19 protein-coding genes and 1 pseudogene (2 of these 20 cut by a window edge) are annotated in these 57,671 nt (G+C 70.1%); 16 read left to right on the top strand and 4 right to left on the bottom strand.

Features of this window, described 5'->3' with window-relative positions:
* From NX1_RS01555 to NX1_RS01540, 4 genes are all read left to right on the top strand, one after another.
* A protein-coding gene (locus tag NX1_RS01555) for a GAF domain-containing protein (protein ID WP_068052427.1) crosses the window boundary here: on the top strand, positions 1 to 500 show its 3' portion. The gene continues 871 nt to the left of window position 1, outside the view; only the last 500 of its 1,371 coding nucleotides appear in the window; the start codon falls outside the window, past its left edge; it ends in the stop codon at positions 498 to 500.
* A gap of 460 nt (positions 501 to 960) precedes the next feature.
* Positions 961 to 18,861 (top strand): non-ribosomal peptide synthetase, encoded by a 17,901-nt coding sequence (locus NX1_RS01550; protein WP_084500792.1) that lies wholly within the window; start codon positions 961 to 963, stop codon positions 18,859 to 18,861.
* A gap of 3 nt (positions 18,862 to 18,864) precedes the next feature.
* On the top strand, positions 18,865 to 44,334 hold the full coding sequence (locus NX1_RS01545; protein ID WP_068052424.1) for a non-ribosomal peptide synthetase: 25,470 nt from the start codon (positions 18,865 to 18,867) through the stop codon (positions 44,332 to 44,334).
* 27 nt (positions 44,335 to 44,361) lie between these two features.
* Entirely contained in the window at positions 44,362 to 44,580 is a 219-nt protein-coding gene (locus tag NX1_RS01540; protein ID WP_068052422.1) for an MbtH family protein, read from the top strand.
* Positions 44,581 to 44,708: 128 nt separating this feature from the next.
* Here the strand turns inward: NX1_RS01540 and NX1_RS01535 are convergent, their stop codons facing one another.
* Positions 44,709 to 46,091 (bottom strand): helix-turn-helix domain-containing protein, encoded by a 1,383-nt coding sequence (locus tag NX1_RS01535; protein WP_068052418.1) that lies wholly within the window; start codon positions 46,089 to 46,091, stop codon positions 44,709 to 44,711.
* Positions 46,092 to 46,347: 256 nt separating this feature from the next.
* Between NX1_RS01535 and NX1_RS01530 the strand changes: the two genes are divergently transcribed.
* From NX1_RS01530 to NX1_RS37615, 6 genes and pseudogenes are all read left to right on the top strand, one after another.
* The gene (locus NX1_RS01530) at positions 46,348 to 46,536 is read left to right on the top strand and encodes a hypothetical protein (RefSeq protein WP_068052416.1); all 189 of its coding nucleotides are present in this window, start codon (positions 46,348 to 46,350) and stop codon (positions 46,534 to 46,536) included.
* A gap of 442 nt (positions 46,537 to 46,978) precedes the next feature.
* On the top strand, positions 46,979 to 47,602 hold the full coding sequence (locus NX1_RS01525) for a hypothetical protein (RefSeq protein ID WP_068052414.1): 624 nt from the start codon (positions 46,979 to 46,981) through the stop codon (positions 47,600 to 47,602).
* Positions 47,603 to 48,224: 622 nt separating this feature from the next.
* Positions 48,225 to 48,395, top strand: a complete 171-nt coding sequence (locus tag NX1_RS35875) for a hypothetical protein (protein WP_157119472.1) — start codon at positions 48,225 to 48,227, stop codon at positions 48,393 to 48,395.
* Between the two features lie 190 nt (positions 48,396 to 48,585).
* Complete coding sequence (locus NX1_RS01520; protein WP_068052410.1) at positions 48,586 to 49,650, top strand: type IV toxin-antitoxin system AbiEi family antitoxin domain-containing protein; 1,065 nt, start codon at positions 48,586 to 48,588, stop codon at positions 49,648 to 49,650.
* A pseudogene (locus tag NX1_RS38600) lies at positions 49,583 to 50,212 on the top strand (nucleotidyl transferase AbiEii/AbiGii toxin family protein); the annotation flags it as partial. The gene NX1_RS01520 and the pseudogene NX1_RS38600, both read left to right, overlap by 68 nt.
* Entirely contained in the window at positions 50,205 to 50,510 is a 306-nt protein-coding gene (locus NX1_RS37615) for a hypothetical protein (RefSeq protein ID WP_068052404.1), read from the top strand. The pseudogene NX1_RS38600 and the gene NX1_RS37615, both read left to right, overlap by 8 nt.
* An 85-nt stretch (positions 50,511 to 50,595) precedes the next feature.
* Here the strand turns inward: NX1_RS37615 and NX1_RS01505 are convergent, their stop codons facing one another.
* From NX1_RS01505 to NX1_RS01495, 3 genes are all read right to left on the bottom strand, one after another.
* On the bottom strand, positions 50,596 to 51,042 hold the full coding sequence (locus tag NX1_RS01505; protein WP_068052401.1) for an SRPBCC family protein: 447 nt from the start codon (positions 51,040 to 51,042) through the stop codon (positions 50,596 to 50,598).
* 9 nt (positions 51,043 to 51,051) lie between these two features.
* A complete protein-coding gene (locus tag NX1_RS01500; protein ID WP_068052398.1) occupies positions 51,052 to 51,960 on the bottom strand; it encodes an oxygenase MpaB family protein in 909 nt (302 codons plus the stop codon).
* Positions 51,961 to 52,080: 120 nt separating this feature from the next.
* Positions 52,081 to 52,848 (bottom strand): oxygenase MpaB family protein, encoded by a 768-nt coding sequence (locus NX1_RS01495; protein ID WP_068052396.1) that lies wholly within the window; start codon positions 52,846 to 52,848, stop codon positions 52,081 to 52,083.
* Between the two features lie 259 nt (positions 52,849 to 53,107).
* Here NX1_RS01495 and NX1_RS01490 point away from each other — a divergent pair, with 259 nt between their 5' ends.
* The 6 genes from NX1_RS01490 to NX1_RS01465 all read left to right on the top strand — a co-directional run.
* Positions 53,108 to 53,332 carry a hypothetical protein gene (locus NX1_RS01490; protein WP_068052393.1) on the top strand — a complete coding sequence of 75 codons (225 nt, stop codon included), beginning with the start codon at positions 53,108 to 53,110 and terminating at the stop codon, positions 53,330 to 53,332.
* On the top strand, positions 53,332 to 53,520 hold the full coding sequence (locus NX1_RS01485) for a hypothetical protein (RefSeq protein ID WP_068052390.1): 189 nt from the start codon (positions 53,332 to 53,334) through the stop codon (positions 53,518 to 53,520). The genes NX1_RS01490 and NX1_RS01485 overlap by 1 nt, the downstream gene beginning before the upstream one ends.
* 325 nt (positions 53,521 to 53,845) lie before the next feature.
* Positions 53,846 to 54,718 (top strand): MlaE family ABC transporter permease, encoded by an 873-nt coding sequence (locus NX1_RS01480; RefSeq protein WP_373864855.1) that lies wholly within the window; start codon positions 53,846 to 53,848, stop codon positions 54,716 to 54,718.
* 1 nt (position 54,719) lies between these two features.
* Positions 54,720 to 55,583, top strand: a complete 864-nt coding sequence (locus tag NX1_RS01475) for an ABC transporter permease (protein WP_068052388.1) — start codon at positions 54,720 to 54,722, stop codon at positions 55,581 to 55,583.
* Positions 55,584 to 55,590: 7 nt separating this feature from the next.
* Entirely contained in the window at positions 55,591 to 57,000 is a 1,410-nt protein-coding gene (locus NX1_RS01470; protein WP_068052385.1) for an MlaD family protein, read from the top strand.
* A 1-nt stretch (position 57,001) separates the two neighbouring features.
* Positions 57,002 to 57,671: the 5' portion of an MlaD family protein gene (locus NX1_RS01465; RefSeq protein WP_068052381.1), read on the top strand. 353 nt of this gene lie beyond the right edge of the window; 670 of the gene's 1,023 nt are visible here — the first part of the coding sequence; its start codon is at positions 57,002 to 57,004; the stop codon falls past the right edge of the window.

The following is a 57,671-nucleotide window of genomic DNA, read 5'->3' as shown; positions in this document are numbered from 1 at the left end:
AGGAGGGGCTCGGCGCCGACCACCTCGCGCTGCTGCTGGACGACACCGATCTGGACAATGGCACCATCCGCGCCGCCATGTCGCGGCTGCGGTCGGTGGTGGGTCCGACTGTGTTCGGTTCGCGCCCATACAAGTTGCGCGTGCACGTCGCAACCGATGTGGAGGCGCTGCGGGCGGCGCTCGATTCCGGTGATGTCGATTCTGCATTACGGCTCTACGCCGGTCCGGTGCTACCGCGTTCCACCGCGCCGGGAATTATCGATATTCGCGACGAACTGCGCGTCCGGTTGCGCACCGCGGTGCTCGGCTCGCGCGACGCCGCGGTGTTGCGGCGTTGGACAGCCGGTGCGGAAGGCCGCGACGACGCCGCGGCATGGGCCGCGTACCGCGCGACCGTAGATCGCGATTCTCCGTTGTATGCGCAGATCGAGGCCAAAATTCGGGTGCTCGACCGGCGCCTCGGCGCCGATGCAACGCGGATGCAACGTTTCGGCTCATAGTCTGCACATCCGGAAGTGCGATAGCTCACAAAGCGACCTTGTTGTGGTCGCGCGCACAAATCTGCTCGGAGTTAACTGACCCCCGAGAACGAGATGGACGATCGTCCAGATTTTTTTAGCGGAACTTGTTCCTTTTTATTTCTTGACCGCCTAATGTTCGCAATACGCGGTTCACATCCGTGTGATGCAGGAAACACCACCGGGGGCGTGGACCGAGCCCCCGGCAGCGGAGTTGGAGGAACGATCAAGAGTTAGGCCCGGTGGCTCCGGCCGCCGATCTCGTCTCACCAATTTGTTGGATCTCGCGCGGGTGACGTCGTCACCGTCCGCGCTCTCGCCGAATCGCCTGTAGTGGCACCGATGCCGGGCGTCGGGGTCGGAGGACCCGCTCGCCTCGGCTTTCTCAGTGCTGCCCAAAAGCTTTCGGCCAGCTGTTGTTTCGCCAAACGAGGAGGCTCTGGTGCACGGTACGGAGTTGGGTGGGTTCAGCGCGCGGCCGAACGGGAGCGCGGCGAGCCGAACACCGTCCCCCACGCCGTTCCCGCTCGCTCCCGCGCAGCTCGGTCTCTGGTACGCGCAGCTGCTCGAGCCCGAGGTCCCGATCAATGTCGCGCAGTACGTCGACGTGCAGGGCGAACTGGATGCCGCACTGCTGCAGGAGGTTTCGCGCGAGGCGGCGCTCGACTACGGATCGACTCTGGTGCGGCTCGGCGAGGAGGGCGGCGCGCCGTATCAGTGCGTCGACACCGACCTGACCATCGATGTCCCGCTGATCGACTTCCGTTCGCACGCCGACCCGGTGGCCGCCGCGACGGAGTGGATGCGGGCCGACGCCTGCGCCCCAGTGGATCTGGTGCGCGACCGGCTGTTCGCGGGCGCGGTGCTGCGCGTCGCCGATCGGCGCTGGTTCTGGTACCTGCGCGCCCACCACATCGTGCTCGACGGCTACGGCGCGCTGTCCAACACCATGCGGGTTGCCGAGCGGTACACCGCGCGGGTGCTCGGCGTCGAGCCGGAGGCCATCCGCCCTGGCAGTCTGGAGGCGCTCGTAGCGGGCGAAATCGCCTACCGCGAGAGCGGGCGCTACCAGACCGACCGCGCCCACTGGGCCGAACGGGTGTCCGGGCTCGACGCCGTGACCAGCCTGGATTCGCGCACCGCCCCGCGTGCGGCGAGCAATCTGGTGGTGGGCCGCGGTCTGCCGGACGAGTTGGTCGCGCGGATGAACGTCGTTGCCGGGAGCCAGGATTCGACGATCGCGGTGGTGCTGCTCGCGGCCTTCGCCGGATATCTCGGCCGCCTGACCGACCGCGACGACGTGGTGCTGAGTCTGCCGGTCACCGCCCGCACCACCGCCGTGATGCGGCGCTCGGCGGGCATGCTCTCCAACATCGTGCCGCTGCGGCTGTCGCCGGCCGCGGCGACCTGGGGAGACTTGTTGCGCGCCACCCGCGTCGAGGTCGCCGGAGCGCTACGGCACCAGCGGTACCGGCACGAGGACATCCGACGCGACGCCGAACACGACGGCCGACCGGCCCGGCGCGCGCTGTTCGGGCCGCTGGCCAACATCATGCTGTTCCGCAGCGACCTGACGCTCGGCACCACGACGGGCCGGTACCACGTGCTGTCCACCGGACCGGTCGAGGACCTGAGCCTGAACGTCTACTACGGCGAACGCGACCGCGTACACGTCGATTTCGAGGCCAACCCGAATCTCTACGCGGCCGACGACCTGGCCCGCCATCACGCCCGCTTCGTGCAGTACCTGGAGCGGCTGGTCGCCGCGGACCCGGACACTCCGATGGCGGCGATCGACGTGGCGACCGAGCTGGAGGTCGAGGTCAGCACTCGAATATGGAACGCCACCGGCTGCGATGTCGAGGCGCTCCTCGCCGCTCGCGCGCCGGGCGCGTACTCCGCCGCGACGCTGGTGGCGATGTTCGAGGCGCAGGCGGCACGGACCCCGGACGCGATCGCGCTGCGCTGGGACGTTGGGCTGCGCTGGGACGTTGCGCTGCGCGGGGACGTTGCGCTGCGCGGGGACGTTCCCCTGCGCGGAGCCGACGCGCCGGAAACCGCGCTGACCTACCGTCAGCTGTCCGCCGAGGTGAACCGACTGGCCAGGCGGCTGATCGAGCGCGGCGTCGGACCGGAGACCCTGGTCGCCCTGCACCTGCGCCGGTCGCCCGAACTCGTCGTCGCGATCTACGCGGTGCTCACCGCGGGCGCGGCCTACGTGCCGCTCGACCCGGACCATCCGGCCGACCGCACCGCGCACATCCTGGCCACCGCCCGTCCCGCCTGCGTCCTCGCCACCGAGGATCTCGCGGTCGATGTACCGGTGCTGCGGCTGGATCGTTCGACGCGGACCGGGTATTCCGATGGCCCGGTCTGGGAGCGCGAGCGTACCGCGGTGCTGCGACAGGACCACCCCGCATATGTGATCTTCACCTCTGGCTCCACCGGCAAGCCGAAGGGCGTGATGGTGACCCACGAGGCCATCGTCAACCGGCTGGTGTGGATGCAGGAGACCTACCGGCTCACCGCCGCCGATGTGGTGTTGCAGAAGACCCCGGCGACGTTCGACGTGTCGGTGTGGGAGTTCTTCTGGCCCTTGCAGATCGGCGCCACACTGGTGCTCGCGCAGCCCGACGGGCACCGTGACCCCGCGTACCTGCGGGAAGCCATCGCCGAATACGGCGTGAGCATCGCGCATTTCGTGCCGTCGATGCTGGAAGCCTTTCTGGCGCATCAGGACATCGCGCGCGACACGACGCTGCGCGCGGTCTTCGCCTCCGGTGAGGCGCTGCCCGCCGCGCTGGCCCAGCGGCTGCGGGTGCTTACCGGCGCCCGGCTGCACAACCTGTACGGTCCCACCGAGGCCGCGGTGGATGTCACCTTTCACGAGGTGACCGATACCGATACCCTCTCGGTGCCGATCGGAGCGCCGGTGTTCAACACTCGGCTCTATGTGCTCGATTCCCGGTTGCGGCCGGTACCGGTCGGGGCTCCGGGTGAGCTGTATCTGTCGGGGGTACAGCTCGCCCGGGGTTATGTCGCCAGGCCGAGCCTGACGGCCGAGCGTTTCCTCGCCGACCCGTTCGCCGGATCGGACGGGCCCGCCGTGCCGGGCGGCCGGATGTACCGCACCGGCGACCTGGTGCGCTGGACAACCAACGGCGAGCTGGAATATCTGGGCCGCACCGATTTCCAGGTGAAGTTGCGCGGCCTGCGCATCGAGCTCGGCGAGATCGAGGCGGTGCTCGGCACGGTCGACTCGGTGGTGCGCGCCGTCGTCGTGGTACGCGACGACGCGGGCGTCGGCGAGCAGCTGGTGGCCTACGCGGTGGAGTCCGAGCCGGGCACCGTGCGGCCCGAGCAGCTGCGGGCCGCCGCGGTGGGATCGCTGCCGGGCTACATGGTGCCCGCGGCCTACGTGGTGCTCGACGCGCTCCCGGTCAACGCCTCGGGCAAATTGGATCGCGGCGCCCTGCCCGCGCCGCGGCGGCGCGGTAGCGAGTACCGCGCGCCGGTCACCGCCGTGGAGCAGGCGGTCGCCCGCGTGTTCGGCGAGGTGCTCGGCCGAGCGGCGGTCGGCCGCGACGACGACTTCTTCGCACTCGGCGGCAACAGCCTGGCGGCCACGCAGGTGGCCGCCAGGCTGGCCGCCGACCTTGGCTGCCCGCTCGGTGTCCGCGAATTGTTCACCGCCACCACGGTGTCCGATCTCGCGGAACTGATCGAGCGGGTGGGCGGAACCGGCGGCGCGTCCGCGCCCCGCCCGCTGCGGGTGGTGCCGCGGCCGCCGCTGGTTCCACTTTCTCTGGCGCAGCAGCGGATCTGGTTCCTCAACCGATTCGAGCGCTCCGCCGGCTACAACATGCCGTTCGTGGCGCGGCTGCGCGGCGAGCTGGATGTGACCGCGCTGCGGCTGGCGCTCGGTGACGTGGTGGCGCGGCACGAGGTGCTGCGCACCGTATTCCCCGCCGTGCTCGACGAGCCGGACCACGATGTCCCGGCGCGGCAGCTCGTGCTGTCCGCCGACGACGTCGCGGTGCTCGGTGCGCCCGAGCCGGTCGGCGCGGCCGAGCTGGACACGGAGCTGGCCGCGTTCGCCGCCACCGGCTTCGACCTGGAAAGCGAGATCCCGCTGCGCGCGCGGCTGTTCGCGGTCGACGCCGACGACCATGCCTTGGCCCTGGTGCTGCATCACATTGCGGCGGACGGACTTTCGCTGCGAGTGCTGGCACGCGAGGTGATGACGGCCTACGCCGCGCGCCGGTCGGGCGGCGCGCCGGACTGGGCTCCGCTCGCGGTGCAGTACGCCGACTACGGACTGTGGCAGCGGGAGACGCTCGGCGCGGCGTCCGATCCGGACGCGCCGCTGGCCCGCCAGCTGGCCTACTGGACCGAGACGCTGGCCGGCGCACCCGATCTGCTGGAGCTGCCCGCCGATCGGCCGCGTCCCGCGGTCGCCACCGGACGCGGCGCGACGTACCGCTTCGAGGTGCCCGCCGCGGTAGCCGAGCGCGTCACCGCGACCGCGCGGGCCACCGGGCTCTCCGACTTCATGGTCGTGCACGCCGCCCTCGCGGTGCTGCTCGCGCGGCTGTCCGGCGGTGACGACATCGTGATCGGCACCCCGGTGGCCGGACGCGGCGAACGCGAACTCGACGACATGATCGGCATGTTCGTCAACACCCTGGTGCTGCGCACCCGGGTCGACGCGGCGGCGACCGGCGCGGAACTGCTCGCCGCGGTGCGCGCGACCGACCTCGCCGCCTTCGGCCACGCGCAGGTTCCGTTCGAGCAGGTGGTCGAGGCGCTGAACCCGCCGCGCTCGCAGGCCAGGCATCCGCTCTTCCAAGTGCTGCTCTCGCTCGACAACTCGGCCGACATCGAATTCGAACTCCCCGGTATGTCGGTTCGCACCGGTACCCTGGACACCGGGGTGACCAAGTTCGATCTCCAGTTCACGGTCACCGCAGGCTTCGCCGGTGCCGGACTCGGGGAAGGTTCGGCACCGGCGGGGGTCCCGGCCGAATTCACCTACAGCACGGATCTCTTCGACGAGGCGACCGTCGCCGACTTCGCACGCTGGTTTCTGCGCGTGCTCGAGGCGCTGACGAGCGATACCGAAACGGCGGTCGGCGATCTGCCGTTGCTGGACACCGCCGAACTGGGTTGGGCGGTCGAGCTGGGCCGGGGGAGTTCGGCGGGGGAGCCGAACGCGACAGATACCGTGCTCGCGGCATTCGAAGCGCAGGTCTGCCGCACCCCCGATGCCGTCGCGGTGATCGATGGCGACCACACACTGACCTACGCGGGATTCGCGGCGCGGGTTCATCGGCTTGCCCGGCATCTCATCGATGCGGGTGTCGGCCCGGAGACGCTGGTCGTGCTGGGGATGCGGCGCAGCGCCGACTTCGTTCTCGCCGCTCACGCGGTGCTGACAGCGGGCGGCGGGTATGTCCCGGTGGATCCGGATCAGCCCGCGGCGCGGCTCGCACACGTATTGTCCACGGCCCGTCCGGTGTGTGTGCTCACCCGGTCCGCCGACGGATGGCCGGCGGCGACGGAGGACGCGACACCGGTCCTCGAGGTGGACACGGTCGACCTGTCGGGATACGCGGACGCCCCGGTGCGCGCCGACGAACGCCTTCGCCCGCTGCGCCCCGCCAGCACCGCGTACGTGATCTTCACCTCCGGTTCGACCGGGCGCCCGAAAGGCGTGGCGGTGCAGCATGACTCGTTGGCAAATCAGGTGCGCTGGATCGTCGGCGAATACGGCGTCGGCCCCGCCGACGTCGTGCTGTTCAAGACTCCAGCGACTTTCGACGTGTCGGTCTGGGAACTGTTCGCGCCGTTGACGAGCGGCGCGCGCCTGGTGGTCGCCGCGCACGACGGACACCGCGACAGCGCCTACCTCGCCGCGACCATCGCGGCGCACGGCGTCACGATGACCTCCTTCGTGCCATCGATGCTCACGGTGTTCGCGGCCGCCGCGCCCGCCGCGTCGATCGCCACACTGCGCACGGTCTTCGTCGCGGGCGAGGCGATGACCGGCGAAGCGGCCGCGGAATTCGCCGCCGTGAGCCGCGCCGAACTGCACAATCTCTACGGGCCGACCGAATTCACGGTGCACGCCACGCACGCGCCGGTGACGGCGATCCTGGGCCCGACGCCGATCGGGCGGCCGGTGCGCGCCAGCCGGGTGCTGGTACTGGACGGCAGGCTGCGCCCGGTGCCGGAAACGGTGGTGGGCGAGCTGTATCTGTCCGGGGTGCAGGTCGCGCGCGGCTATCACGGACGCGCCGATCTCACCGCCGAACGGTTCGTCGCCGATCCGTACGGACCGGCGGGCGCGCGCATGTACCGCACCGGCGATCTGGTGCGCTGGAACCGCGACGGTCAGCTGGAATACCTCGGTCGCAGCGACTTTCAGGTGAAGCTGCGCGGTCAGCGCATCGAGCTCGGCGAGATCGAGGCGGCGCTGCTGGCCCCCGATGTGCGCGCCGCCGCGGTGCGGGTCTTCGCCCATCCGGCCGGTGAGCTGCTGGTCGCGTACGTGGTGACCGATCTTCCCGAAGCCGAGGCGGCGGCGGTGCTGGCCGAGAGGCTGCGCGCGACACTGCCCTCCTACATGGTGCCCGCCGCCTATGTCGTGCTGGCGGCCATGCCGCTCACCGGTTCGGGCAAGCTGGACCGCAAGGCGCTGCCTGATCCGGTGTTGGCGGCCAGGGAATTCCGCGCCCCGGTCACCGAGTCCGAGCGCGCGGTGGCCGAGGTGTTCGCCGAGGTGCTCGGGCTCGACCGGGTCGGCCTCGACGACGACTTCTTCGCCGTCGGCGGAAACTCGTTGGTGGCCACCCGAATCGCCGCGCGGCTGGCCGCCCGGCTGCGGGCCGGCGTGCCGGTGCGGCTGCTCTTCGAACACCCGACCGTGGTCGCGCTCGCCGCGGCGCTGGCGGGCGTGCGCGCAGACCGCATTCGTCAGCCGCTGGTCGCCGCCGAGCGCCCCGCGGTCGTGCCGCTCTCCTACGCGCAGCAGCGAATGTGGTTCCTGAACCAGTTCGACGCGACATCCACCGCGAACAATCTGACCGCAGCGTTCCGGCTCACCGGCCCGCTGAACCGGACGGCGCTGGCCGCCGCCGTCACCGATGTCGTCGCCAGGCACGAGACGCTGCGCACCAGGTACCCCGCCGTCGACGGATCGGCGCGCCAAGAAATTCTTCCCGCCGACCGAGGCCCGGTGCTGGAGATCGTCGACGAAGCCGATGACGTGCTCGACCGGGTGCGTGCCTTGGCCGCAATGCCTTTCGCGGTGACGCAGGCGCCGCCGGTGCGCCTGACGCTGCTGCGCCGCTCCGATGACGAGCACGTGCTCGTGGCGTCGCTGCACCACATCGCCGCGGACGGCTGGTCCATCGCGCCCTTCACCCGGGACCTGCTGCGCGCCTACGCTTCTCGCCGCGAAGGCGGCACGCCGGACTGGTCGCCCCTTCCGGTGCAGTACGCCGACTACACGCTGTGGCAGCGCCGGGTCCTCGGCTCCGAGGACGATCCCGGCTCGCTGATGGCCGAGCAGCTGCGGTTCTGGTCCACCGAATTGGCCGACCTGCCCGACCTGCTCGTGCTGCCCGCCGACCGGGCGCGCCCGGCCGCGGCTTCGGGTAGCGGCGCGCGGCATGCCTTCCGCATTCCCGCCGCGATCCAGCGACGCCTGCGCGAGATCGCCGAGTCCGCGAACGCCTCGCTGTTCATGGTGCTGCACGCGGCCTTCGTGGCGACGCTGGCGAAGCTCTCCGGTCAGCGGGACATCGCGATCGGCACCCCGGTCGCGGGCCGCGGCGAGCAGGCGCTGGACGACCTCGTCGGCATGTTCGTCAACACCCTGGTGCTCCGCGCCGACGTGCGCCCCGAAGCCTCCTTCACCGAACTGGTCGCGGCCGTGCGCGACGGTGACCTGCGCGCGTTCGCCCACTCCGACGTGCCGTTCGAGCGCCTGGTCGAGGCGCTCGATCCCGAGCGATCGGCGGCCAGGCACCCGCTGTTCCAGGTGATGCTGGACTTCCAGAACACCGCGAGCGCGACCGTCGAGCTGGCCGACCTGCGCGTCGGCGAACTCGACATAGACACGCGCACGGCGAAATTCGATCTTCAGCTGACCCTCGCCGAGACCGCCGACGGCATCGCCGCCGTCTTCGAGTACGCGACCGACCTGTTCGACACCGGCACGGTCGCCGGTTTCGCGGCCCGGCTCCTTCGGGTGCTCGACGCGGTCTGCGCCGATCCCGCCGTGCTGGTCGGGGACATCGATACGCTGTCGGCGGCCGAGCGCACCCGATTGCTCGGCACGTGGAATGCCACCGCACGCGCACTCGGCCCGGCGGCGACCTTGGTGTCGCTGTTCGAGGCGCAGGCACGGCGGTCCCCCGACGCCGTCGCGGTGACCTTCGATGGCGAGTCGCGTGCCCAGGGTCGCGACGCGACGCTCACATATGGCGAGTTCGCCGGCCGGGTCAACCGTTTGGCGCGGCTGCTCGTCTCCGTCGGCGTGCGGCCGGAGAGCGCCGTGGCGATCGGCATGCGGCGCTCGCTGGACCTGGTCGTCGCCATGTACGCGGTGCTCACGGCGGGCGGCGCCTACGTCCCGGTCGACCCGGATCACCCGGCCGAGCGCATCGAGCACGTGTTGCGCGTCGCCCGCCCGGTGTGCGTGCTCAGCCGCACCGACGACGGACTGGACCTCGCGTCCCCCGAGGGCGGTGCGCGGGCGTGGGCGGTGCTGGATGTCGACCAGTTGGCTACCGCCGACTATTCCGACGCACCGCTCACCGACGCGGACCGGCACGGTTCGCTCGGCACTGGCAACGCGGCCTACGTCCTGTTCACCTCGGGTTCGACGGGCACGCCCAAGGGCGTCGCGGTGTCGCACGAGGCGATCGTCAACCGGCTGCGGTGGATGCAGTCCGAGTACGAGCTCACCGCCGAGGACGTCGTGGTGCAGAAGACGCCCGCGACGTTCGACGTCTCGGTGTGGGAATTCTTCTGGCCGTTGCAGATCGGCGCACGGCTCGCGGTCGCCCGCCCGGACGGGCATCGCGATCCGCGCTATCTGGCCGAGCTCATCCGCCGGGAACGGGTGTCGGTGGCGCACTTCGTGCCATCGATGCTGGCCGTGTTCGTCGCGGAACCCGAAGCGGCGCGGTGCGATTCGCTGCGCATGGTGTTCGCCTCCGGAGAGGCGCTCGTACCGGGACCCGCGCAACGGATGCGCGCGCTGACCGGTGCGCGGCTGCACAACCTGTATGGCCCTACCGAGGCGGCCGTCGACGTCACCTATCACGAGGTGGTCGATGCGGACACCGACAGCGTGCCGATCGGCACACCGGTGGCCAATACCCGTGTGTACGTGCTCGATTCGCGGCTGCGTCCGGTGCCGGTCGGCGTGCCGGGCGAGCTGTATCTCGCGGGCGCTCAGCTGGCGCGCGGCTACGCGCGGCGGCCGGATCTCACCGCGGATCGATTCGTGGCGAATCCGTTCGCCAGCGCCGAGCGCATGTACCGCACCGGCGATCTCGTCAGATGGCTTCCCGCCCCACGAGGCGATTCGATGGCGGGCGGTGGCCGGGCGACGGGTGAGCCGGAGAACGGTGAGCTGGAATATTTGGGCCGCACCGATTTCCAGGTCAAGCTGCGCGGACTGCGCATCGAGCTCGGCGAGATCGAGGCCGCGCTGACCGCGCTTCCGGAGATCGACCAGGCCGTCGTCGTGGTGCGCGACGGGACGCAGCTCGTGGCGTACCTGGTCGCCGCGCCGGAGTCGGCCATCGACGTGGACGCGGTAAAAGCCGCTTTGGTACAGCGCATCCCGACGTACATGGTGCCGTCGATGTTCGTGTCGATGGACGAGTTACCGCTCAACGCCTCCGGCAAGCTCGACCGCAAGGCGCTGCCCGCACCGGTGTTCGAGGCGGCGGCGTTCCGCGCGCCGGTCACGCCTGCGCAGCAGATCGTCGCGCGCGTGTTCGCCGATGTGCTCGGCGTGCCGCGCGTCGGCCTCGACGACGACTTCTTCGCGCTCGGCGGCAATTCGCTCACCGCGACCAGGGTGGCGGCCCGGCTCGGCGCGGCGCTGGACACCCAGCTGCCGGTGCGGCTGCTTTTCGACGCGCCCACCGTGCAGGCCATGGCGGCGTCCGCCGAAGCGCTGCGCGGCCGGGGCGCCAGGCCCGAGCTGACTGCCCGCCCGCGGCCCGAGCGATTGCCGCTCTCGCCTGCGCAACAGCGCATCTGGTTCCTCAACCGCTTCCTCGCCGACGATGTGGACGGGCCGGGGGACGCGGTGGACAACATCCCGATCGCTCTGCGCCTCGTCGGTGGTCTCGACGTACAAGCGCTGGCGGCGGCGCTCGGTGACGTCGTCGCCAGGCACGAGCCGCTGCGCACCGTCTACCCGGCCGGGCCCGATGGCGCCGAGCAAGTGGTCCTGCCGGTGCGGCGCCACGCCACGGTGCTTCGTGAAGAGCGGGTCGCCGAGTCGGCGCTGGCAGAACGCCTCGCCGCGTACGTCGCGGTCACTTTCGATCTCACCGAAGAGACTCCGCTGCGCGCTCACCTGTTCGCGCTCACCGGCCTCGAGGAGGTGGAGCATGTGCTTCTGCTCGTGCTGCACCACATCTCGGCCGACGGGTTCTCGCTCGGTCCGCTGGCCGCCGACCTGATGACCGCCTACGCCGCGCGCCGCGACGGTGCCGCGCCGGACTGGGTTCCGCTGCCGATCCAGTACGCCGACTACACCCAGTGGCAGGCCGAAATCCTCGGCGCCGCCGACGATCCCGAGTCGCGCGCGCACCGCCAGCTGGAGTTCTGGCGTCGTACGCTCGACGGCCTGCCCGAACAGCTGGAGCTGCCCACCGACCGGCCGCGCCCGGCCGTGTCCACCCACCGCGGCGCGACGCACCGGCTGCGCATCGACTCCGACCTGCACAGCGAGCTGCACGAACTGGCGCGCAAGCGGGAGACCACGCTGTTCAGCACCGTGCACGCGGCCCTGGCGGTGTTGCTCGCGCGGTTGTCGGGCAGCGCGGACATCGCCATCGGCACCCCGGTGGCCGGACGCGGTGAGGCCGAACTCGACGGCTTGGTCGGCATGTTCGTCAACACCCTGGTTCTGCGCAGCCGGATCGATCCGCGCGCGCGGTTCGAGACCGTCCTCGACGAGGCGCGGTCCCGCGACCTGGAGGCGCTCGCGCACGCCGACCTGCCCTTCGAGCGGCTGGTCGAGCTGCTCGCGCCGCACCGGGCGCGCAACCGGCACCCACTGTTCCAGGTGGCGCTCACCATGCAGAACTTCACCGTCCCCGCGCTCGAGCTGGCCGGACTCCGGGTGCGCCCGGTCGAGCTGGACGCGGTCGGCGCGGAATTCGATCTCCAGTTCACCGTGCTGGCCGCCGACGACGCCGACGGCCGCGCCGATGGCATCGACATCGAGATCAACTACGCCACGGATCTTTTCGATTCCGAGACGGTCGCGGTCCTGGCCCGACGGTTCACCCAGGTGCTCGCGGCGGTCGCCGCGGACGCGACGGTGGCGGTCGGCGACATCCAGCTGCTCTCCGCCGAGGAGCAGCGGCGGGCGCTGGTGGAGTGGGCGAGCACCGGCCCGGATCTGGCGACCGCCGACGAGACGCTGGTCGACCGCGTCCGCCGCGCCGCGGCGCTCGATCCGACGGCCGTCGCGGTGCGCGCGGACGACGACGTCGTGACCTACGGCGAGCTCACGGCACGGGCGAACCGACTGGCCCGGCGACTGATCGCCGCGGGCGTCGGGCCGGAAACGCTGGTGGCGGTGGCATTGCCGCGTTCGGTCGAGCTGGTCGTCGCGCTGCTCGCCGTGCTGGAGGCGGGCGGCGGATACCTGCCGATCGACCCCGACTACCCGGCCGATCGCATCGAGTACATGATCGATGACGCCCGCCCGGTCTGCGCCGTCAGCTCCGGCGCGACGGGCCTGCCGCGCGACTGGTTCGGCGGGCCGGTGCTCGACGTGGACGCCGACCTCGCGTCGGTGAGCGCCGAGCCGCTCACCGACGCCGACCGGCGGGCCCCGCTGCATCCGGCGCACGCCGCGTACGTCATCTACACCTCCGGCTCCACCGGCAAGCCGAAAGGCGTTGTCGTACCGCACCGCAACGTGCTGCGGCTGCTCGACAACACCCGGCGCCGGTTCGAGTTCGGGCCCTCGGACGTGTGGACCATGTTCCACTCCTACGCCTTCGATTTCTCGGTGTGGGAGCTGTGGGGCGCGCTGCTGCACGGCGGCGAACTCGTGGTGGTCGACTACTTCACGTCGCGTTCGCCGGAGCAGTTCCGGCGCCTGCTCGTCGAGCGGCGGGTGACGGTGCTGAGCCAGACGCCCTCGGCCTTCTACCAGCTCATGGCGGCCGACGCGGCGGCCGAGCCCGCCGAATTCGCGCTGCGCCAGGTGATATTCGGCGGCGAGGCGCTGGAACCGCAGCGGCTGGCCGGATGGTTCGCGCGCTATCCCGACGGCCCGCGCCTGGTGAACATGTACGGCATCACCGAGACCACGGTGCACGTGTCGTACCGCCCGATCGAGCCGGGCACGGGGTCGGCGAGCGTCATCGGCGGTGCGATTCCCGGGCTCACGGTGCGGGTGCTCGACGCGCGGCTGCGGCCGGTGCCGGTCGGGGTTCCCGGCGAGATCTACGTCTCCGGCGGTCAGCTGGCCCGCGGTTATCTGGGCCGCGCGGCGCTCACCGCGAGCCGTTTCGTCGCCGATCCCTACGCGGCCGACGGTTCGCGCGCCTATCGCTCCGGCGATCTGGCGCGCTGGACCGCCGACGGCGATCTGGAGTACCTCGGCCGCGCCGACCAGCAGGTGAACCTGCGCGGGTTCCGCATCGAGCTCGGCGAGATCGAGGCGGCCGTGCTCGACACCGGCGCGGTTCGCGAGGCCGCGGTGCTGGTGCGGACCGATCTGGTGGACGAGGCGCGCATCGTCGCCTACGTCGTCGCGGACGGCTCGCTCGACACGGCCGCGCTGCGTGGGGAGCTGGCGCGCGCGCTGCCCGAGCACATGGTGCCCGCCGCGATCGTCGCGCTGGATCGAATCCCGTTGACGGTCAACGGCAAACTCGATCGCGACGCGCTGCCCGCACCGGTCTTCGCGGCGACGACCTACCGCAAGCCCGGCACGGTCGTCGAGGAGATCGTGGCCGGGGTGTACGCCGAGGTGCTCGGCCTGCCTGCCGCGGGCCAGGTCGGCGCCGACGACGACTTCTTCGCGCTCGGCGGCAGTTCCCTGCTCGCCGCCAAGGCCGTCGCGCGGATCGGAGCGGCGCTCGGCAGGCCGGTCGGCGTGCGCGCGCTGTTCGAGTCGCCACGGGTCGCGCAGCTGGCCGAGGCCGTGACAGCGGGAGAGGCGGGAGCCGCCCGCCCGCCGCTGGTGGCCCGCGCCAGGCCGGAGACGCTGCCGCTCTCGCCCGCCCAGCGACGGATGTGGTTCCTGAACCGGTTCGACGGCGCGTCCGTCGCCTACAACATCCCGCTGGCGCTGCGACTGTCCGGCGACGTGGACGTGCCCGCGCTCCAGTCGGCGCTGGCCGACGTGATCGGCAGGCACGAATCGCTGCGCACCACCTACCCGGAGCTGGAGGGAGCGCCGGCGCAGCGGATCCTGCCTGCGGCGCAGGCGGTTCCGGCGCTGTATCCGATCGACATCACCGAAGCCGGATTGCCGCAGCGCATTCGGGAGCTGGCGGGCACCGCCTTCGACGTCACCGCCGAGATTCCGCTGCGGATTCGCTTGTTCCGCATCGCCTCCGACGATGTCGTGCTCGCGGCCGTGTTGCACCACATCGCCGCCGACGGGTCGTCGGTCGCGCCGTTCGTCCGGGATCTGATGACCGCATACACCGCGCGCGTGGACGACAGGGCGCCGTGCTGGTCGCCGCCGGCCGTGCAGTACGCCGACTACGCGTTGTGGCAGCGAGAACTGCTCGGCGACGAGGACGATCCCGACTCCCGCGCGGCCGAGCAGATCGCCTACTGGACCGAGGCGCTGGCCGGTCTGCCCGATCAGCTCGCGCTGCCGACCGATCGTCCGCGCCCGGCGCGGCAGAGTCTGCGCGGCGCGAAGACGGCTCGCCTGGTGTCACCGAAGCTGCACGAGCAACTAGTCGGCCTCGGCCGCGCGCACGGGGCGACGCTGTTCATGGTCGTGCACGCTGCCTTCGCCGCGCTGCTCGCCCGGCTGTCGGGCGTCGGCGACATCGCGGTCGGCACGCCGATCGCCGGGCGCGGGGAGGCCGAACTCGACGACGTGATCGGCATGTTCGTCAACACCCTGGTGCTGCGCACCCGCGTCGAGGGCGGGCGGTCCTTCGCCGAGCTGCTCGGGCAGGCACGCGGCGCCGACATCGCCGCCTTCTCGCACGCCGACGTGCCGTTCGAGCGACTGGTGGAGGTGCTGAACCCGGAGCGCTCCACCGCGCGCCACCCGCTGTTCCAGGTGGGCTACTCGTTCCAGAACCACGAGCGCGGTGAATTGCGGCTGCCGGGGCTAACCGTGCACGAGCTCGAATTCGACAACGGCGTAGCGCAATTCGATCTACACCTTTTCGCCGTCGACCGGTACGCCGCCGACGGCACGCCAGAGGGCATCGAGCTGACCCTCGGTTACGCCACCGACCTTTTCGAGCCCGCGACCGCGGAGCGGATCATCGGCCGGCTCCAAGCCGTCCTGGAATCCGTTGCCACACAGCCGGACATCTTGGTCGGCGATCTCGACCTGCTGGGCGACGAGCGCGCCCGCGTACTGGGAGAATGGAACGCCACCGCGCATCCGGTCGAGCGGACGACGCTCGCCGATCTGGTCGACCGGCAGGCGGCGCGCACCCCGGCGGCGGACGCGATCATCGACGCCGGCACCGGAAAGACCCTGAGCTACACGGAATTCGACGCCCGCGTGAACCGGCTGGCACGCGCGTTGATCGGCCACGGCGTCGGCCCGGAGCGCACCGTCGTACTCGCCATGCGCCGGTCGGTCGAGTTGGTGATCGCCATGCACGCGGTGGTCCGCGCGGGCGGCGCCTACGTCCCGGTCGATCTCGACCACCCGGCCGACCGCATCGCCTATATCGTCGACACCGCCGCGCCGGTCTGCGCGCTCACCACCGTGGCCGACGGCATGCCGATCGAGACCTCGGTGCGCGTTCTCGAAGTGGACTGGCTCGCGGCGGCGCATCTCTCGGCGAACCCGCTCACCGACGGCGAGCGCATCCGCCCGCTGCGCGCGGAGCACCCGGCGTACGTCATCTTCACGTCCGGCTCGACCGGGCAGCCGAAGGGTGTCACCGTGCCGCACGCGGCGATCGTCAATCAGCTGGCCTGGCTGCGGGAGCGGTTCGCGCTCGGCGCGGCCGACCGGACGCTGCTGAAAACGCCCGCCACCTTCGACCTCTCGGTGTGGGAGTTCTGGTCCCCGCTGGTCACCGGCGGCGCGCTGGTGGTGACCAGGCCCGGCGACGAGCGCGACCCGGACCGGATGCGCGCGCTGATGGCGCGGCACGGCGTCACCGTGCTCTACGCGGTGCCGTCCCAGATCGCCATGCTGCTGGCGGCGTCACCGGACATACCGCTGCCCGCCGGGCTGCGGCGGGTGCTCGCCATCGGTGAGGCGCTACCGCCCGCGACCGCCGCCGAGTTCCTCGATCGGGCTGCCGGTGGCGCGCGGCTCTACAACCTCTACGGACCGACCGAGGCCGCGGTGTCGATCACCGCGCACGAGGTGGCCGGGCACCCGAGCCAGGTGGTGCCGATCGGCGCGCCCGCCTGGAACAGCCGGGTGTATGTGCTGGACAACCGGCTGCAACCGGTCCCGGTCGGCGTCGCGGGCGAACTGTATTTGGGCGGTGCGCAATTGGCGCGCGGCTACCAGAGCAGGCCCGGCCTGACGGCGGACCGGTTCGTCGCCGATCCGTTCGCGCCCCAACCGTCCGCGCGGATGTACCGCACCGGCGACATCGTCCGTTGGCGTGCCGACGGTGAGCTCGAGTACCTGGAGCGGGCCGATTTCCAGGTCAAGATCGGCGGTTTCCGCATCGAGCTCGGTGAGGTGGAGACCGCGCTGCTGAACCTGCCGGAGGTGCGTGCCGCGGTGGCCGTCGCCAGAGCGGACGAGCGGGCGGGCGCGCGCCTGGTCGCGTACGTCGTCCTGGCCGACGGATGCGCCGGGTCCGCCACGGAACTGCGCGCGACCCTCGCGACGCGGCTGCCGACCTACATGGTGCCCGCCGCGATCGTCGCGCTGGAGACCTTGCCGCTCAACGCCAACGGGAAGGTCGATCGCGCGAAACTACCCGAGCCGGTGTTCGAGGAGATGGCATTCCGCGCACCGGCCACCGACCTGGAGCGACTGGTCGCGATCACCTTCGCCGCCGTGATCGACGGGGATACGGCCGAGCATCGGGTCGGCGCTGACACCGACTTCTTCGCACTCGGCGGCAATTCGCTGCTCGCGACGAAGCTCACGGCCCGTCTCGGCGCGGCACTCGGCGTGCAGGTCCCGGTCGCCGCGGTGTTCGAGGAGCCGACCGTAGCGGGTCTGGCCCGGCGTCTGACCGGCCTGGACGGCGCAGCGGCGCGACCGGCTCTCGTGCGGCGCGACGCCGACCGCCCGGCTCGCCTCTCGCCCGCGCAGCAGCGTATGTGGGTGGTGAACCGCCTCGCGCAGGACTCGGCCGCGTACAACATTCCCGCCGCCATCCGGCTCACCGGCGCGCTGGACCGCGTCGCGCTGGCGGCGGCGGCACGGGACGTCCTGGCACGGCACGAGGCGCTGCGCACCCGCTATCCCGACACCGGCGAAGGACCGGTGCAGGATGTGCTCGACGCGGCCGCGGTGCCGTTCGACGCGACGTCGATCCCGGTGCGGCCCAGCGAGATAGACGGCCGCATTGCGGAATTCGTGGCCGCCGGTTTCGACGTCACGGTCGCACCGCCCGTCCGCGCCGCGCTGTTCCAACTCGCCGCCGACGAGCACGTCCTGGTCGTCGTGCTGCACCACATCTGCGCGGACGGCTACTCGATCGCGCCGCTGACCAGGGACCTCGTCCGCGCCTACGCCGACCGTGCGGCGGGCCGGGAACCCGGCTGGACGCCGCTGCCAGTTCAGTACGGTGACTACAGCGAGTGGCAACATGCGCTGCTCGGCTCCGCCGCCGATCCCACGAGCTTGCACGCCCGGCAAATCGACTACTGGACAACGGAATTGGCGGGCGCGCCGGAGGCGCTGGCGCTGCCAACCGACCGTCCGCGCCCTCCGCACCGCGATATGCGTGGCGCCGCGATCGATTTCGAGGTCGACGCCGAGCTGACCCGCGCGCTGGAGCGGATCGCGCGCGAGCACGGGACCACGCTGTTCACCCTGATGCACGGCGCACTCGCGGTGCTGCTGGCCAAGCTGTCCGGCACGGCCGACATCACCATCGGCGCGCCGGTGGCCGGGCGCGGCGCGGCCGAACTCGACGACCTGGTCGGCATGTTCGTCAACACGGTGGTGCTGCGCACCGAGATCGATCCGCGCTCCGGCTTCGCCGAGCTGCTTCGCCAGGCCAAGGAACGCGACGTGGCCGCGCTCTCGCACGCCGACGTGCCCTTCGACCAGGTGGTCGATGCCATGGGCCGCGCCAGGTCCGGCGCGTACTCCCCACTGTTCCAAGTGCTGTTCACCTTCCAGAACATGCCCGCGGGCCGCGTCGAACTACCCGGTCTCGCTGTCGAAGTGCTGGATCCCGCGCCGGACGAGGCGAAGTTCGATCTGCAACTCACCGGCATCGAACGCTTCGGCGCCGCGGGCGGACGCGACGGTCTCGCGCTCCGATTCGGCTACGCGACGGACATTTTCGATGCCGCGACCGTCCAGCGCTACGCCGACAGGCTGCTGCTGGTGCTCGCGGCGATCGCGGCGGACCCGGCGATCGCGATTCGCGCCATCGACATCCGCACCGACGACGAACATCGGCCCGCCGCCGTGCCCGCCGCCACGATCGCCGAGCTGCCCGAATTGATCGCCGCCGCAGCGGCTCTCGCGCCGGAGGAGATCGCGTTCAACCACGGTGCGCACCGGGTGTCCTACGCGGATCTCGCCGCGAAGCTGACCACCGTGGCGAAGGCCATGGGCGCGTCCGCGACGCCGGAAGTCATCGTCAACGTCTCCCTCGCCGGGCTGGTGCCCGGCGTGCTCGCGGCGCTCGGCGGCGACGGTCTCGCCGCCGCGCTGCACCGCCTCCTCGCCGAGGCTCAGGCCGTGGTCTCCGAAAGGAATTAGCTGATGTCTCACGCAGAATCGGTCGCATCCAGCGGGCTCGGCAACCGCACCTACCCACCCCGGCACGCGATGCTGCGCCGCGCCTACGGTGTGGAGGACCTACCCGGCCTCATCGACATCGTGGCCGAGCTGGCTCCCGAGCGCATCGCGCTGCGGCACGGCGACACCGCGGTCGGCTACGCGGCGCTGGCCACCGAGGTCGCGGCGCTCGGCGCGGCCATGGGCGGCGGACTGAGCCCGGACGCGCTCGTCTCCGTGGTGATCTCGGGCCGGCTTCCCGAGTTGCTCGAAGCCGGTGACGGCGCGCTCGGCGAGGTGCTCGACCGCTTGCTCGACGACGCGCTACTGATCGCCGCCGACGTGCTGCCGACCGCGTTCACCCCGGTCGAGACGCTGGTCAGCGAGTTCGAGGAGCAGGTGCGGCGCACACCCGACGCGGTGGCGCTGCAATTCGGCGACGCCACGCTCACCTACGCGGAGTTCGACGCGCGCGCCACCGCGCTGGCCAGGCGGCTGCGTGAGCTGGGCGTCGGCCCGGACGCGCTGGTCGGGCTGGCCGTACGGCGCTCGTTCGAATTGCTCGTCGGCATGTACGCGATCCTGAAAGCGGGTGGCGGGTACGTGCCGATCGACCCGGAGCATCCCGCCGAGCGCATCGCCTATGTGCTTCAGACCGCGGCCCCGACGCTGGTGCTGACCACCACCGCCGACCAGCCGGAGTCGATCGCCGACAGCCGGGTGCTGCGCGTCGACGAATTCGAGGCCACCCTCCGCAGCGCCGGACAGTTCGCCGGCGCGCAGGGGCAACCGCTCGGCGCGGAGTTGCTGCCGCTGCCCGCGGCGGACAACACCGCCTACGTCATCTTCACGTCGGGCTCGACCGGTCGCCCGAAAGGCGTCGCTGTCTCGCATCGCTCGATTCTGGCCAACCTGCGCTGGCGGCAGCGGCTGTACCGGCTGTCCGAGGCCGACGTTGTGTTGCAGAAGACGCCGTTCACCTTCGACGTGTCGGTATGGGAGTTCTTCTGGCCCTTGCAGATCGGCGCGCGGCTGGTGATCGCCGAGCCGGAAGGCCACCGCGATCCGGCGTATCTGGCCCGGACGATCGCCGAATACGGCGTCACCGTGGCGCATTTCGTGCCCGCCATGCTCGCGGTATTCGTCGCCGAGCCGGAGATCGAGACCGCCGTGGACACACTGCGTCTGGTGTTCGCCTCCGGCGAGGCGCTGCCCGCGGCCACCGCGGCCGCCTTCCGCGACGTCAGCGGCGCGACTCTACACAACCTCTACGGGCCGACCGAGGCGGCGGTCGACGTGACCGCGCACGAGGTGACCGCCGCCGACACCACGACCGTGCCGATCGGCGCGGCGGCCGACGACACGGAACTGCTGGTGCTCGACGACAACCTGCGCCCGGTTCCGGTGGGCGTGGTCGGCGAGCTGTACTTGTCCGGCGTGCAGCTGGCCCGCGGCTACGTGGCCCGTCCAGGACTCACCGCGGATCGGTTCGTGGCGAACCCCGAGGGCGCGCCGGGTGAGCGGATGTACCGAACCGGCGATCTGGTCCGCTGGGTATCCGGCGTCGACGGCGGTCCCGCCGAACTGGAATACCTGGGCCGCATTGATTTCCAGGTGAAGTTGCGCGGGCTGCGCATCGAACTGGGCGAGGTCGAGGCGGGCTTGCTGCGCGACGAGCAGGTGGCGCAAGCCGCGGTGACGCTGCACCGGCACGCGGGCGGCGATCACCTGATCGGCTATGTGGTCGCGGCCGGTTGCGGCGTCCTCGACACCGCGGCCGTGCTGGCAACCGCGCGGGCGCACCTGCCGGAATACATGGTGCCCTCGCTGGTGCAGGTGCTCGACGAGATGCCGGTCAACGCGAACGGCAAGCTGGATCGGCGGGCGCTGCCAGAACCCGACTTCCGCTCCGCCGCGGTCGAATACCGGGAACCAGAGACCGAGGCCGAGCGCCGCGTCGCCGGGATCTTCGCCGACCTGCTCGACGCGCCGCGGGTCGGCGCGGACGACGACTTCTTCGCGCTGGGCGGCAACTCGCTGCTCGCGGCGCGCGCGATCGCCAGGGTCGCCGCTGCGCTCGGAATCGCGATCGACGTCAGGGATTTCTTCGACCGGCCGACGGTGGCGGCGGTGGCCGCGCTCTCCGGCGCGGGGACGCCGCGCCCGGCACTGGTGGCGGGCCCGCGACCCGCGCAGCTTCCGCTCTCGCCCGCGCAGCGGCGCATGTGGTTCCTCAACCGGCTCGGCGCGAACGCCGCGGTCGACAACATTCCGGTGGCACTGCGCCTGCGCGGCGCGCTGGACGTGCGCGCGCTGTCGGCGGCGATCACCGATCTCGTCGCGCGTCACGAGATCCTGCGCACTGTCTACCCACAGACCGAGGCAGGGCCGGTGCAGGTGGTGCGGCGCATGCACGCCGTCTTCGACCTGACGCCTTCCGAGATTCCGGGGGAGCGGCTCGCCGAGGCGGTGCGCGCTGTCGCGAGCCAGGGCTTCGACGTCGCCGAGGAGATCCCGGTGCGGGTGCGCCTGCTGCGCAGCGGCTCGCGGGACCACACCCTGGTGCTCGTGGTGCACCACATCGCGGCCGACGGCGTCTCGATGGGGCCGCTGATGCGGGACTTGGTCACCGCGTATACCGCGCGCCGCGCGGGCACGGCGCCGGACTGGCAGCCGCTCACGGTGCAGTACGCCGACTACGCGCTGTGGCAGCGCGCCGTGCTCGGCGACGAGCGAGATCCGGATTCGGCGGCCGCGCGTCAGCTGAGCTTCTGGCGATCCGAATTGGCCGATCTCCCAGCGCAATTGGATCTGCCCTCGGATCGCCCGCGCCCCGCCGTGGCGTCCTACCGCGGCGCCACCCACGAATTCGCGGTGGACGCCGATCTGCGCGCCGCCGTCGAGCGAGTCGCCGAGCGCTGCGGCGCCACTCCGTTCATGGTGCTGCACGCCGCGCTGGCCGCGCTGCTGGCCCGGCTCTCCGGCGCCACGGACATCGCCGTCGGTACCCCCGTCGCCGGCCGCGGCGAGGTCGCGCTGGACGACCTGGTCGGCATGTTCGTCAACACCCTCGTGCTGCGCACCGAGGTCGCGCCAGGCGCGAGCTTCGCCCAGCTCGTCGGGCACGCGCGGGAACGCGACCTGCGCGCCTTCGCCAACGGCGACATTCCGTTCGAGCAGTTGGTCGAGGCGGTGAACCCGCCGCGCTCGCAGGGCAGGCATCCGCTGTTCCAGGTCGCGCTGTTCATGCAGAACATGGCACCCGTCGCGCTCGCCATGCCCGAACTCGACACGGAGCTGGTCGATTTCGAATCCGGGTTCGCCAAGTTCGATATTCAGCTGACGCTTTCCGAACCCTCCGCGACGACGGGCGGCTACCGCGCCGAATTCACCTACGCCACAGATCTGTTCGACGCCGCGACGGTCCGCGAGTTCACCGCGAAGTTCGTTCGCCTGCTGCGCGCCGCCGTCGCCGCGCCGGACGCGCCGGTCGGCGATATCGAACTGCTCGACGCGGGCGAGTTCGACTACGTGACCGCGAGCTGGAACGCCAGCGGCCACCGGGTCGCCGACCGCTTCCTGCACGAGGGCTTCGACAACCAGGTCCGGCGCACCCCCGGCGCGGTCGCGCTGGTCGCCGACGACGGCGCGACGCTCACTTACACCGAGCTCTCCGACCGTGCGAACAGGCTCGCGAGGATGCTGATCGCCACCGGTGTCGGGCCGGAATCGCTTGTGGTGCTCGCCATGCCGCGTTCGGTGGAACTGGTCGTCGCGATGTACGCCGTGCTGCGCGCGGGCGGTGCGTACGTGCCGGTGGACCCGGCGCACCCCGCGGAACGCATCGGTCACATCATCGACACGGCCGCGCCGCACACCATCCTCACCACCCGCGCCGCCGGATTCACGCCGCCCGGCACGGTGCCGCCGTCCGTGCGCGTGCACCATCTCGACGAGTTGGATCTCACCGACTACTCGGCGGCCAAGATCGCCGACGGCCAGCGGACCGCGCCGCTGCACCCCGAGCACCCGGCCTACGTCATCTTCACTTCCGGTTCCACCGGGCGGCCCAAGGGCGTATCGATCAGCCACCGGGCCATCGCCAACCAGCTGGCCTGGATGCACGACGAATACCGTCCGCGCACGGGCGATGTGTATCTCCAGAAGACGGCGACCACCTTCGACGTCTCGCTGTGGGGCTACTTCCTGCCGCTGCGCGCGGGCGCGACACTGGTGCTCGCCGCACCGGACGGCCACCGCGATCCGCGTTACATCGCGGAAACCATTGCCCGCCACGGCGTCACACTCACCGACTTCGTACCCTCCATGCTGGCCGTCTTCGCCGCGCACGCCGCGGCCGACGAGCTGGTCTCGCTGCGCGATGTCTTCGTCATCGGCGAGGCGCTGCCGCCGGAGACCGTCGCGGCCTTCCACGCGGTCTCCGCCGCGGGCATGCACAACCTGTACGGCCCGACCGAGGCGGCGGTGTCCATCACCTACCGCGAGGTCACCGTCGACGACGCCCCGCACGTGCCGATCGGCGAGCCGGAGTGGAACTCGCAGGTCTACGTACTGGATTCGCGGTTGCGTCCGGCGCCGATCGGCGTACCGGGCGAGCTGTATCTGGCCGGTGACCAGCTGGCCCGCGGCTACCACGGCCGGGTCGACCTGACGTCGGATCGCTTCGTGGCCAACCCGTTCGGCGCGCCGGGCGCGCGCATGTACCGCACCGGTGATCTGGTGCGGTGGAGCCAGGACGGCGAACTGGTCTACCTGGGCCGGGTCGATTTCCAGGTCAAGTTCCGCGGTCAGCGCATCGAACTCGCCGAGATCGAGAACGCGCTGCTCGCCGCGCCCGAGGTCGGCCAGGCGGCCGTGCGCCTGATCACCGCCGAGACCGGTGACTACCTCGCTGGCTACGTCATAGCGGCGCCTGGCTCCGGCGCCGAACTGGATCTGGACGCGCTGAAGGCCGGTTTGGGCCGGACGCTGCCCGCGTACATGGTGCCGACCGCGCTGGTGCAGGTGACCGAATTCCCGCGCAACACAAGCGGCAAGCTGGACCGCGCGGCGTTGCCGGTTCCGGTATTGCAGGCCAAGAGTTTTCGCGCTCCGGTCGACGCTGCGCAGCGGCTGGTCGCCACCGTCTTCGCCGAAGTGCTCCTGGTCGAGCGGGCCGGACTGGACGACGACTTCTTCGCGCTCGGCGGCAGCTCGCTGGACGCCACGCAGGTCACCGCCCGCACCGGCGAGCGGATCGGCGCGCGCATCCCGGTGCGCACCCTGTTCGAAGCGTCCACCGTCGAGGGCTTCGCCGCCGCGGTGGCCGAGCTGGCGAACGCGGGCCGGACGCGGCTGCCCTTGACTCGCCGGGACCGGCCGGAGCGGATTCCGCTCTCGCCTGCGCAGCAGCGGTTGTGGTTCCTGAATCGCCTGGAAAGTCAGGACGACGCGCCCGGCGTCTACAACCTGCCCGTGGTGCTTCGCCTGACCGGCAGGCTCGACGTGCGCGCGTTGGAGCGGGCCGTGCTCGACGTGCTCGCCAGGCACGAATCGCTGCGGACCATCTATCCGGAGAGCGAGGACGGCCCTTACCAGTCGATCCTGGACGCGGACGACATCGGCCTGAGTCTGAACACCGTCGAGGTCGCTGGCGCCGAGCTCGCCGAGACCATCGCGGCGATCGCGCGCGGCGGGTTCGACGTCACCGCCGAGCTGCCCGCGCGCGTCGCCCTGCTCTCCGTCGGCCGGGTCGACGACGAACGCGGCGTGCCCGCGGACGAATACGCGCTGGTGTTCGTCGTTCACCACATCGCCGCCGACGCGCTCTCGATGACGCCGCTCGTCACCGACCTGATCCGCGCCTACCGGGCCAGGCTGATCGGACAGCAGCCGGACTGGGCCGAATTGCCCGTCCAGTACGCCGATTACAGCCTGTGGCAGCGGGAGCTGCTCGGCGCGGCGGACCGGCCGGGCGATCTGGCGCACCAGCAACTGCGATTCTGGCGCGACGCCCTCGACGGCCTGCCCGCCGAGCTGCCGCTGCCGACCGACCGACCGCGTCCCGCGCGGCCGACGTCGCGCGGCGCGGCCGTCGATTTCGCGATCGACGCGGACGTCGCGGCCGGGCTGCGGGCGCTGGCCGGCCGCTCCGGCGCGACGCTGTTCATGGTGCTGCACGCCGCCTTCGCCGCGACGCTCGCGCGTTTGGGCGGCTCGGACGACATCGTCGTCGGCACGCCGATCGGCGGGCGCGGCGAACGCGATCTGGACGCCATGATCGGCATGTTCGTCAACACGCTCGCGCTGCGCACCCGGGTCGGCTGGGATACGCCGTTCGAAGACTTCCTCGCCGAGGTGCGCGACGCCGATGTGGCCGCGTTCGGCAACGCGGAGCTGCCGTTCGAGCAGCTGGTCGACGCCATGGACGTCGATCGCGGCACCGGCGCGCACCCGTTGTTCCAGGTGCTGCTGAGCTTCGGCGCGGCCGAGCGGACGCCGCAGGCCGTCGAGGTCCCCCGGCTGACCGTCGAGCCGATCGACATCCCCGACGACGGCGCGAAATTCGACCTGCATCTGGTGCTCAACGAACTACCCGCGGGGCTCTCCGGCAGCCTGCGCTACGCCACCGAGCTGTTCGACGCCGCGACGGTCGACGCGTTCGTCACCAGGCTGCGGCGGATGCTCGGCGCGGTGGCCGCCGATCCGGCGGCGCGCGTCGGCGAGATCGACCTGCTCGACGCCGACGAGCGCACGCTGGTGCTGGACCGATTCAACGACACCGCGCACGCCGTCGACGAATCCGACACGCTCGCGTCGCTTTTCGCGGCGCAGGCGGCGCGCACGCCGGATCGTCCTGCCCTCACCTTCGAAGGGTCGACGCTCACCTACGGCGAACTCGCAGCGCGGGTCAACCGGCTCGCGCGCTGGCTGATCGCACAGGGTGTCGGCCCGGATTCGCTGGTGGCGCTGGGCATGCGGCGCTCCATCGATCTGGTTGTCGGCATGTACGCGATCACGACTGCGGGCGGCGGCTACGTGCCGCTGGACCCCGACCACCCGGCCGAACGCACGGAACACATCCTCGCCACGGCGATTCCGGTCGCGGTGCTGACCTCCGGCGCGGACTTGGACCTATCCGCGGCGCAGATCAACATCGACCGGCTCGACCTGTCCAGATACTCCGACGCGCCGATCGCCGACGCCGAACGCCGCGGCACACTGCGCGCCGCCAACACCGCGTACGTCATCTTCACCTCCGGCTCGACGGGCAGGCCCAAGGGCGTCGCGGTCGGCCACGGGGCGATCGTCAACCGGTTGCGCTGGATGCAGTCGGCTTACGTCGCGCTGGACGCCGACGACGTGCTGTTGCAGAAGACTCCTGTCGCCTTCGACGTGTCGGTGCCGGAGTTCTTCTGGCCGTTGCAGGTCGGCGCTCGGCTGGTGCTCGCCCGCCCCGACGGTCACCGCGACCCGGTCTACCTGGCCGAGCTGATCCGCCGCGAGGGCGTCACCGCGGCGCATTTCGTGCCGTCCATGCTGGCCGCGTTCGTCGCCGAGGAGCCAGGCGTGCCCACCTTGCGGCACGTGTTCTGCTCCGGCGAGGCGCTGCCCGCCGCCACCGCGCAGCGGACGCGCGCGCTCACCTCCGCCCGGGTGCACAACATGTACGGGCCCACCGAGACGGCGGTCGAGGTGTCGGCGCACGAGGTGACCGACGCGGACACCGGCCCGCTGCCGATGGGCGGACCCGGATGGAACACCAAGATGTACGTCCTCGACGCGCGGCTGCGTCCGGTCCCGGTCGGCGTGCCGGGCGAGCTGTATCTGGCCGGCGCGCAACTGGCTCGCGGCTATCTGAGCCGAACCGACCTGACCGGCGACCGGTTCGTGGCCGACCCCTTCGGCGAGCCGGGCGCACGGATGTACCGCACGGGCGACCTGGTGCGGTGGACGCCGGAGGGGGAGGTGCGGTTCCTCGGCCGCACCGATTTCCAGGTGAAGGTGCGCGGCCTGCGCATCGAACTCGGCGAGATCGAGACGGCGTTGCTGGCGGCGCCCGGCGTGGCGCAGGCCGCTGTTCTGGTCCGCGACGATTACGGCACCGGCGATCAGCTGGTGGCCTATCTGGTGTCGGAGGCCGCGCTCGACCTCGACCTGATCCGCGCCGAGGCCGCCCGCCGGCTACCGGCGTACATGGTGCCCGCCGAATTCGTTGTGTTGGACGCCTTCCCGGTGAACGCTTCCGGCAAGCTGGATCGGCGCGCCCTGCCCGCCCCCGCGCGCCGTACCGTGACATTCCGCGCGGCCGAAGGCGCCGCGGAAACCCTTGTCGTCGAAACCTTCCGCGCGCTGCTCGGCGCGGAGCGGATCGGCGCGGACGACGACTTCTTCGCGCTCGGCGGCAACTCGCTCGTCGCGACGCAACTCGCCGCGCGTCTGTCGAAGGCCACCGGAACGCAGGTGCCCGTGCGCGCCGTGTTCGACGCGCCCACCGTGCGCGAGCTGGCCAGGGGCCTGCGGTTCGACGGCCCGGCCGCGCCCGTGACGCTGCCGCCGTTGCGCGCGGCGGAGCGCGGCGAGACCATCCCGCTCTCGATCGCCCAGCAGCGCATGTGGTTCCTGAACCGATTCGACAGCGCGAGCGGCGGGTACAACATCCCGTTCGCGCTGCGGCTGACGGGCGCACTGAACGTCGCCGCTCTCGCCGCGTCCGTCGCCGACGTGATCGACCGGCACGAGACGCTGCGCACCGTCTACCCGGAACACGATGGCGCGGCGACCCAGGTGGTGCTGCCTCCCGGCACCCGGCTGGTCGACGTGGCCCCGCGCGCGGTGCGCGCCGCCGAGCTGCCCGCGCTGATCGCCGCGGCGGCCGGAACCGGCTTCGACGTGACTTCCGAAGTGCCGCTGCGGGTTCGATTGCTGCGCGTGGAAGACGGCGGCGCGCAGCCGGTGCACGTCCTGCTGTTCGTGGTGCATCACATCGCGGCCGACGGCTGGTCCTTCGCGCCGCTGACCCGCGACCTTGCCGCCGCCTATGTCGCGCGTTGCGCCGGGTCCGCGCCTGCGTGGCGTCCGCTGCCCATCCAGTACGCCGATTTCGCGCTCTGGCAGCGCGAGGCGCTGGGAAGCGCGGACGATCCGGATTCGGTACTGGCCGGGCAGTTGCGCTACTGGACGCACCGCCTGGCCGGCGTGCCCGAGGTGCTCACGCTGCCTTCGGACCGTCCGCGCCCCGCGGTCGCCTCGAACCGCGGCGGCGCGGTCATAGGACGGCTCGATTCCGCGCTGCACGGCGCGATCCAAGAACTCGCTGCGGGACACCGGGTCACTCTGTTCATGGTGCTGCACGCCGCACTGGCCGCGCTGCTGAGCAGGCTCGCCGCCACCGCCGACATCGTCGTCGGCGCACCGGTGGCCGGGCGCGGCGACGAGGCGCTGGACGAGCTCGTCGGCATGTTCGTCAACACACTCGTGCTGCGCACCGAGGTACGCGCCGACGCCACCCTCGCCGACCTGCTCGCCGAGGTCAGGGCCGCCGATCTGGCCGCGTTCGAGCACGCCGCGGTGCCGTTCGAGCAGCTCGTCGACACCCTGAATCCCGGTCGTTCGCAGGCATATTCGCCGCTCTATCAGGTGGCGTTGACGCTCCAGAACCAGACGAAGCCGGACTTCCGGCTCCAGCGCCTCGCCATCGGCGCGCTCGATATCGGGCCGGCACCGATCCAGCTCGACCTGGACTGGACGCTGACCGACCGCTACGACGCGGACGACGAGCCCGATGGCATCGACGTGCACGTGCACTACGCGCTCGACCTGTTCGACGAACACACCGTCACCGATTTCCTCGCCGGGTTCGAGCGGGTGCTGCGCGCCATGGTCCGGGACGCCAGGACCGCGGTCGGCGACGTCGAGCTGATGTCGGTCGCCGAGCGCGGCATGCTACTGGCCGACCGGAACGCGACCGCGCGTCCGCTGCCCGCCGAGACGCTCGACGACTTGCTCACCGCCCGCGCCGCCGCCGACCCGGACGGTCGCGCGGTGACCTTCGAGGACGAGTCGCTGGCCCACCCGTCGCCCGGCCACCACCCCTCATCGAGTCGCTACGCGACGCTGACGTATGGTGCGCTGGCCGACCGGGTGAACCGGCTGGCGCGGCTTTTGATCGCCCATGGCGTCGGTCCGGACACCATCGTCGGGCTGGCAGCGCTGCGTTCGCCGGACATGCTCGTGGCGATGTTCGCGATCGTGCGCGCCGGTGGCGCGTACCTTCCGCTCGACCCGGCGCATCCGGCGGACCGGATCGCTCAGGTCGTCGAAAGCGCCGATCCCGCATTGATTTTGGTCGTCGGTGGCGCCGAACTGCCGCCGCTGCCGTACGTGCCCGTGCTTCGTCCCGCCGAGCTGGACCTCTCCGGCTACTCCGCCGAGCCGGTCGCCGATACCGAGCGCCGCGCCGCGTTGCGCCAGGACAACCTCGCGTACGTGCTGTTCACGTCGGGTTCGACCGGGCGGCCCAAGGGCGTCGCGGTCACCCACCGCGCCATCATGAACCAGCTGCGCTGGCTGGAGCACCGCTACGAGGTCACCGCGGCCGACCGCATCCTGCAACGCGCTCCGCTGACCTTCGACGTCTCGGTGTGGGAGTGCTTCCTGCCCATCGCGGTCGGCGCCCCCCTGGTGATCGCCCGGCCCGGCGGACACCTCGACCTCGCCTACTTCGCCGGGCTGCTGCGCGAACACGGGATAACCATCGCCGAGTACGTGCCATCGGTGCTCGCCGCGCTGATCGGCGAGGGCATGGGCGACGCGCTGCGCTCGTTCCGGCACCTGCACTGCGGCGGCGAGGCGCTGACGCCCGACCTGCTCGCCGCGATCCGCGGCAGCTTCGACGGCGCCGTGCACAACGCCTATGGCCCGACCGAGGCGGCGATCTCGGCGGTGTATCACGAATTCACCGATGCCGACGTGGCTTCCGGCCGCGACGTGGCGATCGGGCGACCCTGCTGGAACACCCGCGTCTACGTGCTCGACGCGCGGCTGCGCCCCGTGCCGGTCGGTGTCCCCGGCGAGCTCTATCTAGCGGGCGATCAGCTGGCCCGCGGCTACCAGGGCCGCTCCGGGCTGACCGCGGAGCGGTTCGTCGCCGACCCGTTCGGCGTGCCGGGCGCGGTCATGTACCGCACCGGCGACCTGGTCCGTTGGAACCGTGCGGGCGATCTGATCTACCTGGGCCGCAACGATTTCCAGATCAAGCTGCGCGGCCAGCGGATCGAGCTCGGCGAGATCGAGTCGGCGCTGACCGGAGTGCCCGGCGTGGCCAACGCGGCCGTCGTGGTGGCCGAGGACAGCACCGGCTACGAATGCCTGATCGGCTACGTCAGCGGGGACATCGACGCCGAAGCGGTCCTGGACGCGGTGCGCGATCGGCTGCCCGGCTACATGGTGCCCGCGCAGCTGGTCGTACTGGACGAGATGCCGCTCACCACGGTCGGGAAGCTGGATCGCGCGGCACTGCCGAAGGTCGAATTCAGCGGCCGCGCAGCGTCCTTCCGCGCCCCGAGGGAGGGCGCGGAATCGGTGCTCGCGGCACTGATCACCGACCTGCTCGGCACATCGGAGCCGATCGGAGCGGACGACGACTTCTTCGCGCGCGGCGGGAATTCGCTGCTCGCCATGCGTCTGGTGGCTCGCGCCAACACGGCGCTGGGCAGCGCGCTCACGGTGCGTGAGGTCTTCGAAGCGCCGACCGTGGCCGAACTGGCGGTGCGCGTGCGCATTTCGGCCGATCAGGGCGACACCGTCGCCATGCCGACGCTGGTCGCCGGTCCGCGCCCGCAGCGGATTCCGCTGTCGCTGGCGCAGACTCGGATGTGGCTGCTGCATCGCCTCGATCCGGAATCGGCGGTCTACCACATCCCGATCACCATCCGGCTGATCGGCGCGCTGGACACCGCCGCGCTGGCCGCCGCGCTGAACGACGTGGTCGCCCGGCACGAGTCGCTGCGCACCGTGTTCCCGTCCGACGACGATGGCCCGTTCCAGTCGGTGCGCTCCACGGCGGAAGTGCCTCCGCTGGACTTGGACCCGACGCTGGTGAGCGAAGACGAATTGCCGGAGTCCGTCGCGGCGTTCGCGGCCGTCCCGTTCGATCTGCGAGACCAGATCCCGATGCGCGCCAAGCTGTTCCGTACCGCCGCCGAAGACAACGTGCTCGTGGTGGTGGTGCACCACATCGCCGCCGACGGCGTGTCCACCGCGCCGCTGGCCCGCGACCTGATGATCGCTTACACCGCCCGCCACGCGGGGCAACCGCCGCGGTGGCGTCCGCTGCCGGTGCAGTACGCCGACTTCACGCTCTGGCAGCGCGAATCGCTCGGCGCGGCATCGGACCCGGAATCCGTCCTGGCCAGGCAGATCGCGCACTGGAGCGCCGAACTGGCCGGGCTCGCGCCGGTGCTGGAGCTGCCCGCCGATCGCCCGCGTCCGCCGGTCGCCACCGGGCGCGGCGCGGCCGTCGAGTTCGCTGTCTCCGCCGAACTGACCGCCGCCATCGCGGAACTGGCACGACGGCACGGCGTTTCCTCGTTCATGGTGCTGCACGCCGCCTACGCGACCTTGCTCGGCCGCCTCGCCGGTACCGAGGACGTGGCGATCGGCACCCCCGTCGCCGGGCGCGCCGAACAGGCGCTGGACGACCTGGTCGGCATGTTCGTCAACACCCTCGTGCTGCGCACCCCGGTGCGTGCGGGCGCGACCTTCGCCGACCTGCTCCGCGCGGTTCGCGAGGCCGACGTGCGCGCCTTCGGGCACGCCGACCTGCCGTTCGAGCGTCTCGTCGACGAGCTGAACCCGGTTCGCTCCCAGTCGCATTCGCCGATCGTGCAGACCCTGCTCACCCTCGAGCACCGCGAGGACACGGTGCTCGAGCTGCCCGGGCTCGAGGTGTCGGCCTACCCGCTGGACAACCGCGTCGCCCAGTTCGACCTGGCGCTGGAACTGGTCGAACATCGGCAGGGCACGGACACGGCGCTGCGCGCGCTGCTGCGCTACGCGACCGACCTGTTCGACCGCGCCACGGTGCAGTCCTTCGCGGCGCGATTCACCCGGATCCTGGAGACGGTGGTGGCCGACCCGGCGATCCCGGTCGGCGATATCGAATTGCTCGACCCCGACGAACGCACGCTCGTGCTCGAGCGGTGGAACGACACCGCGCATCCGGTCGCCACGAGCGCGCACACCCTGGTCTCGCTGTTCGAAGCGCAGGTCGCGCGCACACCCGAGGCGATCGCGGTCGCTTTCGCGAGGACGAGCCCGTATCCCGATGCGCTGCTCGCCTACCCGTCGCCCGGCGACCACCCGCCATCGAGCTCGGCGACGGCCGACCCGTCGCTCAGCTACGGCGAGTTCGCCGCCCGCGTGCACCGCTTGGCACGCTGGTTGGTGACCCAGGGGGTCGGACCGGGTTCCTTCGTGGCGCTGGGCATGCGGCGTTCGCTCGACCTGGTCACGGCGATGTACGCGGTCGCGGCGGCGGGCGGCGCGTACGTCCCGCTCGACCCCGATCATCCGGTCGATCGCACCGAATACGTCCTGGCCACGGCGCGCCCGGTGTGCGTGCTGACCTCGGGGATGGACCTGGAAGTCACCGCGGCGCCGCAGGTTCGGATCGATCGCCTCGATCTGTCCGGCTTCGCCGACGGATCGCTGACCGACGCCGACCGGCTGGGCGCGCTCGTTCCCGGTCATCCCGCGTACGTCATCTTCACCTCCGGCTCGACCGGTCGCCCCAAGGGCGTCGCCGTCTCGCACGCCGCGATCGTCAACCGGCTGGTGTGGATGCAGGACCGCTACGGGCTGCGCGCCGACGACGCGGTGCTCCAGAAGACGCCGGCCACCTTCGACGTGTCGGTGTGGGAGTTTTTCTGGCCCTTGCAGATCGGCGCGCGTCTCGTCGTGGCACGGCACGACGGGCACCGCGACCCGGCCTACCTGGCCCGGCTGATCGCGGCCGAACGCATCACCACGGTGCATTTCGTGCCGTCGCTGCTCGCGGTGTTCCTCAACGAGCCGCTGGCCCGCGACTGCGCCGCGCTGCGCCGGGTGTTCGCGTCCGGCGAGGCCCTGCCTGCGCCCGTCGCGCAGCGGGCGCGGCGCGTTCTCGGCGCGCGGGTGCACAACCTCTACGGCCCGACCGAGGCCGCGGTGGACGTGACCTATCACGAGGTGACCGACGCGGACACCGACTCGGTGCCGATCGGCAGGCCGGTGTTCAATACCCGGCTGCTCGTGCTCGACGCCCGGCTGCGGCCGGTGCCGGTCGGCGTGCCGGGTGAGCTGTATCTGGCGGGCGGGCAGCTGGCGCTCGGCTATGTGGCGCGACCGGAACTGACCTCGGATCGGTTCGTGGCCGACCCGTTCGGCGCTCCCGGCGAACGCATGTATCGCACCGGCGATCTGGTCAGATGGCTTCCTGCATCGCGCAGCGATTCGATGGGGAGCGGTGGCCGGGCGACGGGTGGGCCGGCGAGCGGTGAACTGGAGTACTTGGGCCGCACCGACTTCCAGGTGAAGCTGCGCGGCCTGCGGATCGAGCTCGGCGAGATCGAGGCCGCGCTCACCGGCTCGGACGCGGTCGACCAGGCCGTCGTCGTCGTGCGCGACAGCGGCCACGGCGATCAGCTGGTGGCCTACCTGACCGCCGCGGACGGCCCGATCGACATCGATGCTGTGCGCGCGGGGCTGGCCGCCGAACTGCCCGGCTATATGGTGCCGTCGGCCTTCGTTGTGCTCGACGAGTTCCCGCTCAACTCCTCCGGCAAGCTGGACCGCGCGGCGCTGCCCGCGCCCGTCGTGGCGGCGGCGGTCTTCCGCGCGCCGGAGACCGACGCGGAGCGTACCGTCGCGGCCCTGTTCGGTGAGTTGCTCGGCGTCGAGCGGGTCGGCGCCGCCGACGACTTCTTCGCGCTCGGCGGCAATTCGCTGATCGCCACGCAGGTGGCCGCGCGGCTCGGCGCGGAACTCGGCGCCGATATCCCGGTGCGGATGCTGTTCGACGCGCCGACCGTCGCGGCCCTCGCCGAGCGTGTGGAACAGTCGAGTGCGGCTCGCCGTCCCGCCCTCTCCGTCGGCCCGCGACCGGATCCGATTCCGCTCTCGCCCGCCCAGCAGCGCATGTGGTTCCTGAACCGCTTCGATCCCGAGGAGACCGTCAACAACATCCCGGTCGCCATCCGCTTCGCGGGCGAGCTGGACATTACGGCGCTGACCGCCGCAATCGCCGACGTCGTCGACCGGCACGAAACACTGCGCACCGTCTACCCGGACCACGACGGCACCGGCCACCAGCTGATTCTGGACGCCGCCGTGCCCGTGATCACCGAGCTGGACGCGACCGACCTGGCCGCCGGGCTCGCCGAGTTCGTCGCCACCCCGTTCGACGTGACCGCCGAGGTGCCGCTGCGCGTCGGGCTGGCCAGAATCGCGGAGCGCGACCACCTGCTCGCCCTCGTCGTGCACCACATCGCCGCCGACGGTTTCTCGATGGGACCGCTGGCCCGCGATCTCGCCGCCGCGTACGCCGCGCGCGTCGCGGGTGCCGCGCCGGACTGGGCGCCGCTGCCCGCGCAATACGCCGACTACGCGCTGTGGCAGCGCGAACTGCTCGGCGCGGAGGACGATCCGGACGCCATCGCCGCCCGGCAGCTGGCGTATTGGCGTCAGGCGCTGCGCGGTCTGCCCGCACAACTCGACCTGCCCGCCGACCGGCCGCGCCCGGCCGTCGCCTCGCATGCCGCGGCGAGCGTCACTCTGCTGCTCGACCCGGCGCTGCGCTCCGGCATCGTCGCGCTGGCCGCGCGGCACGACGCGACGCCGTTCATGGTGGTGCACGCCGCGCTGGCGGTGTTGCTGGCCAGGCTCTCCGGCGCCGCCGACATCGCCATCGGCGCACCGATCGCCGGCCGCGGTGAACGCAGGCTCGACGACCTGGTCGGCATGTTCGTCAACACGCTGGTGCTGCGCACCGAGGTGCCGGGCGCGGACTCCTTCACCGCCGTGCTGCGGCGGGTGCGGGAGGGCGACCTCGACGCGTTCGCCAACGCCGAGGTGCCGTTCGAGCGGCTGGTCGAGGTGCTCGACCCGCCGCGCTCGCAGGCGCGGCACCCGCTGTTCCAGGTCGCGTTGTTCTTCCAGAACCTGGCCCCCGTCGCGGTGCGGCTGCCCGGCGTCGCCGTGGCCGAATACGAGTTCGACTACGAGACAACACGTTTCGACCTGCAACTGACCGTCTCCGACGACGCGGTGCGTTTCACCTACGCCACCGACCTGTTCGACGCGGCGACCATCCGCACCATGGGCGAGCGCTTCCAGCGGCTGCTGACCGCCGCGATCGCGGACCCGAACCTGCCGGTCGGCGACATCGACCTGTTCGGCGCGGGCGAATTGCACCGGGTGGTCACCGAGTGGAACGACTCCGCGCACACCGCGTTCGTGGCGGAGATGCTGCTCGACGAGTTCGAGGCGCAGGCCGCGGCCACCCCCAACGATCCGGCGCTGGTGTACGTCTCCGACGACGGCGCGCCCGCCACGGTGCTCACCTACGGCGAACTCGATCAGCGCGCCAACCGGTTGGCCCGCCACCTGATCGAGGCGGGCGTCGGACCGGAATCGATGGTGGCCCTCGCCATTCGACGCTCCACCGACCTCGTACTAGCCATGTACGCGGTGCTCAAGGCGGGCGGCGCCTACGTGCCGATCGATCCGGATCATCCCGCTCAGCGCATCGCTCACATCCTCGACACCGCGCGCCCGGCCGCCCTGCTCACCACGGAGCGCGACCGCGCCGAGGTCGGCTACACCGGACGCACGGTGTGCGTCGACACCGTCGCCCTGGACGGCTACGCCGACGATCCGATCGCGACCGAAGAACGCGGAGCGCCCATCCACCCCGCAAACCCGGCGTACGTCGTCTTCACCTCGGGATCGACCGGAAAGCCCAAGGGCGTCAGCGTGTCTCATTCGGCGATCGTCAATCAGATGACCTGGATGCAGTCGGAATACCGGCTGCGCGCCGACGATGTGTACCTGCAGAAGACCGCGACCACCTTCGACGTCTCGCTGTGGGGCTACTTCCTGCCGCTGCGCGTCGGCGCGACGCTGGTTCTCGCGAGCCCGGACGGACACCGCGACCCCGGCTACCTCACCGAGGTGATGGGCCTGTACGGCGTCACCGTCACCGACTTCGTGCCCTCGATGCTCAGCGTCTTCGCGGGACATGTGCACGACTCCGGCCAGCGGGCCGCGCTCGACGCGCTGCGCACCGTCTTCGTGATCGGCGAGGCGCTGCCGGCCGAGACCGTCCGCGCGTTCGGCGCGGTGAGCGCCGCCCGGCTGCACAACCTGTACGGCCCCACCGAAGCGGCGGTGAGCATCACCTACCGCGACGTGACGGGAGAGACCGAGCGCACCGTGATGCCGATCGGCAACCCGGAGTGGAACAGCAAGGTTTACGTGCTGGATTCGCGATTGCGGCCGACGCTGCCCGGCGTCGCGGGGGAGCTGTACCTGGCGGGCACCCAGCTCGCGCGCTGCTACCACGGCCGACCCGACCTGACCTCGGATCGGTTCGTGGCCAACCCGTTCGGCACTCCCGGCGAACGCATGTACCGCACCGGCGATCTGGTGCGGTGGGAGATCGGCGGCGACAACGCCGAGCTGGTTTACCTTGGGCGCACTGATTTCCAGGTGAAGTTCCGCGGCCAGCGCATCGAGCTCGGGGAGATCGAAGCGGTGCTGGCCGCGGTCGCGGGCGTGTCCCAGGCCGCGGCGCTGGTGGTCGGTGACCACCTGGTCGGCTATGTGGTGCCCACATCGGAAAGCGATTCGCGTGAACTCCAAGACGCGCTGCGCGCCGCGGCACGAGAGGCGCTGCCGTCCTACATGGTGCCCTCGGCCTTCGTGGTGCTCGACGCGTTCCCGCTCAACGCCTCGGGCAAGCTCGATCGCACGGCGCTGCCGGAGCCGGTCTTCGACCGCGTGGCCTACACGGCTCCGGCCACCCCGGCCGAGCGCCTGGTCGCCGCGGCCTACGAGGCCGTGCTCGACTGCGGGCCGGTGGGTGTGGACGACAGCTTCTTCGACCTCGGCGGCAACTCGCTCAGCGCCACCAGGGTGCTGGCCCGGCTCGGCGAACGGCTGGGCAGGCGAGTGCCGGTGCGCCTGCTGTTCGAAGCGCCGACGGTCCGCGCCTTGGCGGCCGGGATCGATTCGGCCGCAGGTGATTCCGTCGTACCGCTGATCGCGGGCCCGCGTCCGGAGTCGGTGCCGCTCGCGCCCGTACAGCGCGGCATGTGGTTCCTCAACCGTCTCGATCCGTCGTCGGCCGCGCACAACATCCCGGTTGCGCTGCGGATTCGCGGGGAACTGGACGAAGTGACGCTCGCGGCCGCGTTCGCCGACGTGGTGGCGCGGCACGAGGTATTGCGCACGGTCTACCCGGCCGGCGCCGACGGCGCGGCGCACCAGGTGATCCTGCCCGCGACCGCCGCGCCCGTCTGGCTGGCCGCCGAACCGGTCGATACGGCGCGGATCGGCGACCGGATCGCCGAATTCATCACCGCGGGATTCGATGTCACGATCGAGGTACCCGTGCGCGCGGTGCTGCTGCGCGAAAGCCCGACCAGCCGTGTGCTGGTCGCGGTGCTGCACCACATCACCGCCGACGGATACTCGATGCGGCCGCTGTTGCGAGATCTGCTCTCCGCCTATCTGTCCCGCGTGCTCGGCGCACCGCCGGTGTGGCCCGAGTTGGCCGCCCAGTACGCGGACTACGCGCTGTGGCAGGCAGCCGCAGTGGAAAGCGCCGCCGCAGAAGAGCTTTCGTTCTGGCGCGAGACGCTGCGTGACCTGCCGGAAGACCTGGCGCTGCCCACCGACCGTCCGCGCCCGCCGGTCGCGAGCAAGCGCGGCGGAAATGTGCGCGCCAGGATCGGCGGTGGCGTCGGCGCGCGGGTGCGCGACCTCGCCCGCGAACACAACGCGACGCCGTTCATGGTGGTGCACGCCGCGCTGGCGGTGCTGCTGGCCGGGCTCTCCGGTTCCGACGACATCGCGATCGGCACGCCCGTCGCCGGTCGCGGCGCGGCGGCGCTGGACGATCTGGTCGGCATGTTCGTGAACACGCTGGTGCTGCGCACCCGGCCGCGCGCCGAGCAGTCGTTCACCGACCTGCTCGCCGATACGCGGGCCACCGACCTGGCGGCCTTCGCGCACGCCACCGTTCCGTTCGAGCGAGTCGTCGACGAGCTCGGCGCGGCCACCACCCAGGCGAGGCATCCGCTGTTCACGGTCGCCCTGAGCTACCTGAACACCGGTGACGACGCCTTCGCGGTGCCCGGGCTGGAACTCTCGGCCGTCGAATTCGACGAGCCCGTTGCGCGTTTCGACCTCCAGTTCACCGTGGCCGCGGACCCGGATGCCGAAGGGCACCTCGCCGTGGAGCTGAACTACGCGACCGATCTGTTCGACCACGACACCGTTGCCGGGCTGCTGCGCCGCTTCGGTCGCGTTCTCGGCGCGTCGACCGCCGAGCCCGAACGTCCGATCGGCGCGGTGGATTTGCTCGCGCCCGCCGAGCGCGCCGAGCTGCTCGCCCGCCGCGGCGGCGCGGCCGTACCGCCGCGCACTTTGGCGGAGACGATGGCGGCGGCCGTCGCCATGAACCCGGACGGCGTCGCCGTGCGCTGCGGTGATCGCGTGCTGACCTACCGCATGCTGGACGAGCAGTCCTCCCGCCTGGCCAGGATGCTCGCCGGGAACGGCATCGGCGCGGAGGACATCGTCGCGATCGCCATTCCGCGCTCGGCGGACTCGCTGCTCGCGGTGTGGTCGGTGGCCAAGACCGGTGCGGCCTTCGTCCCGGTCGACCCGACGTACCCGGCCGACCGGATCGCCCACATGCTCACCGACTCCGGCGCGGTCATCGGCCTCACGGTCGGCGACGGGAACACCGCGCTGCCCGGCGCCGTCGAATGGCTGGTGCTCGACGCGCCCGCCACGGCGGCGCGGCTGCGGCACACCAGCGCGGCCCCGATCGGCCCGGACGAGCTGGTGCGCCCGGTGCGCACCGATCACGCGGCGTGGATGATCTACACCTCCGGCTCGACCGGCGTGCCGAAGGGCGTGCTCGCCACACACGCGGGCATCGCGGGAGTGGCCCAGGCGCAACGGGATCGGTACTCCGTGACGGCGGAATCGCGGGTTCTGCACGTGTCCTCCCCGAGCTTCGACGCCTCGATGCTCGAGCTGCTGTTGGCGCTCGCGGCGGGCGCGACCTTGGTCGTGGCGCCCGCTAGCGTCTACGGCGGGGCCGAGCTGACCGCGTTCATCCGTGACGAGCGGGTGACCCACGCGTTCATCACGCCTGCGGTCCTGCGAACCCTCGATCCGGCGCAACTGCCTGAGCTGGAGCGGCTCACCGTCGGCGGCGAGTCGTACGGTCCCGACCTCGTGCGGCGCTGGAGCGTCGGACGCGAGATGTACAACACCTACGGCCCGACCGAGACCACGATCATCACCACCATCAGCGCGCGGATGCTCCCCGGCGAATCGTTCGACATGGGCACGCCGATTCACGGCATGTCCGCGCTGGTGCTCGACGACCGGTTGCGCCCGGTACCAGTCGGCGTCGCGGGCGAACTGTACCTGCGCGGTCCCGGCCTCGCCCGCGGATACCATGCGCGGCCAGGCCTTTCGGCAGGCCGGTTCGTGGCGGACCCCTACGGTCCGGCGGGTGGAAGGATCTACCGCACCGGTGACCTGGTGCGCTGGACCGCCTCCGGCGCGCTCCAGCACCTCGGCCGCACCGACCACCAGGTGAAGGTGCGTGGTCTGCGCATCGAACTCGGCGAAATCGACGCCGTGCTCGCCGCGCACGAATCCGTCGAATACGCCTCTACCGTGGGCCATACCGATGCCAACGGCGCCGTCACGTTGGTGTCCTACGTGGTCGCCGCGCCGGGTCACACCGTCGACCCGGCGGAACTGACCGCCTTCGCGGGTCGTTCGCTTGCCGCCTACATGGTGCCCGCCGCCGTCATGCCGCTCGACGAGCTGCCGCTGACGCCGGTCGGAAAGCTCGATCGAAAGGCCCTGCCGGAACCCGAATTCCGGGCCGCCGCGTTCCGCGCACCGCGTACGACCGCGGAGCGGACGGTGGCCGAGACCGTCGCCGGGGTCCTCGGTCTCGAGGACGACGGCCGCATCGGCCTGGACGACGATTTCTTCGTCCTCGGCGGAAACTCGCTCACCGCGACGCAGCTCGCCGCCCGGCTCGGCGCCGCGTTCGGCGTCACCGTCGGCGTTCGCACCGTGTTCGAGCACTCGACCGTGGCCGCGCTGGCGGCCGAGCTGGGCGGCGCGGACCCATCGGAGGCCAGGCCCGCGCTCACCGCCCGCACGGGCGACGAGCCGGTGCCGCTGTCCCTGGCACAGCAGCGGATGTGGTTCCTGAACCGCCTCGACCGCCAATCCACCGCCTACAACATCCCGCTCGCGGTGCGGCTGAGCGGAATGCTCGATGTCGGCGCGCTCAATGCCGCCGTCGCCGACGTGGTGGCCAGGCACGAGGTGCTGCGCACCGTCTATCCCCAGCGGACGGCCGGGCCGGTGCAGGTGGTGCTGCCGGTCGACGCGGCGGGCACGCCGGTGCTCACTCCCATCGATGTCCCGATGGACGACCTGCCCGTCGCCGTCGCGGACTTCGTCGGCGCCGGGTTCGACGTGACCGACGCGGTTCCGCTGCGAGCCAGGCTCTTCCGCCCCATCTCGGAGGACAGCGTCTCGGCGGCGACGGAACACGTGCTCGTGGTGGTGGTGCACCACATCGCCGCCGACGGCTCCTCGCTGGCGCCTTTGGCCAGGGACGTGATGCTCGCCTACGCCGCGCGCAAGCACGGGGGCGCGCCCGTGTGGGCGCCGCTGCCGGTGCAGTACGCCGATTACAGCCTGTGGCAGCGCGAACTGCTCGGCTCCGAGGACGATCCGGAATCCCTGGTGGCGCGCCAACTCCGGTTCTGGTCGGAAACGCTCCACGAGATTCCCGCCCAGCTGCCGCTGCCCACCGACCGGCCGCGCCCCGCGGTCGTGTCGACCAGGGGCAGGCACGTCGACTTCACCATCGACGCCGAATCCCACGCGGCGCTCGTCGAATTGGGCCGTGCCGGCGGGGCGACGCTGTTCATGGTGGTGCACGCCGCCTTCGCGGCGCTGCTCGCGCGACTGTCCGGCACCGGCGACATCACCGTCGGCACGCCCGTGGCCGGGCGCGGCGTGGCCGAACTGGACGACGTGGTCGGCATGTTCGTCAACACCCTGGTGCTGCGCACCCGGGTGGACGCGGGTGCGGAGTTCACCGCGTTGCTCGACCGGGTGCGGGCCGCCGACCTCGCGGCGTTCGCGAACGCCGACGTCCCCTTCGAGCGGTTGGTCGAGGTGCTCAATCCCGAGCGCTCCACCGCGCGGCATCCGCTGTTCCAGGTCGGCTTCTCGTTCCACAACCAGGCCGAGGCGGATTTCACCCTGGACGGCCTGACCGCCACCGCGGTCGACTTCGATTCCGAGGTCTCCCAGTTCGACCTGCATCTGGTGGTCACCGACCGCTACGACGCGCACGGCGCGCCCGCTGGTCTCGCTGCGACGATCACCTACGCCACGGCGCTGTTCGACGAGGCCACCGTCGCGGGGTTCGCGGGACGACTGCAACGGCTGCTCGCGGCCGTGTGCGCCGCACCCGAGGCGCCCGTCGGCGACCTGCCGCTGCTGGACGGCGCCGAGACCGAACGCATGCTCGTCGCATGGAACGCCGCCGACCGTGCGTTCGCGCCGGACATCCTGATCAGCGCCTTCCAACGGCAGGCGGCGCGCACGCCGGACGCGATCGCCGTCGTCGACGACGCGCACACCGTGACCTACGCCGAATTCGCCGCGCGGGTGAACCGGTTGGCCAGGGTGCTCATCGGACGCGGCGTCGGGCCGGAATCGCTGGTGGCACTGGCCATTCCACGCAGCATCGACCTGCTCGTCGCGATGTACGCGGTGGTCACGGCGGGCGGCGCCTACGTGCCGCTCGATCCGGCGCACCCGCTCGACCGCACCGCCGGCGTACTGGCGGCGGCGAACCCCGAGCTGGTGCTCACCTCGGAACGCAGGCCGATGCTGCCCGCCGAGGTGTCCGATCACGCGGTGTTCGACATCGCGACGGTCCCGGCGAGCGGTGACGCCGCGCCGGTGCGGGACGCCGAACGGGTGCGGGCGCTGTCGCCGGACAACACCGCGTACGTCATCTTCACGTCGGGCTCGACCGGCGCGCCCAAGGGCGTCGCCGTCCCGCATCGGGCGGTCGCGCACCAGCTGGACTGGATGCAGTCGGAGTACGGGCTCGACGCCGACGATGCCACGCTGCTCATGACCTCGGCCGCGTTCGACCTCTCGGTGTGGGAATACTGGTGGGCGCTGCGCACCGGCGCACGCGTCGTGCTCGCACCGGCCGACGCGCAGCGAGACCCCGAGAGCGTGCTCGACCTGGTCCGGCGGGCGTCGGTCACCACGATGACGCTGGTGCCCTCGCTGCTGGCCATGCTGACGGAGGTGTCCGGCGGGCGCAGGCTTCCACGTTCGCTGCGCAGGATGCTGGTGATCGGTGAGGCGTTGCCCGCCGCCACCGTCTCGCGGATCGGTGCCATCACCGACGCTCGCGTCGACAATCTGTACGGGCCGACGGAGGCGGCCGTATCGGTGACTCGATACCGCACGATCGATGGTGCGGCGAGCGTGTCGATCGGCACCGTGCCGATCGGTACGCCGGAGGCGGGCACCCAGGTCTACGTCCTCGACGACCGGATGCACCCGGTGCCCGCCGGCGTCACCGGCGAGCTGTATCTGGGTGGCGCGCAGCTGGCCCGCGGGTACCACGGCAGGCCCGAGCTGAGCGCGGAACGCTTCGTGGCGAATCCGTTCGGCGCGCCGGGCAGCAGGCTCTATCGCACCGGTGACATGGTCCGCTGGGGCTCCGACGGCAACCTCCACTACGTGGAGCGGCGCGACTTCCAAGTGAAGGTGCGTGGCTATCGCATCGAACTGGCCGAGATCGAGCACGCGCTGCGCGCCGAGCCCGGTGTCGTGGACGCCGTTGTCATCGAGTACCGCACGGATGACGACAACGCCATGCTGGTGGGCTATTTCACCGCGTCGACGCCGATCGACGCCGATGCGCTGCGCACGGCGCTCGGCGAGGCGTTGCCGAGCTACATGGTGCCCGCCGCGCTGGTTCGGCTGGCGGCGCTGCCGCTCAACGCCAACGGCAAGGTGGATCGCGTCTCGCTGCCGCGACCCGCACTGTCCGTGGGTGAGTACCGAGCTCCGGCAACGGATCTGGACCGTGCGGTGTGTTCGGTCTTCATCGAGGTGTTGGAGCTGCGGCGGGTCGGTATGGACGACAACTTCTTCGAGCTCGGCGGCAATTCGCTGCTCGCCACCCGCCTGGCCACCCGGCTGAGCGCGGAACTCGGCGAACCGGTCCCGGTCGTCTGGTTGTTCTCCGCGCCGACGCCGGCCGGGTTGGTCGCCCAACTCGAGCTGACCAGGTCGGGCCGCGGGCGGGTGGACGCCGCGGCGGCCTTCGACGTGCTGCTCCCGCTGCGGCCGGGCGGCGGCAAGGAGCCGCTGTTCTGCCTGCATCCGGTCGGTGGCGTCGCGTGGTCGTTCGCCGGTCTCGCCGCGCACATCGACCCGGAGCGCGCACTCTACGGCCTGCAATCTCCGGTACTCAATTCGACGGAGCCGCTACCGGATTCGATCGACGACTGGGCGCGGCGCTACGTCAGCGAGATCCGCGCCGTGCAGCCCGAGGGGCCTTATCACCTGCTCGGCTGGTCGCTCGGCGGCGTTCTCGCGCACGCCGTCGCGGTCCAGCTACAGGACCAGGGGCAGCACGTCGCGACGCTGGCCATGATGGACAGCCCCCGCACGGTCGCGGCGGCCGAGACCACCGTGCCGCTGGCCGATCTGCTCGGCGGGCTGCTCGGCGAACAAGCCGCCGACGCGGACACCGAACTCGGACTCGCCGAACTCGCCGCGCGCATCGCCGAACTGCCGGAGCCGTTCGCCTCCTTCGGCGCCGAACGGCTCGGGCGGCTGCTGGACGCGGGAGCCCGCTCCCTCGAACTGCTCCTTCGTTACCGGCCCCGCCGCTACAAGGGCGACCTCGTGTATTTCACCGCCGCACTGGACGACCCGACCGGCGCCACCGGCGCCGCGAGCTGGTCCGAGGCCGTGGACGGCACGGTGCACAACCACGCCGTCGCGGCCACCCACTGGCGGATGACCTCCGAATCCGCCCTCGCCCGCATCGGCCACGTGCTGGCCGCGCGCTGGGCCGACACCGACCGCGCATGAACCAGACCGCCTCACGAAAGGTGAACAATGACAAACCCGTTCGACGACGACGACGCGCAGTTCTACGTCCTCGTCAACGCCGAGGGCGAGCACTCGCTGTGGCCCGTCTTCGCCGCCGTACCGACCGGCTGGACCATCGCCTATGGCGCGGCCGCGCGCAGCATCTGCCTGGAGTACGTCGAGACCCACTGGACCGACATGCGCCCCAAATCGCTGATCGCGGCCATGACACCGAAGACCAACTGAATGCCGGGGCGCGCCGGTCCACATCCCCTGCCGACCGGCGCGCCCCTCCTGGCCGAATCAGGTTGCGTACGTGGCCATGGCGGTGCCGATTCGCCGCAGATCGAGATTCGTTGTGCCGTTCTGCGCGACTACGCCCTCGCCTGATGGGAGTCGATGACCGTCCTGGCCTGCTGCCGCCACTCGGCCACCGCCCGGCCGCCACCGTCTCGCAGCGTCGAGTCGAATCGTCTGGCGCGTTTGGTGACCGTCAGGCCGACGTAGGTGTGCGCGTCGGTGATCGCGGCGGTGGCGACCGAGCAGGCCTCGTCGACTTCGCCGGAGGCCAGCAGCGCGGTCGCGTGTTCGAAACGCACCAGCGCGGGTTCCATGGTCTCGTTCGGGTCGTACAGCGAGATGGCTTGCGCCGCCGCCGCGGCCGTCTCGTCGGGCTTGCCGAGCCGGGCGTATCCGATGGCGCGGTAGAACGCGAGCTTCTCCGGACGGAACGAGAAGATGCCGATCGGCAGTTCCTCGTTCGCGACACTGCCGAGCGCACGAGCGGATTTGTCGATGCAGTGAGCGAATTGGCGTTCGTCGCCGAGATCGGCGTGCGCTCGCGCCGCCATACCCCAGAGCCAGGCGGCGGCCGCGCCGGTCGCCGGATCTTCCGCCAGACGCGGATCGAGCAGGCGCAGTACTTCTCTCGGCTTGTCGCTGTAGGTGGGCAGGTAGGCCAGACCGGCGAGGGCGATGTCCTCCGAGTAGCGATCGCCGATGTCCTGCGCCGCGTGGATGGCGGTGGTGTACCACAGGCGAGCCTGCCCGAAATGACCTTCGTTGAACAAGATCTCGCCGACCACGTTGGCCAGCCGGCCCGCGGTGCGGACCAGCCTGATCTGGTGGTGGGTGGCCTGCCGCTCGCCGAGACACGCACGGACCGTGCGGAACTGGTCGAGTGTGCTCTGGAGCAGCTCGTGCGGCGGCACCCGGACGACCTGCTTGCCGAGCTCCGCGGTGGAATACTCCAGGACGCCAAGCCTGCGCTCGCTGATCGACCCGGCGTCCAGGGCCGCGAGCATCTTCTCCGGTTCACTTGCCAACAGATCGACCGCATGGCCCGCCAGACCTGCGCCGATGCAGGCCAGCAGTTCCCGCCTTCTCACGTCGTCATCCTCGACTTCCTTGTCGAGCCCGATCGGCGCGGACCGAACCTCGGTTCCGCCCAGCGCTGTTTCCCTACCGAGCTTGATTGTCCGATCGAGCGCCGCGCTCGCATCGTCGGTTTCGCGGCCCGCGTCGCGGCCCGCCGTGATCGCCCGCTCGAATCGCGTGACGACGACTGAATCGGCCTCGGACAGTACTCGATCGAGTAGTCGACGGCTTGCGGCGTGCATCCGGGTTGTCCGGCCGTTCTCCCACAAGACCACGGTGCGCGGGGTGACGCCCACCAAACGTGCGAACTCGTAACGACTCCGCTTCATCGCCGAGCGAAGGGCAAGTACGTCTTCGCCCGTCCAGTCGACCTCAACCATATGACCCGCTTCCTCGCTCCAGGCCGATTCACTCGGAAATTACTCGCATTTACTGCATTCCGGACTGTTATGTACTCAATCGCAACGCGCACTCTGTATTTCGCACCCGGCGCCAAGGTTGTGCCCAGACCCTATGGGGCGCTCGCTCTCCGGAACCCGGCGCACGGTCCCGACGCGGCCCCGATCCAGCCGCCTCGAGCGCGGTTCCGTCGGCGCCCCGGCGCCGGGTGCACTGAACTTTTCGCGGAGGTGAACGATGAACGTCCCGCACTTCGACCTGCGTGAGCTGTGGCTGGTCCAAAGCCGTGATTGCACAGCGGAACCGCAGGTCCTCGACTACGACCGCGCCCGATTCATCCTGTCGGTGCACGCCGGTCACGGCAGCGGATGCCGCCAATACCTAGCCGCCTCCGCCTACTGCTTCCGGCGCACCGCGGACCAATGATCCGATGCACTCCACACTGTCCATCCTGACCGGATGCGGCCTCGTTCTCTCCCTCATCGGCATCATCGGAACCTGCGTCGGAGACTCCCGCGCCGCCGACGGACACCGCGCTCCCACAGCCCCTTTCACGGTCCCCGAAGCACACCGCGCTATGCAGCTGCACCGAGGTTGCCGAGCCGATGCTTGCGCCCGCAAAGGAGCCGCCTTCCGCACCCTCGTCGCGGCGGGACGCATAGTCCCCCGACACCCGCGCCGACGGATATTCGACATAGGGCCGACGAGTCCAGCGCGGTGCAGGCCGAACATGCTCGGCCACTCGTGGTGATCGGCGCCTGGACCGTCGACGTTCTGCGGCATCGACACTACGATCGGCCCGGGGGCATCGGAGATCGCGGACTCTATCGCGCCAAGGCAAGATCGACCGCTGGAGGATGGACTTCGAATGACCGCGACCGACGACACCGCAGCGGCCAAGCTGCCCGAGGAATGCCAGCTCGTCGACAGATACGGGAGAACCCTCTATCAGCTTGCAGGGATGCTCAATCCCCCGCCGGACGTCATCGCCTTGTTGTCGCAGTGGCTCATCGAGCTGGAAACACGCTGGCCCGGAGCAGAAACCGAGGGGCGGCCGCCCGCGCGGTTGACCTTGGTCAGCGCCTTGGGACACAAGAACGCGCGCGGAACCGCTGCGGCTCAGGCATTGATCTCACAGTTCGATACCGCCAAGACGATCGGCTCCCGGGAGCGATGGCCAGCGGGAAATGCGATATACGACATCCCCGCGGGCGTCGAGTACTTCGACCAGCTCGCAGCCATCGCAATGAATCGAGAGTTCGGCGCCGACCGCCAGATGGTCGTCTCCTGGCTGGCCAAGTCCCGCCACCCCGACGCCGTGGCGGTCGCGCTGTCGCAACTCGATGACGGAGCCGTTCAAGGCCACGCCCTGGAAGTGCTGTCGAAGCTACGCGCTCGAGGCGTCCGCGACAGGGTCCAGTCGTTTGTTACCTCGAAAAACAAGTGGCACAAGCGCTCTGCCGACCGCATCCTGCGTTACGACGAGAGCTGAGTGGCTTGGCGGGGTCGCGGCAACAGCTACTGCCAGATGCGCCGCAGAAGGTAGGAATGGAGACCGATGTGTATGGTCCTCGATAGCCGCCGTTCGACTACCGTCGATATTCAACGGCCAGTATCGAGATCCTTGATCAGGACATCGAACGTCGGCGCGTCCGGCGAGCTCGGTGTCAGGGTGCCGACCCGCGACCAATCCCACTTCCGGTAGGCCGCGTACGCGCGATCGTTGTCCGGCTCGACGAGCTCGCTCGGAGCTCAGGACGACCGCACAGCAGCTCGTCGTGCAGTGCCCGTGCCAGGCCGCGTCCGGTGAACTCCGTGCACACCATGATTTCCGACAGCCCGAACGTCCGTGTCCCGTCCTCATGGATGAACTTGCCACGATCCACGACGCGCGCAATGCGGCATCTGGGCCGACCGTCCATCCCCACGTCTGCCCGGCAGGCTCGCCGTCTACGTACGCGGCGACCATTGCGAACCCACTACCGCGGGTGGGATCGGTGTAGCTGTCCATCGATGAGCGTCGTGCCGAGCTGCGGGCGCTGATCGATCGCTGGGTGATCGTTCATATCCAACCGGGGCACCCACGGGCGCCGACGACCGGTTACGGACAAGTCATGGACGACATGGCCGGTGTGTATGTCACCGCCGAACTCGTACTCGCTGCCGATCCCATCGCCCGCGAGCTGCACGAGGCATGGTCGTGCGTGAGCTATTTGGCAACCCAGTGGTCCGATCTCGTCGACTTGGCAGTCGACGGCCAGCCGCCGGCATTCACGCCGCCGTGAACACACCCCGCTCTGGCCTTTGAGAGCCAGCAATCATGCAGGACGACCACCGCTTCACCATGGGCGAGCGGCCGAGGTGTACTACATGTTAACTTCGATACTACTGCCCATGACGTCAAAAATATCATTGTCGGCACCGTAAGTGTACGCGCTAGCCTAGTAACGACGATATCGGTGATATTTTTGACGTATGAGTAGGGATGAACGACTCCTCGATCTGGCGGACTTAGCCGGATCGCAGTGGGGTCTGTTCACCTCCATGCAGGCCGGCGATCTCGGTTTCAGTACCCAGCAGCTCAAGCGTCTCGCTGATGCGGAGCTGATAACCCGGCTCCGGCAAGGGGTGTATCGGCTGACCGGCGCGCCAGAGACGCCGCAGGATCCCATCCGGGCCGAGTGGCTGGCGTTGGAACCCAAACGGCTGGCCGCCGACCGCTTGGCCGACGCGGTACCTGTAGGCGTGGTGTCTCACCGGTCGGCGGCGCGTTTGCAGGATCTCGGCGATATCGACGCCGACTTCCACGAATTCACGGTTCCGAAGCGGCGGAGTACCCGCAGCCCGGATGTGAAGTTCCATGTCCGGGAACTGGGACACGAGGACTGGCACCTGGTGGCTGGCCTACCGGCGACCCGACCACTGCGTACTACCGTGGACCTCGCCGCAACACGAACCGACGGCGGGCACCTGGCCTCGGTCGCCCGCGACGCCATCCTCACCGAAGACACCACCCGCGACGAACTCGCCGCCGCGCTGCGCCCTTACGCTCACTACTACGGCATGCCGATCGGAGCCGGAGACGAGCTACTCCGCAACTTCATCGGTCAAGCGGGTGTCCCCGAATCAGCCAAAGCCCTGACGCGAAGCGACCGCGGCGTGGACTGGGTGCTTATCGACCCCACCACCAATCGCCCAATTGCTCTGCAATCAAAGTTCTTCGAGCGACGACCGCTCGAGTTCACGCTGAAGGACATCGAGCGCAGGCTCGCAGATCCCGGCTTCGTCGAGGCACTACTCACCGCCTTGCGGAGCTCTTCGGCTGACACGAGCCGTATGTCGGCGGCTCTCGGTAATCTCGTCGCGCACAGCAAGCGGCCAGCAGACAACGACGCCGTTGTCCGTTTGCTGCTGGAGACGATTTCTCGATTGGTTCGATCCGAGAGCAACAACGACGAGGACGGGGGCGGGGATGACGGCTACGCGGAAGTACCCGAGCGACCGGGGGTTTCAAGCCGCGATCAATCAGCGGATCAGTGAGCGTGCTCGCAGCCTGAAGCGCCCCACCGAAGAGTTGCGCCGCGAGTTCTACATGCAGCGGATGCTGGCCAGAGTGTTCGCCGATCCCGCCGCACCCTGGATCCTCAAAGGCGGAACCTCGCTGCTGGTTCGCATTCCGGGAGCCAGGCACAGTCAGGACGTCGACTTATTGCACCTGCACGCCGAGCTTGACCGGGCATTCGACGAACTCCGCGACCTCGTAGTCGCACCCAGTTCGCTGGATCGGCTGACCTTCGACCTGAAGGTCAAGAAACAGAACGTGAACGAGGGCGGCATCGCGGTGTGGCAACTCCAGGCGACGCCTCGCCTGGGCACGATAGGGCTCCAGCACTTCCCGATCGACCTGACCGCGGGCAAGCAGCTCATCGGCCGGATCGATCGGATCGCGCCGACGCCGACCATCGAGATTCCCGACGTCCTGCCGCCGCCGGAATTCGCCTGCTACCCGCTGGTCGACCAGATCGCCGACAAGCTCGCCGCAATGTACGAGTACCACGGCGAAGAGCGCCAGCCCTCGACGAGATGGCGCGATTTTGGCCGACCTGCTGTTGATCATCGGCACCTCCAGCTTCGACGCCACTTCGATCCAGCTCGCCTTGCAACACCAACGACAGCACAGGCCCGCGCTGGAACTGCCCACCGTGATCCATTCGCCTGGCGCGCGCTGGAAGGTCTCCTATCGCGACATCGCGGTGAAGATCAGCCGACTTCCAGCGGAACTGCACCAACTCGATGCAGCGCTGGACTATCTCGGTCAGTGCATGAACCCAATTCTCGACGGCACCATGACGATCGGGACCTGGAATCCCACGACCCTGCGCTGGGATGCATGCACGTAAACAGTGTCGTTTGGGCCTTTGGTCTCTGGCAAGTGCGAAAGCCGAGGTTGGTGCGGTGGCCTCCGCCGTCGGACATGTGGATGGCTCACCGGAGTCCGAGCAACTCGCGCTCCGCGCGGTCCATCGTCATCTGAAAACCCTCGGCCACCACGGGAACCATGGCGAGCGTGCAGACGCCCGCCAGGATCGGCGAGGCCACCTCGAAACGCGAAAACCATCGCACTCGGGTGCCTTCGGGCACCGAACGGAACGCCATGAATCCCTCGTCGTGCCGCAGTGGCGGCGTGGACCTGGTGATCCGGTACCGCATCAGCGTCGGCGGACGGTATTCGACGATCTCCTCGGTCAACCGCAGCAGCGGCGTGACCACCACCCGCACCGCCCCGCTGCCGTGGCAGTGATCGTCGCCGGGGCGGACGAGGGTGACCCGCCGGACCACCGAGATCCGGCGGTAATTCGTTGCGTCGGTGAGCCATTCGAAGACGTCGCTGACGTGCGCCGGAATGGTCCGCTCGATATCGACGGTCCGCATGCCTCGACCTCAGACGAGGTTCTTCTCCTTGCGGATCCTGCGGCGCAGGTCGGCCATCAGCGCGAGGCTGCCGCCATGCCGCAGGAACCGGGGAATGAACCGGTTGACGAAACCGACGAAAACGAACAGGTGCTCGAAGCGGCGCTGATCGGCGGCGGTCCACTCCAGTTGCATCTGCTCCCGGAAGTACGGCGCGAGAAAGCCGATCGTCAAGAACTTCAACAAGTTCCGGAACGGAAGCCGCAGATACCAGTGGATCATGCGCAGGTTCAGCAGATCGTCGACATAGGAGCGCACGTAGTCGTCGAGGACGGCTTGATGGCACGCCTCGTTCCAGTAGACGTCGAACTCGGCGCGCGTCTTGGGCCACATGTCCTCGGTGACCTGCAACGTGGTGCCGAGCGTCGAGGACGAGGCGTAGAAGGCCTCGGCCTGCTCATCGCTCATCTTGCCTTGCAGCAGCTGGTAGGTGTCCTCGAAGCCGATGTACAGGCATGCGGCGACCCACAATTGGAGATTGCGGTCGAAGGCGTTGTACTTCACCGCCGCGTCCGGCTCGGACCGCACGTGGCGGTGCACCGCGTTCACCGCCTCGCGGTAGGCCATGCGCTCCTCGTCGGTGCCGAGGATGGCGACCGCCAGGTACTGGGTGGTGGTGCGGGCCCGCTTCCACGGGTGCTTCATGAGCGCGCCGCTCTCCACCTTGCTCTCCGCGACGCCGTAACCGACACCGGGCCGTGCCATCTGCATCGCGACGTTGGCCGCGGCGCCCGCGAAGGACCAGAAGTCCAGCGCGTCGGACAGTTTGATCGGCCGCTTGGTGAACGGGCGGTGCGCGGAGCTGATGGGGATGCGCGTCTGCTCCTTGGTCAGTGGCGCCGGTTCGTTCTCGTAGGCGGGGTGGGCGACCGCGGTCATGGGAGTCCTTCCGTCGTCTCCGTCCAATTATGTTACCGCTCATTCTGAACAGCAAGTGCTCCAGGTATCCAAGTTTCCTTGTGTTTTATCGGTTATTTATCTGGCAAGTGTCGAGCTGTTCTACAGCGGATTGCGGGCCTGGTCGGCATACCGCAGCTGTGGCGGACGCAGCGCGGAGCCGACCCGGACCGCGCGGGCGTAGACCGCGAAGGCTGCCGCGTCGCCGGGGCGAAGCGGCGCGTCGAGCAGGTCCCTCGCGCGCTCGTGCAGCAGCGCGCGCACGGCGAAACCGGGCAGCTTGCGCGGCGTCCACGCGTCGGGGCGCAGCACCTGATCGCGCAACGCCAGCGTGTCGGCCCCGGGCGATGGCAGTGCCGCGCACGCGCCCGCGAAGTATTCGGTGAACTCGGTCCAGGTGGCCGGCGTGTGCCGGTTCGAGATCCCGTAGCGGCCGTACCATGCGCGGCATTCCGCGTAGAGCTGCTCGCGCCGCGCCGGTGTGATCCCGCCGGAGAAGGCGTCGATACTCGTCACGAGCGTGTCGACGTAGGTGGCGTGCTGGAAGAAGAAGAGCTCGGGATGGAGTGCGTGATAGCGACGGCCGAAGGCGTCGACGCCCTTGACGTGCTCGTGCCCGAAACGAATGACCGAGCGCAGATCTCGCTCGCTGTAGGCGATGTTGATCATTCCGCCCACGGCGCGCCGCTTGTGTTCCCAGAGCCGGTTCGGCGTGTGCTCACGGAGCGCGGCGGCGATCGCCGGGTGCAGTACTTGGAGCGCGACCGCGCGCGGCAGCGTCAGGGCGAAGCGCCGATCGCCGAGGTGCCGCCGCAGTACGTTGCTTGTGTCGAGCAGCTGGGCCTCCGTCTGTCCGCCGGGCGAAGTCATCCTCACTGCGGGTGAGAACGTTCGATAACTTATTCGCCGCATCGGCGGGTCGTCAATCGGTGCTGTGCGAGAACAGCTTGCAAGTCGTGGTCCTGGGAATCTGCCGGAAACGCTTCCGAAACGATGTGAATCATGCGTAACATACGGGCTGTGCCGGACCGGATGTACACGGTTGGCGCCCCCGCGACGCCGCGACCTCCTTCGCAGCGCGCGGGCACGGCGGGCAGGTTCGGCCGGTGCAGGAAAGGATGCGACGTACATGCTCAAGAGGCTGGATCGAATATTCAGCTACGAGATGAAGGTCTCCGAGTTCCTCGGGACCTTGATCATTCTCGGAATCCCGTACGGGCTCGTCGGAGTCGTCTGGACGCTGACTCACACGAGTCATCTACGCGATATGCACGGCATCGACGTGGTCATCTCGTTTCTCGGGTCGATCGTGTGCTGGCCGGTGCTCACCTTCTCGAATGTGTACATGACCTGATGATGATCTTGGTGTGGCTCATCGACATCTTGGTGATCGGCGTCAAGATCCTCGGTGGGCGGATGAAAGTGAATCCGATCCTGCGCTACGGGCTCTGGCTCGCCGTGCTGAGCGCCGTTGTGGCCGGCGTCGCCGCGTTCGGCTACGGCTTGGTGGCATTGCAGCACTTCCTCAGCGAACCGGCCTGAGCGGACCTCGCCGGAGAGTGCGCCCGGAGAATGTGCGACTGCAAGGAAACTTGTTCGAGATGGAAGTGTCTGATATGGGCAGGCGAATGTCCCGATATCCTCGGAATATTTGCAGGTCCACTGCTTGATTCGGGGTTCGGGCTGTCTTTTCGCTCGCGACACCGCTATCCGATGTTGTTGAGAATTCTAATTCACATGTGACTTGTGTCGCGCACGTTGGCTGTGCGACACTTCACACGCTCCGCGCCCTCGAGGGGGTCACCGTTACCGGTCGGCGAAGTGAGCGAGAAGAAGGCCGAGAAAGGACTCGGGCAGCGTGACAACCATCGAACGACCTCCGGGTCGGATCGAACCGGAGCGAGATCCGGAACGCACCGACCTGGAGCGCGCCGTCGACGATCTGAAGGGTCTGTGGCGGCGTCATCCGCAGCGGTCGCTGGAAACCCTTGGCAGGCAAGTGATGCTGGGCCGGGACGCGGTGATCGAACTGTTCCGGGCGATCGCCGCCCGGCGCTTCCCGTATCACGAGTTCATCCGGCAGTGCGCGTTCATGGCGAGCGTCTCCGCCGCGCCGACCGTGCTGGTCGCGATTCCGATCGCCGTCGTGGTGTCCCTCCAGGTTGGCGCGCTGGTCAACCAGGTCGGCGCGACGACGTTCATCGGCGCGGTCGCCGGACTCGGCATCATCCGACAGGGTGCGCCGCTGGTCACCTCGCTGATGATCGCGGGCGCGGTCGGCTCGGCGATCTGCGCCGACCTCGGCTCGCGCACCATCCGCGAGGAGATCGACGCCATGATGGTCATGGGCGTCGATCCGGTGCGCCGCTTGGTCGCACCGCGCCTGGTGGCCGCGGTGCTGGTGAGCATGCTGCTGTGCGGGTTCATCGTGTTCGTCGGCTTCGCGACGGCCTACATGTTCAACGTCTACGCCCAGTCCGGCACGCCGGGTTCCTTCATCGGCTCGTTCGCGTCCTTCGCGGTGGCCAACGACCTCATCGTCGCGCTGGTGAAGGCGGCGATCTTCGGCGCGCTCACCGCGATCATCGCCTGTGATATCGGGCTGCACGCCAAGGGCGGGCCAGGCGGCGTGGCGAACGCGGTGAACTCCGCGGTCGTCACCTCCGCGCTGATGCTCTTCGCCACCAACATCATTCTCACCCAGCTGTACAACACGCTGTTCCCGACGAAGGTGATCTGAGGTGGGCACGAAGTACACCCCGCCCGCCCTGAAACCATTCCGGGCGGTCGGCACCGTTGCCGCGGTGCCCTATCGGGCGAACCAGCGGCTCGGCCACCAAGTCATCACGTTCTTCCAGGCGCTGGCCGCGATTCCCTTCGTGCTGAGGCACTATCGCAAGGAAGTGCTGCGGCTGACCGCCGATGTCGGCTGGGGCAACGGCTCGCTGGTCGTCGGAGGCGGCACCGTCGGCGTGGTGATCATCCTCTGCGCGTTCGGCGGCATCACCGTCGGTATGGAGTCGTTCACCGCGCTGAACCTGCTCACCATGGGCCCGCTGACCGGCGCGATCTCCGGCTTCGCCACCACGCGCGAGCTGGCTCCGATCCTGGCGACGCTGGCCTTCGCCATCCAGGCCGGGTGCCGGTTCACCGCACAACTGGGTTCCATGCGGATCTCCGAGGAGATCGACGCGCTGGAATCCATTGCGATCCGGCCGCTTCCGTACCTGGTGAGCACCAGGATGATCGCCGCGACGCTGACCATCATCCCGCTGTACACGGTGGGTCTGGCGACGGCGTACCTGGCCACCAAGCTCTCGGTGCTCTTCCTCGGCGGCACCTCGGCCGGCACCTACGACCACTACTTCTTCCAATTCCTCATCGGGACCGATGTCTTCTTCTCGCTGCTCAAAGTCGTCGTCTTCGTGCTGCTCGCGACGTTCATCCAGTGCTACTACGGCTATGTCGCCTCGGGCGGGCCGGAGGGCGTCGGCGTCGCGGCCGGACAGGCCATCAAGATGGTGATCGTCGTAATGGTCTTCGCGAATCTGTTTCTGACGCTGGCTATCTGGGGCATCGACCCTGGCTTCCGGATCTCGGGATAGGGGCGGCATGCTTCTCGATCCCAGTGGCCGCGGGCCGACCGCTCGCCACCTCTCCCTGGCAGGCCTCGCGATGGTGACGGCCACCGCGCTGCTGCTCGGTCTGCTGGCGCTGCGCTACAACGGCTACTTCGAGGACAAGGTCCGGGTGACCGCCGAGCTCACCAGCACCGGCGACGGACTACCCGCACACGCCGACGTGAAGTTCCGCGGCATGGTGGTCGGCACCGTCGCGGGCGTCGAGGTGGTCGCCAAGGGGGAGCGGCAGCGCGCCGAGATCCACCTGAAGCCCGCTGTCGCACCGACTATTCCGGCGGCCGTCACCGCCAGGGTGGTGCCGAACAACCTGTTCGGCGTCACCGCGATCGAGCTGGTGGACAACGGCTCTGCGGGCGCGAAACTGGCGGCCGGAGCGGTGATCCCGGAGGACACGAGCACCTCGACCATGCAGTTGCAGACCACACTGACCGTGCTGCGCGACGTGCTCGACAACATCCAACCCGAAAAGCTCGGCCGGGTATTGGCGACGCTGGCGGCCGCGCTCGATCCCGCCGCGCGCGTGCCGGGTTCGACGATCGAGCGGCTCGATCTCTGGGTCACCCAGATGCGCGCCGTCCCCGGCGTCGGCGAACTGCTCGGCGATCTCGGCCGGGCTACAACGGAACTGAGCAAGTCGGCGCCGGATCTGGTCGGCGTGCTCGCCGAATCGGTGACCGCGGCCCGCACCTTCACCGAGCGCCGCGACAACCTGGTCGCACTGCTCGCCAACGCGAGCAACACCATCGACTCGGTCAACTCGCTGTTCGCGCGAAGCCCGGATGCGGCAAAGGATCTCGTCCCAGGCCTCGACGAGCTGTTCGGCAGCCTGGCGCAGGACACGCAGGCCATCCCGGACACCGCGCGAAACCTCAACGCCTCGCTGGAGAAGCTGGCCACGGTGTTCCACTTCGGGCCGAGCCGCCAGATGGTGTGGGCGATGGACGTCACGTTCACGCCCTTCCAGCAGTACACGGCCAAGGACTGCCCGACCTACGGTTCGATGTCCGGTCCCCGCTGCGGTGGCCCGACGGTGCCGGAAGTCGCACCGGACCAGGAGTTTCCGGCGCAGCTACAGCCGCGCTGGCTGGACGCCGCCGGTCCCCAGCCGACGCTCGCGCTGCCGGGACTCGAAGCGGCGCCCGTCATTCCGGGCATTCCCGGTCTGTCGGCGATCCCCGGGCTGCCTGCCATTCCAGGAATCACCGTCCCCGCGGCGGCCACCCCGGCGGCGCGTCCGATCGCGGGCGGCCGCGGGCACGCCGGTGTCGCCGCGATCGTCGGTGGCCAACCGACCGCGGCCCAGCTCCTGCTGCTGACGCCGCTGCTGGCGGGCGGGTCGGTGACCGTCTACGACACCGTGCCCACGGAAGGGGGCAAGTGATATGAAGTCTGGGAAAGCCCTCGCCGGCTTCAGTTTCTTCGCCGTATTGGCCATCGCGCTGACCTACACCATCTGGTCGACCTTGCAGCGCTCGGTGCCCGGCGACACGCACACCTATTCCGCGACGTTCTCCGACGTTATGGGCGTACGAGTCGGCGACGACGTGCGGATGGCGGGCGTGCGTGTCGGCCGCGTCGACCGGATCGATTTCGACGACGACTACAAGGCCGTCGTCGACTTCCGCATCCAGGATCGGCAGCGGCTGACCACGACGACCAAAGCCCTTGTGCGGTACCAAAACCTCATCGGCCAGCGCTATATCGCGCTCACCCCCGGCGAGGAGGAAGGCGAACCGCTGCGTCCGGGCGGCCACATCTCGTTGGACAACACCGAACCGTCCTTCGACGTCTCGGCGCTCCTCTCCGGTTTCGAGCCGCTGTTCAGCGTGTTGCAGCCCGATCAGGTGAACTCGCTGTCGGAGACGCTGATTCAGGCGTTGCAGGGCGACGGCGTCTCGCTGAGCACGCTGATCACCCAGGCCGCCGATCTGGCCGCCACCTTCGGCCAGCGCGATCGCATCCTCGGCGACGTGATCACCAATCTGAGCAGCGTGATCAGCGGATTGGCCAACCGCTCCGGCGAATTGGAGACGCTCATCGCTCAGTCGAGGG

Source organism: Nocardia xishanensis NBRC 101358 (assembly GCF_001613365.1).
In the GTDB taxonomy this organism is placed as follows: Bacteria; Actinomycetota; Actinomycetes; order Mycobacteriales; family Mycobacteriaceae; genus Nocardia; species Nocardia xishanensis.
The sequence above is the reverse complement of the archived record's forward strand: the minus strand, read 5'-3'. Positions and strand labels throughout refer to the sequence as shown.

What these genes read in the sequence shown, in the direction of transcription:
- NX1_RS01545 (WP_068052424.1), top strand. Translation starts at nt 18,865, where the DNA reads ATGTCTCACGCAGAATCGGTCGCATCCAGCGGGCTCGGCAACCGCACC.
- NX1_RS01540 (WP_068052422.1), top strand. Translation starts at nt 44,362, where the DNA reads ATGACAAACCCGTTCGACGACGACGACGCGCAGTTCTACGTCCTCGTC.
- NX1_RS01535 (WP_068052418.1), bottom strand. Translation starts at nt 46,091, where the DNA reads ATGGTTGAGGTCGACTGGACGGGCGAAGACGTACTTGCCCTTCGCTCG.
- NX1_RS01530 (WP_068052416.1), top strand. Translation starts at nt 46,348, where the DNA reads ATGAACGTCCCGCACTTCGACCTGCGTGAGCTGTGGCTGGTCCAAAGC.
- NX1_RS01525 (WP_068052414.1), top strand. Translation starts at nt 46,979, where the DNA reads ATGACCGCGACCGACGACACCGCAGCGGCCAAGCTGCCCGAGGAATGC.
- NX1_RS35875 (WP_157119472.1), top strand. Translation starts at nt 48,225, where the DNA reads ATGGACGACATGGCCGGTGTGTATGTCACCGCCGAACTCGTACTCGCT.
- NX1_RS01520 (WP_068052410.1), top strand. Translation starts at nt 48,586, where the DNA reads ATGAGTAGGGATGAACGACTCCTCGATCTGGCGGACTTAGCCGGATCG.
- NX1_RS01505 (WP_068052401.1), bottom strand. Translation starts at nt 51,042, where the DNA reads ATGCGGACCGTCGATATCGAGCGGACCATTCCGGCGCACGTCAGCGAC.
- NX1_RS01500 (WP_068052398.1), bottom strand. Translation starts at nt 51,960, where the DNA reads ATGACCGCGGTCGCCCACCCCGCCTACGAGAACGAACCGGCGCCACTG.
- NX1_RS01495 (WP_068052396.1), bottom strand. Translation starts at nt 52,848, where the DNA reads ATGACTTCGCCCGGCGGACAGACGGAGGCCCAGCTGCTCGACACAAGC.
- NX1_RS01490 (WP_068052393.1), top strand. Translation starts at nt 53,108, where the DNA reads ATGCTCAAGAGGCTGGATCGAATATTCAGCTACGAGATGAAGGTCTCC.
- NX1_RS01485 (WP_068052390.1), top strand. Translation starts at nt 53,332, where the DNA reads ATGATGATCTTGGTGTGGCTCATCGACATCTTGGTGATCGGCGTCAAG.
- NX1_RS01470 (WP_068052385.1), top strand. Translation starts at nt 55,591, where the DNA reads ATGCTTCTCGATCCCAGTGGCCGCGGGCCGACCGCTCGCCACCTCTCC.